At 65.3% G+C, this 54945-nt stretch carries 57 protein-coding genes and 1 tRNA gene (1 of these 58 running past the window's edge); 42 read left to right on the forward strand and 16 right to left on the reverse strand.

Going from position 1 to position 54945, the window contains the following annotated elements:
• Positions 1–122: 122 nt before the first annotated feature.
• Positions 123–209 (reverse strand) — tRNA-Leu (locus tag BMY30_RS07590).
• Between the two features lie 234 nt (positions 210–443).
• On the opposite strand from BMY30_RS07590, the gene rnr reads away from it, so the two are divergent.
• From rnr to BMY30_RS07635, 9 genes are all read left to right on the forward strand, one after another.
• The gene (gene rnr, locus BMY30_RS07595) at positions 444–2846 is read left to right on the forward strand and encodes a ribonuclease R (RefSeq protein ID WP_089712189.1); all 2403 of its coding nucleotides are present in this window, start codon (positions 444–446) and stop codon (positions 2844–2846) included.
• On the forward strand, positions 2846–3691 hold the full coding sequence (gene rlmB, locus BMY30_RS07600; RefSeq protein WP_089712191.1) for a 23S rRNA (guanosine(2251)-2'-O)-methyltransferase RlmB: 846 nt from the start codon (positions 2846–2848) through the stop codon (positions 3689–3691). The genes rnr and rlmB overlap by 1 nt, the downstream gene beginning before the upstream one ends.
• Before the next feature lie 391 nt (positions 3692–4082).
• Positions 4083–4460: a 30S ribosomal protein S6 gene (rpsF, locus tag BMY30_RS07605; protein WP_089712193.1), complete on the forward strand. Its 378-nt coding sequence runs from the start codon at positions 4083–4085 to the stop codon at positions 4458–4460.
• Positions 4461–4493: 33 nt separating this feature from the next.
• A complete protein-coding gene (rpsR, locus tag BMY30_RS07610; protein ID WP_089712195.1) occupies positions 4494–4721 on the forward strand; it encodes a 30S ribosomal protein S18 in 228 nt (75 codons plus the stop codon).
• A 13-nt stretch (positions 4722–4734) separates the two neighbouring features.
• Positions 4735–5586 carry a YybS family protein gene (locus BMY30_RS07615; protein ID WP_089712197.1) on the forward strand — a complete coding sequence of 284 codons (852 nt, stop codon included), beginning with the start codon at positions 4735–4737 and terminating at the stop codon, positions 5584–5586.
• A 16-nt stretch (positions 5587–5602) separates the two neighbouring features.
• On the forward strand, positions 5603–6049 hold the full coding sequence (gene rplI / locus BMY30_RS07620) for a 50S ribosomal protein L9 (protein ID WP_089712199.1): 447 nt from the start codon (positions 5603–5605) through the stop codon (positions 6047–6049).
• Between the two features lie 217 nt (positions 6050–6266).
• Positions 6267–7655: a replicative DNA helicase gene (dnaB, locus tag BMY30_RS07625; protein WP_089712201.1), complete on the forward strand. Its 1389-nt coding sequence runs from the start codon at positions 6267–6269 to the stop codon at positions 7653–7655.
• A gap of 72 nt (positions 7656–7727) precedes the next feature.
• Positions 7728–8021: a hypothetical protein gene (locus BMY30_RS07630; protein WP_089712203.1), complete on the forward strand. Its 294-nt coding sequence runs from the start codon at positions 7728–7730 to the stop codon at positions 8019–8021.
• A gap of 136 nt (positions 8022–8157) precedes the next feature.
• Entirely contained in the window at positions 8158–8460 is a 303-nt protein-coding gene (locus BMY30_RS07635) for a DUF6482 family protein (RefSeq protein ID WP_089712206.1), read from the forward strand.
• Positions 8461–8583: 123 nt separating this feature from the next.
• Here BMY30_RS07635 and BMY30_RS07640 read toward each other — a convergent pair whose 3' ends face one another.
• A complete protein-coding gene (locus BMY30_RS07640; protein ID WP_089712208.1) occupies positions 8584–10170 on the reverse strand; it encodes a cryptochrome/photolyase family protein in 1587 nt (528 codons plus the stop codon).
• A gap of 113 nt (positions 10171–10283) precedes the next feature.
• Here BMY30_RS07640 and hemH point away from each other — a divergent pair, with 113 nt between their 5' ends.
• Positions 10284–11372 (forward strand): ferrochelatase, encoded by a 1089-nt coding sequence (gene hemH / locus BMY30_RS07645; protein ID WP_089712210.1) that lies wholly within the window; start codon positions 10284–10286, stop codon positions 11370–11372.
• 43 nt (positions 11373–11415) lie between these two features.
• On the opposite strand, the gene BMY30_RS07650 is transcribed toward hemH, so the two are convergent.
• The 6 genes from BMY30_RS07650 to BMY30_RS07675 are packed head-to-tail and all read right to left on the reverse strand — an operon-like array spanning position 11416 to position 17257.
• Positions 11416–11808 carry a Na+/H+ antiporter subunit G gene (locus BMY30_RS07650; RefSeq protein WP_170840095.1) on the reverse strand — a complete coding sequence of 131 codons (393 nt, stop codon included), beginning with the start codon at positions 11806–11808 and terminating at the stop codon, positions 11416–11418.
• An 8-nt stretch (positions 11809–11816) separates the two neighbouring features.
• Positions 11817–12086, reverse strand: coding sequence for a K+/H+ antiporter subunit F (locus BMY30_RS07655; RefSeq protein WP_089712212.1), 270 nt, complete (start codon positions 12084–12086; stop codon positions 11817–11819).
• The gene (locus BMY30_RS07660) at positions 12080–12577 is read right to left on the reverse strand and encodes a Na+/H+ antiporter subunit E (RefSeq protein ID WP_089712214.1); all 498 of its coding nucleotides are present in this window, start codon (positions 12575–12577) and stop codon (positions 12080–12082) included. The genes BMY30_RS07655 and BMY30_RS07660 overlap by 7 nt, the downstream gene beginning before the upstream one ends.
• Positions 12574–14082: a monovalent cation/H+ antiporter subunit D gene (locus BMY30_RS07665; protein WP_089712216.1), complete on the reverse strand. Its 1509-nt coding sequence runs from the start codon at positions 14080–14082 to the stop codon at positions 12574–12576. The genes BMY30_RS07660 and BMY30_RS07665 overlap by 4 nt, the downstream gene beginning before the upstream one ends.
• A complete protein-coding gene (locus BMY30_RS07670; RefSeq protein WP_089712218.1) occupies positions 14079–14423 on the reverse strand; it encodes a Na+/H+ antiporter subunit C in 345 nt (114 codons plus the stop codon). Before BMY30_RS07670 ends, BMY30_RS07665 begins: the two co-directional genes overlap by 4 nt.
• Positions 14423–17257 (reverse strand): monovalent cation/H+ antiporter subunit A, encoded by a 2835-nt coding sequence (locus BMY30_RS07675; RefSeq protein WP_089712220.1) that lies wholly within the window; start codon positions 17255–17257, stop codon positions 14423–14425. Before BMY30_RS07675 ends, BMY30_RS07670 begins: the two co-directional genes overlap by 1 nt.
• Positions 17258–17520: 263 nt before the next feature.
• Here BMY30_RS07675 and BMY30_RS07680 point away from each other — a divergent pair, with 263 nt between their 5' ends.
• From BMY30_RS07680 to rloA3, 10 genes are all read left to right on the forward strand, one after another.
• Positions 17521–19851: a putative monovalent cation/H+ antiporter subunit A gene (locus BMY30_RS07680; protein ID WP_089712223.1), complete on the forward strand. Its 2331-nt coding sequence runs from the start codon at positions 17521–17523 to the stop codon at positions 19849–19851.
• On the forward strand, positions 19844–20278 hold the full coding sequence (locus tag BMY30_RS07685; RefSeq protein WP_089712225.1) for a Na+/H+ antiporter subunit B: 435 nt from the start codon (positions 19844–19846) through the stop codon (positions 20276–20278). The genes BMY30_RS07680 and BMY30_RS07685 overlap by 8 nt, the downstream gene beginning before the upstream one ends.
• 9 nt (positions 20279–20287) lie before the next feature.
• The gene (locus BMY30_RS07690; protein ID WP_089712226.1) at positions 20288–20635 is read left to right on the forward strand and encodes a Na+/H+ antiporter subunit C; all 348 of its coding nucleotides are present in this window, start codon (positions 20288–20290) and stop codon (positions 20633–20635) included.
• Positions 20632–22149 (forward strand): Na+/H+ antiporter subunit D, encoded by a 1518-nt coding sequence (locus BMY30_RS07695; RefSeq protein WP_089712228.1) that lies wholly within the window; start codon positions 20632–20634, stop codon positions 22147–22149. The genes BMY30_RS07690 and BMY30_RS07695 overlap by 4 nt, the downstream gene beginning before the upstream one ends.
• A complete protein-coding gene (locus tag BMY30_RS07700; RefSeq protein WP_089712230.1) occupies positions 22146–22619 on the forward strand; it encodes a Na+/H+ antiporter subunit E in 474 nt (157 codons plus the stop codon). The genes BMY30_RS07695 and BMY30_RS07700 overlap by 4 nt, the downstream gene beginning before the upstream one ends.
• A 177-nt stretch (positions 22620–22796) precedes the next feature.
• Positions 22797–23066 (forward strand): MrpF/PhaF family protein, encoded by a 270-nt coding sequence (locus BMY30_RS07705; RefSeq protein WP_089712232.1) that lies wholly within the window; start codon positions 22797–22799, stop codon positions 23064–23066.
• Entirely contained in the window at positions 23059–23466 is a 408-nt protein-coding gene (gene mnhG, locus BMY30_RS07710; RefSeq protein ID WP_089712234.1) for a monovalent cation/H(+) antiporter subunit G, read from the forward strand. The genes BMY30_RS07705 and mnhG overlap by 8 nt, the downstream gene beginning before the upstream one ends.
• A 276-nt stretch (positions 23467–23742) precedes the next feature.
• Positions 23743–25035 carry a DASH family cryptochrome gene (locus tag BMY30_RS07715; RefSeq protein WP_089712237.1) on the forward strand — a complete coding sequence of 431 codons (1293 nt, stop codon included), beginning with the start codon at positions 23743–23745 and terminating at the stop codon, positions 25033–25035.
• 166 nt (positions 25036–25201) lie between these two features.
• A complete protein-coding gene (locus BMY30_RS07720) occupies positions 25202–26479 on the forward strand; it encodes a lytic murein transglycosylase (protein ID WP_425283427.1) in 1278 nt (425 codons plus the stop codon).
• A gap of 21 nt (positions 26480–26500) precedes the next feature.
• Positions 26501–27052 carry a retropepsin-like aspartic peptidase RloA3 gene (rloA3, locus tag BMY30_RS07725; RefSeq protein WP_089712240.1) on the forward strand — a complete coding sequence of 184 codons (552 nt, stop codon included), beginning with the start codon at positions 26501–26503 and terminating at the stop codon, positions 27050–27052.
• Between the two features lie 6 nt (positions 27053–27058).
• Here rloA3 and BMY30_RS07730 read toward each other — a convergent pair whose 3' ends face one another.
• Positions 27059–27772 (reverse strand): 16S rRNA (uracil(1498)-N(3))-methyltransferase, encoded by a 714-nt coding sequence (locus BMY30_RS07730; protein WP_089712242.1) that lies wholly within the window; start codon positions 27770–27772, stop codon positions 27059–27061.
• A 113-nt stretch (positions 27773–27885) separates the two neighbouring features.
• On the opposite strand from BMY30_RS07730, the gene phaR reads away from it, so the two are divergent.
• The 6 genes from phaR (at position 27886) to coq7 (ending at position 32144) form a co-directional block, all read left to right on the forward strand.
• Complete coding sequence (gene phaR, locus BMY30_RS07735; protein WP_089712244.1) at positions 27886–28350, forward strand: polyhydroxyalkanoate synthesis repressor PhaR; 465 nt, start codon at positions 27886–27888, stop codon at positions 28348–28350.
• Between the two features lie 70 nt (positions 28351–28420).
• Complete coding sequence (purD, locus tag BMY30_RS07740) at positions 28421–29716, forward strand: phosphoribosylamine--glycine ligase (RefSeq protein ID WP_089712246.1); 1296 nt, start codon at positions 28421–28423, stop codon at positions 29714–29716.
• A 38-nt stretch (positions 29717–29754) separates the two neighbouring features.
• A complete protein-coding gene (locus BMY30_RS07745; RefSeq protein ID WP_089712247.1) occupies positions 29755–30189 on the forward strand; it encodes an acyl-CoA thioesterase in 435 nt (144 codons plus the stop codon).
• Positions 30189–31061 (forward strand): phosphoribulokinase, encoded by an 873-nt coding sequence (locus BMY30_RS07750; protein WP_089712249.1) that lies wholly within the window; start codon positions 30189–30191, stop codon positions 31059–31061. The genes BMY30_RS07745 and BMY30_RS07750 overlap by 1 nt, the downstream gene beginning before the upstream one ends.
• A 30-nt stretch (positions 31062–31091) precedes the next feature.
• On the forward strand, positions 31092–31433 hold the full coding sequence (locus tag BMY30_RS07755; RefSeq protein ID WP_089712251.1) for a histidine triad nucleotide-binding protein: 342 nt from the start codon (positions 31092–31094) through the stop codon (positions 31431–31433).
• A 72-nt stretch (positions 31434–31505) separates the two neighbouring features.
• Positions 31506–32144, forward strand: a complete 639-nt coding sequence (coq7, locus tag BMY30_RS07760) for a 2-polyprenyl-3-methyl-6-methoxy-1,4-benzoquinone monooxygenase (protein WP_089712253.1) — start codon at positions 31506–31508, stop codon at positions 32142–32144.
• 245 nt (positions 32145–32389) lie between these two features.
• Here coq7 and BMY30_RS07765 read toward each other — a convergent pair whose 3' ends face one another.
• From BMY30_RS07765 to BMY30_RS07775, 3 genes are all read right to left on the reverse strand, one after another.
• Positions 32390–32809 carry an OsmC family protein gene (locus BMY30_RS07765; protein WP_089712255.1) on the reverse strand — a complete coding sequence of 140 codons (420 nt, stop codon included), beginning with the start codon at positions 32807–32809 and terminating at the stop codon, positions 32390–32392.
• Positions 32810–33026: 217 nt separating this feature from the next.
• Positions 33027–33689 (reverse strand): N-acetylmuramate alpha-1-phosphate uridylyltransferase MurU, encoded by a 663-nt coding sequence (murU, locus tag BMY30_RS07770; protein WP_089712257.1) that lies wholly within the window; start codon positions 33687–33689, stop codon positions 33027–33029.
• Positions 33686–34711, reverse strand: a complete 1026-nt coding sequence (locus BMY30_RS07775) for an aminoglycoside phosphotransferase family protein (RefSeq protein ID WP_089712260.1) — start codon at positions 34709–34711, stop codon at positions 33686–33688. The genes murU and BMY30_RS07775 overlap by 4 nt, the downstream gene beginning before the upstream one ends.
• A gap of 167 nt (positions 34712–34878) precedes the next feature.
• On the opposite strand from BMY30_RS07775, the gene BMY30_RS07780 reads away from it, so the two are divergent.
• The 8 genes from BMY30_RS07780 (at position 34879) to BMY30_RS07815 (ending at position 42973) form a co-directional block, all read left to right on the forward strand.
• Positions 34879–37326 (forward strand): LPS-assembly protein LptD, encoded by a 2448-nt coding sequence (locus BMY30_RS07780; RefSeq protein ID WP_089712261.1) that lies wholly within the window; start codon positions 34879–34881, stop codon positions 37324–37326.
• A gap of 58 nt (positions 37327–37384) precedes the next feature.
• On the forward strand, positions 37385–38044 hold the full coding sequence (locus tag BMY30_RS07785) for a SurA N-terminal domain-containing protein (protein ID WP_089712263.1): 660 nt from the start codon (positions 37385–37387) through the stop codon (positions 38042–38044).
• On the forward strand, positions 38044–39084 hold the full coding sequence (gene pdxA / locus BMY30_RS07790; RefSeq protein ID WP_089712266.1) for a 4-hydroxythreonine-4-phosphate dehydrogenase PdxA: 1041 nt from the start codon (positions 38044–38046) through the stop codon (positions 39082–39084). The genes BMY30_RS07785 and pdxA overlap by 1 nt, the downstream gene beginning before the upstream one ends.
• A 258-nt stretch (positions 39085–39342) precedes the next feature.
• Positions 39343–40161, forward strand: a complete 819-nt coding sequence (gene rsmA / locus BMY30_RS07795; RefSeq protein ID WP_089712267.1) for a 16S rRNA (adenine(1518)-N(6)/adenine(1519)-N(6))-dimethyltransferase RsmA — start codon at positions 39343–39345, stop codon at positions 40159–40161.
• The gene (gene apaG / locus BMY30_RS07800; RefSeq protein ID WP_089712269.1) at positions 40158–40556 is read left to right on the forward strand and encodes a Co2+/Mg2+ efflux protein ApaG; all 399 of its coding nucleotides are present in this window, start codon (positions 40158–40160) and stop codon (positions 40554–40556) included. Before rsmA ends, apaG begins: the two co-directional genes overlap by 4 nt.
• 57 nt (positions 40557–40613) lie before the next feature.
• Positions 40614–41438, forward strand: coding sequence for a symmetrical bis(5'-nucleosyl)-tetraphosphatase (locus BMY30_RS07805; protein WP_089712271.1), 825 nt, complete (start codon positions 40614–40616; stop codon positions 41436–41438).
• Between the two features lie 29 nt (positions 41439–41467).
• Positions 41468–41791 carry a thiosulfate sulfurtransferase GlpE gene (gene glpE / locus BMY30_RS07810; protein WP_089712273.1) on the forward strand — a complete coding sequence of 108 codons (324 nt, stop codon included), beginning with the start codon at positions 41468–41470 and terminating at the stop codon, positions 41789–41791.
• Between the two features lie 3 nt (positions 41792–41794).
• A complete protein-coding gene (locus BMY30_RS07815) occupies positions 41795–42973 on the forward strand; it encodes a tRNA nucleotidyltransferase/poly(A) polymerase-related protein (RefSeq protein WP_089712274.1) in 1179 nt (392 codons plus the stop codon).
• Positions 42974–42976: 3 nt separating this feature from the next.
• Here the strand turns inward: BMY30_RS07815 and folK are convergent, their stop codons facing one another.
• Together folK and folB are read right to left on the reverse strand one after the other, a co-directional pair.
• The gene (folK, locus tag BMY30_RS07820; RefSeq protein WP_089712276.1) at positions 42977–43495 is read right to left on the reverse strand and encodes a 2-amino-4-hydroxy-6-hydroxymethyldihydropteridine diphosphokinase; all 519 of its coding nucleotides are present in this window, start codon (positions 43493–43495) and stop codon (positions 42977–42979) included.
• Positions 43495–43860, reverse strand: a complete 366-nt coding sequence (gene folB / locus BMY30_RS07825) for a dihydroneopterin aldolase (protein ID WP_089712278.1) — start codon at positions 43858–43860, stop codon at positions 43495–43497. Before folB ends, folK begins: the two co-directional genes overlap by 1 nt.
• Before the next feature lie 184 nt (positions 43861–44044).
• On the opposite strand from folB, the gene plsY reads away from it, so the two are divergent.
• Positions 44045–44608, forward strand: a complete 564-nt coding sequence (plsY, locus tag BMY30_RS07830; RefSeq protein WP_089712325.1) for a glycerol-3-phosphate 1-O-acyltransferase PlsY — start codon at positions 44045–44047, stop codon at positions 44606–44608.
• A gap of 2 nt (positions 44609–44610) precedes the next feature.
• Here plsY and tsaD read toward each other — a convergent pair whose 3' ends face one another.
• Positions 44611–45639 (reverse strand): tRNA (adenosine(37)-N6)-threonylcarbamoyltransferase complex transferase subunit TsaD, encoded by a 1029-nt coding sequence (gene tsaD / locus BMY30_RS07835; RefSeq protein ID WP_089712280.1) that lies wholly within the window; start codon positions 45637–45639, stop codon positions 44611–44613.
• 267 nt (positions 45640–45906) lie between these two features.
• Between tsaD and rpsU the strand changes: the two genes are divergently transcribed.
• The 3 genes from rpsU to rpoD all read left to right on the forward strand — a co-directional run bounded on the left by rpsU (position 45907) and on the right by rpoD (position 50144).
• The gene (gene rpsU, locus BMY30_RS07840; RefSeq protein ID WP_013333229.1) at positions 45907–46122 is read left to right on the forward strand and encodes a 30S ribosomal protein S21; all 216 of its coding nucleotides are present in this window, start codon (positions 45907–45909) and stop codon (positions 46120–46122) included.
• Between the two features lie 119 nt (positions 46123–46241).
• A complete protein-coding gene (dnaG, locus tag BMY30_RS07845) occupies positions 46242–48062 on the forward strand; it encodes a DNA primase (RefSeq protein WP_089712281.1) in 1821 nt (606 codons plus the stop codon).
• Positions 48063–48302: 240 nt separating this feature from the next.
• Positions 48303–50144 (forward strand): RNA polymerase sigma factor RpoD, encoded by a 1842-nt coding sequence (gene rpoD, locus BMY30_RS07850; RefSeq protein WP_089712283.1) that lies wholly within the window; start codon positions 48303–48305, stop codon positions 50142–50144.
• A gap of 123 nt (positions 50145–50267) precedes the next feature.
• Here the strand turns inward: rpoD and BMY30_RS07855 are convergent, their stop codons facing one another.
• Positions 50268–50894 carry a hypothetical protein gene (locus BMY30_RS07855; RefSeq protein WP_089712284.1) on the reverse strand — a complete coding sequence of 209 codons (627 nt, stop codon included), beginning with the start codon at positions 50892–50894 and terminating at the stop codon, positions 50268–50270.
• A 384-nt stretch (positions 50895–51278) separates the two neighbouring features.
• Here BMY30_RS07855 and BMY30_RS07860 point away from each other — a divergent pair, with 384 nt between their 5' ends.
• The 4 genes from BMY30_RS07860 to BMY30_RS07875 form a co-directional block, all read left to right on the forward strand.
• The gene (locus BMY30_RS07860) at positions 51279–52052 is read left to right on the forward strand and encodes an ABC transporter ATP-binding protein (RefSeq protein ID WP_089712286.1); all 774 of its coding nucleotides are present in this window, start codon (positions 51279–51281) and stop codon (positions 52050–52052) included.
• Entirely contained in the window at positions 52049–52795 is a 747-nt protein-coding gene (locus BMY30_RS07865; RefSeq protein WP_089712288.1) for an ABC transporter ATP-binding protein, read from the forward strand. Before BMY30_RS07860 ends, BMY30_RS07865 begins: the two co-directional genes overlap by 4 nt.
• A gap of 91 nt (positions 52796–52886) precedes the next feature.
• Positions 52887–54107 carry an ABC transporter substrate-binding protein gene (locus tag BMY30_RS07870; RefSeq protein WP_089712290.1) on the forward strand — a complete coding sequence of 407 codons (1221 nt, stop codon included), beginning with the start codon at positions 52887–52889 and terminating at the stop codon, positions 54105–54107.
• A gap of 58 nt (positions 54108–54165) precedes the next feature.
• A protein-coding gene (locus tag BMY30_RS07875) for a branched-chain amino acid ABC transporter permease (RefSeq protein WP_089712292.1) crosses the window boundary here: on the forward strand, positions 54166–54945 show its 5' portion. 108 nt of this gene lie beyond the right edge of the window; only the first 780 of its 888 coding nucleotides appear in the window; it begins with the start codon at positions 54166–54168; its stop codon lies beyond the right edge, outside the window.

Raw genomic sequence — 54945 nt, forward strand, 5'->3', positions numbered from 1 at the left:
ACTAGCACCTGAAGCTAGCGCGTCTACCAATTCCGCCACCTGGGCGAACACGAGCGATCCGAGCTGACAAAGAGCGTGGGAGCTGACTCCCTGGCATCCCCTCGAGAGAAACGGAATACCGATGGTGCCCAGAAGAGGACTTGAACCTCCACCTCCATAAGGACACTAGCACCTGAAGCTAGCGCGTCTACCAATTCCGCCATCTGGGCAGGCGAGGCGTATGGTACCGGATTCGTTCGCCGATGCAAGCGGATTTGGCCGCGCCGCGCCGGATTTTTGTCGCCTGCCATGCTTCGCCGGGCTGCCATGGTTGGGTGATGCGGGCAGCGGCGCTATACTGCGCCCATGACAATAGACACGAAATGCCAGCTGCCACGCGCCGGGGGCCGTCCCCGCGCCCTTTCGATCACGCTGCTCCCGATGCCGCCAAGGATGCCCACCGCATGACCCACTGGACGCTCAGCGACGATCCGCACGCCAAACGCGAAGCCCACAAGTATGACAAGCCCGCTCCCAGCCGTGAATACCTGCTCGCCCGCCTGGAGGAGGCTGGCAAGCCGCTCACTCACGAGGCAATGAGCCAACAACTGGGCCTCGACGACGAGGAGCTCCAGGAGGCTGTGCGCCGCCGCCTGGCGGCGATGGAACGCGATGGCCAGGTACTGCGCAACCGCCGCGGCGCCTATGCGCTGATCGACAAGCTCGACCTTATCAAGGGCAAGGTGTTGGGGCATCGCGATGGCTTCGGCTTCCTGCTGCGCGATGACGGCAAGAAACCCGACCTGGTGCTGCCGCCGAGGCAGATGCGCCGCGTCTTCCATGGCGACCATGTGCTGGTGAGGGTCAGTGGACGCGACCGTAGGGGTCGCGACGAGGCCACCATCGTCGAGGTGCTGGCGCGAAACACCCAGACCATCGTCGGCGTCTACCGTGCCAACACGCCCGAGTTCGGGGTGCTGATTCCCGAGAATGCCCGTATCACCCAGGAAGTCATCATTCCCCACAGCGCCTGTGGCGGGGCCCAGGACGGCCAGGTGATCTCGGCGAAGATCGTCCAGCAGCCCGAGACTCGGGTCCAGCCGGTGGGCGAGGTGGTCGAGGTGCTCGGCGAGCGCATGGATCCCGGGATGGAGATCGACATCGCCATCCGCAGCTACGAGATCCCCGCCGAGTTCCCGCCGGATGTCCACGACCAGATCGCTGGCATGTCCGCCGAGGTGGCCGAGGAGGACAAGCATCATCGCATCGACCTGCGTGACGTGCCGCTGGTGACCATCGACGATGAGAGTGCCAAGGACTTTGACGACGCCGTCTGTGCCTGGAAGACCAAGTCCGGCAGCTGGAAGCTGCTGGTGGCTATCGCTGACGTTTCCCATTATGTGCGCCCCGGCAGTGCCCTGGACCAAGAGGCGATCACCCGCGGCAATTCGGTGTACTTTCCGGGCCAGGTGGTGCCGATGCTGCCTGAGCTGCTCTCCAACGGGCTCTGCTCGCTGAACCCGGCCGTCGATCGCCTGGCGCTGGTCTGCGAGATGAACATCTCCCAGAGCGGTGCGATCAGCCGCTACCGGTTCTACGAAGCGGTGTTCCAGTCCCACGCGCGCCTTACCTACAACAAGGTAGCCTCGATCCTCGATGATAAAGGGGAGGAGGGCGACGCCCTGCGCGAGGAGTACCGCGAGCTGGTGCCGTCGCTGAAGAACCTGCACTCCCTCTACTCGCTGCTGCGCGAGGCCCGAGTGGAACGGGGCGCCATCGACTTCGAGACCACCGAGACGGCCATCGTCTTCAACGATGAGCGCAAGATCGAGAAGATCGTCCCGCGAACGCGTAACGACGCCCACAAGATCATCGAGGAGTGCATGCTGGCGGCCAACGTGGCCACGGCGCGCTTCCTCGACAAGCACGACCTGCCGGCACTCTATCGCATTCACGAGAAACCCTCGCCGGAACGCCTCGACAAGTTGCGCCTCTTCCTCAACGAGCTGGGCCTGTCGCTTGGCGGCGGCGACGATCCGAGCCCCCAGGACTACCGTGACCTGGCCGAGGCGATTAAGGGGCGTGACGATGCCGACGTCATCCAGACGGTGATGCTGCGCTCCATGAGCCGGGCGGTCTATTCGCCGCAGAACGACGGCCATTTCGGTCTGGCTTATCCGGCCTATGCGCATTTCACCTCGCCGATCCGGCGCTATCCGGATCTGCTGGTCCACCGCGCCATCCGCTCGGTGATTCGCGGTCCGCGCCAGACCAATACCGTGCTGCGTGCCGAGGGGGCAAGCGTGGAGCCGCCCAGCAAGTGGGCGCCCTACACCTTCGAGCAGATGCTCGAGCTAGGCGAGCACTGCTCGATGACCGAACGGCGTGCCGATGACGCCACACGCGACGTGGAGGACTGGCTCAAGTGCGAGTTCATGTCCGACAAGCTCGGCGAGGTTTATGACGGCAGCATCGCCTCGGTGACCCAGTTCGGCATCTTCGTGCGCCTCGACGAGGTGTTCGTCGAAGGGCTGGTGCACGTCACCTCGCTGCCCTCGGACTACTACCACTACGAGCCCGAGAAGCACCGCCTCAAGGGCGAGCGCAGTGGCATGAGTTACCGCCTGGGCGACGGGGTCACCGTTCAGGTGGCTCGCGTGGACCTGGACGATCGCAAGATCGACTTCGAATTGGCCGACGACAAGCCGCGCCCCAAGCGCCAACCGCGCAAGGGCCGTGGTGGCAGCAAGTCGGCCCAGGGCGGTGGCAACAAACCGGCCGAGGCAGGCGCCGGCAAGCCTGGTGACAAGTCGGGCAAGGGCGGCCGACGCCGACGTGGTCCGCGCCGCTCGAGTGCGCGTCGCTGATGGCGGCAGGTCGCAAGCCTCGGCACGACAGCAAGCTGGGGCAGGCAAGCAAGGCTCAGAAACACACCGGAAAACAGGCGCCTCACGCGCCTGCTACGCCCGGCGGTCTCGAGGCCGTGTTCGGCGTTCATGCGGTGCGGGCGCTGCTCGACCGCGGCGAGGTGCCCCGCGAGGTCTGGGTCCAGGAGGGTAGTGCCGGCACCCGCCTGGCCGAGCTGGCCGAGGTGGCTCGCGAGGGGGGCGCGCGTCTCCAGTCGCGTCCTCGTGACGAGTTCGACCGTATCGCCCAGGGTGCCTCTCACCAGGGCATCATCGCCTTTGCCACGCCGCTTGCCTTCGAGGGCGAGGCCTCGCTGTGGCTGAGGCTGGAAGGCTGGCCTCATGAGGCGCTTCCGCTGCTGCTCGTGCTCGATGGCATCACGGACGTGCACAACTTCGGTGCCTGCCTGCGCAGCGCCGATGCCGCGGGCGTCCACGGGGTTATCGTGCCCAAGGACAAGGCGGCACCGCTCAATGCCATGGTGCGCAAGGTGGCCTGCGGCGCCGCCGAGAGCATGCCGGTCTACCAGGTCACCAACCTGGCCCGTGCCATGGCCAGGCTCAAGGAGCTCGGCGTCTGGATCACCGGTACCGCCGGCGAGGCGGAGGCGAGCCTCTTCGAGGCCGATTTCGCTGGGTCGACAGCGTTGGTGATGGGCGCTGAAGGCAGGGGGATGCGTCGCCTTACCCGCGAGGCCTGCGATACCCTGGTCAAGCTGCCCATGGCCGGCAGTGTCTCCAGCCTCAATGTCTCGGTGGCCACCGGTATCTGCCTGTTCGAGGCAGTCCGGCAGCGGGGCCTCTAACCAGGAAGGGCTTTCTTCCTGGCTCGCCCTCCCCCCTTGAGGTCGGCGCCGCGGCTGTCCCGGCGACAGGCCTTCGAGGGGGTGCTGTGAACCCCTCCCTGGGCGCTACCGACGCCATCCCTGGCGTAGGACCCCCCTTACGACCTGTTCCCGGCGCCGCTCACTTTATTGGCGCGGCTTGCCGAGTAACTACACCGGAGGCATCATTCTGTTCGGTGCTCGGTGCTCGGTGCTCGGTGTTCGGCGCTTGCGCCCCTAGCGCGCAGTCTTTAGAATACTTGCGCCCGCTCGTCCTGCGAGTGGGCTTTCTGTCTTCTGACAATCACTCCTTGCTTCCCCTGAGCGACCCGAGGTCGCCACTGAGGAAGCTGTCAAACCGCAAGGAGATTTCATGCGTCACTACGAGATCGTCTTCATGGTCCACCCGGACCAGAGCGAGCAGGTCCCGGCCATGGTCGAGCGTTATACCGGCCTGGTCACCGAGAACGGCGGCACCGTGCATCGCCTCGAGGATTGGGGCCGTCGTCATCTGGCCTACCCGATCAACAAGATCCACAAGGCTCACTACGTGCTGATGAACGTCGAGTGCAGCGGCGAGACTCTCGACGAGATCGAGAATATCTTCCGCTTCAACGACGCCATCATCCGCAGCCTGGTGGTTCGCGCCAAGGAAGCCGTCACCGAGGCATCGCCGATGATGAAGCCGGTGGAAGAGAAGCGTGTCCGTCGCGACGAGAAGCCGCGCAGCACCGAATCCGAATCCGCCTGAGCCACCCCATCGCACCTCTGAAGGAGACTTCCCATGGCACGCTTTTTCCGTCGCCGCAAGTTCTGCCGTTTCACCGCTGAAGGCGTGAAGCAGATCGATTACAAGGATCTGGACACGCTCAAGGCCTACATCACCGAGACCGGCAAGATCGTTCCCAGCCGCATCACCGGGACCAAGGCCCGTTATCAGCGCCAGCTGTCCAGCGCCATCAAGCGGGCACGCTACCTGGCGCTGCTGCCCTACACCGACAGCCACCAGTAATGCACCGCGCGTGATGTTGCCCGTTGCCCGCTGGGTGATGCGCGGCACGCCCCACGCCGCCGCTGGGGCCGCCGTGGCCACCGCGATTCCCTGGCTGTTTTGGCTGGGGGCTGCGGTAGCGGCCCTGGCCACGCTCCGCCATGGCCTAGCTGCATCGCTGCCGGTGATCATCGCCGCGGCTGTACCGGCCGGCTGGTGGTGGACGCAGGGTGACGTGATCCCGCTGGCCAGCGTCCTGCTGGTGGTGCTGATGGCGGTGGTGCTGCGCTCACGGCTGCGCTGGAGCGAGGCGCTCCTCGCCGGCACCCTGGCCGGGGCGGCGATGATCCAGTTGGACATCTTTCTGCCGCCGGGTGGGGCCGGTCCCGTACTGGAGCAACTGCGCCAAGGATCTCCCGACATCGCGGAGATGCTCTCCGAGCTCTCCCGACAGGGCATGGATACCGAGCAGTTGGCCGGCCTGTTGATCAGCGGCGTGACCGCGCTGATCGTGCTGCTTGCCGCCGTGGCTTGCCTGGCCCTGGCGCGCGGCTGGCAGGCCGGGCTCTACAATCCCGGCGGGTTTCGTGAAGAGTTCCACGGCCTACGCCTGGCGCCCCGGGAGCTCGCCATACTGGTGGTGTTCGGCGTGCTGGGGGCGGTGCTGGAACTTCCGGCCCTGGGCATGCTGAGCTGGGTGCCACTGCTGGTGGCCGGCGTCGCGCTGGTGCATGGTTTTATCGGATTAAAGGGAATGAACGGGCTGTGGCTGGTCGCCTTCTATGTGCTGCTGATCACCACCTGGCCCATGATTCTCATCGTGCTGTTTGTGGCCTTCATCGATACGTTCGCGGACTTCCGCGGACGAATGGCCCGCAGCCACTGACAAGAGGTTTACGAGAATGGACGTCATTCTGCTCGACAAGATTGGCAAGCTGGGCGATCTGGGTGACCAGGTCACCGTCAAGCCCGGTTATGGCCGCAACTACCTGGTGCCCTACGGACTGGCCGTGCCAGCCACCAAGGATAACATTCAGGCCTTCCAGGCCCAGCGTGCCGAGCTCGAGGCCCAGGCCGCCGAGCGCAAGGCCGTCGCCGAGGCGCGTGCCGAACAGCTCAACGACATCGAACTGTCGCTGGTCTCCAAGGCCGGTGAAGAAGGCAAGCTGTTTGGCTCGATCGGTCCGCGTGACCTGGCCGAGGCTATCTCCAGCGCCGGGATCGAGGTCGCCAAGAGCGAAGTGCGCATGCCGCAGGGCCCGATTCGCCAGACCGGCGAGTACGACATTGGCCTGCACCTGCATGCCGAAGTCGATGCCACTGTTCGTGTGGTGGTTGTGGCGGAATAATGGCCGAATAAGCAGGTCAGCGTGACGGCACGCCCTGTTGGACGTGCCTCGAAAAGGGGGCGAGGAGACAATCCTTGCCCCTTTTTCGCGTGTTGCGTTCCGTGTCATGTCATGTGTCGTGTGATGAACAGGCGCCATCGTTCTGCCCGGGCATGGGGTCGGGGCGTGCCATCGCGTAGAATGATTCTGCCCCTTTCTCCCTGAAGGTCCGTGCACTATGAACGAACCGCTCGCCCTCGACCGGGAAACAGCCGCCCTCAAGGTGCCGCCGCATTCGCTGGAGGCCGAACAGTCGGTGCTCGGTGGCCTGATGCTCGACAACCAGGCTTGGGACAACGTGGCCGAGCGCCTGGTGGCGGATGACTTCTATCGCTATGAGCACCGCCTTATCTTCAACGTCATGGCCGGCCTGGCTGAGGCGAACCGGCCGCTGGATGTGGTGACCCTCTCCGAGGCGTTGGAGGGGCGCGACCAACTCGATACCGTGGGTGGCCTCGCCTACCTGGCGGAGCTGGCCAGGAACACGCCCTCGGCGAGCAACATCCGCGCCTATGCCGACATCGTTCGCGAGCGCGCTACCCTGCGCAAACTGATCCGTGCGGCCAGCCAGATCGCCGACGGTGCCTTCAGTCCCCAAGGGCGCCCCGCCGATGAACTGGTTGACGAGGCTGAGCGGCTGGTGTTCCAGATCAGCGAGGAACGTCCCAAGTCGGGGGGGCCGGTCGGCATGAGCGAGCTGCTGACCAAGGCGGTGGACCGCATCGACGAGCTGTTCAACCTGCAGGGCGAGATGACTGGGCTCTCCACGGGCTTCCGCGACCTGGACGAGATGACCTCGGGGTTGCAGCCCTCGGATCTGGTGATCATTGCCGGTCGGCCTTCCATGGGCAAGACCACCTTCGCCATGAACCTGGTCGAACATGCGGTGATCGCAAGCGACAGGCCGGTGATGGTGTTCTCCATGGAGATGCCCGCGGATTCGCTGATGCTCCGCATGCTCTCCTCGCTGGGGCGCATCGACCAGACCCGAGTGCGCACCGGCCAACTGGAGGACGAGGACTGGCCGCGCCTGACCTCGGCGGTCAACCTGCTCAAGGACAAGCAGTTGTTCATCGATGACACCGCCGCGCTCTCGCCCAACGAGATGCGCTCGCGGATCCGCCGAGTGGTGCGCGAGAACGGCAACCTCGCGCTGATCATGATCGACTACCTGCAGCTGATGCAGATCCCCGGCTTCTCCGAGAACCGCACCGGCGAAATCTCCGAAATCTCCCGCTCGCTGAAGGGGCTGGCCAAGGAGTTCGGCTGCCCGGTAGTGGCGCTGTCGCAGCTCAACCGCTCATTGGAACAGCGTCCCAACAAGCGCCCGGTGATGTCGGACCTGCGTGAGTCGGGTGCCATCGAGCAGGATGCCGACATCATCGGCTTCGTCTATCGCGACGAGGTCTACAATCCGGATAATCCCGACAATCAGGGGCTGGCCGAAGTGATCATCGGCAAGCAGCGGAACGGCCCCATCGGCACCGTGCACATGGCATTCATCGGCAAGTACACCCGTTTCGAGGACCTCGCACCGGACAGCTACCGCGAGGCATTCGGTGGCTGAGTTCATCCTTGAGTCCCGGGACCGGCCCCGTATAATGCCGAGCCCTCGAGTTACAACAGATAAGGAGGCACCATGGCAGGCGGATTCCGACGCGGCAATCGCCGGCGTACCCCGAAGCTCGAGGGGCGCGGCGTGCTCCAGTCGATGGAGCGTGAAGGGCCGTTCAAGGAGTGGCTGGGGATGCCCGACCTCTATCGCTACCACCTGGTGGTGGATGGCGAGGCCTACAGCTATCAGACCGAGGATACCGAGCTGCCGGTTCAGGTCGGCGACCGGGTGGTCTTCCGCTACAAGGAGACCAAGGCCGGCAACTGGGTGGACCGCAACTCCCTGGGCAAGGCGATCGATCCTTCCGAATATCAGTAGGTTCGGAACCTGACGGAATGGTCAGGGTCACAGGAAGACAACGTCGATGACACGATACCGTCATCGGGTGCCGTCAGGCTAAACCCGACTCGTATCTTGATATCATCATCGACCCGGACATCAGGAGGGAGGACCCATGGAATTCCAGGAACTCAAAACCTTCGTGGACCACCACGACAACTTCGAAATCCGCGTGATCGGCCATGCCGGCAGCCAGTTCTACCAGGTCGAGCTGGAGGACATCGAGGGGCAGCGCCACATGCTGACCCGCCAGGGCAAGCCGGTGCTGTTCCGGGCGCTGGATGACGTCTATCTCGAGCTCAAGCGTGCCGGTATTCACCGTGCCTACCTGGTGCAGCAGGTGCCCCACGATGAAGTCATCGGGCGAGAGACCCACTACCAGGATCCGCTGACGTCGCGCATGCCGCTGGTCTTTTGAACCTATCCCAACCTTATCCTCGCTGCCGCCGTTCCAGCCAGGCTACCTCACGCTGGCAAAGCGGGCAGTGACCATCGTGATAGAGGGTCGCCGGAGCAAGGGCCTCGAGGGCCTCGCGGCATGTCATCGTGTCCTCTCCTGAGGATCGTTGTATCCCGCGCGATGCAGGCCCCGGCCGTAGGCGGGAGATCTGTCGAGCCGCTCCAGAAAGGCATCGGCCTGCTCGCGCATGGCCGCGCGCTTGTCATCACCCATGCGCCGAAGGCTGCCGTAGATCAGCGACATGCGCGGGTTGCCGCTCAGGGTGTCGGCATGGCGTTCGAGGAAGGCCCAGTAGAGGCTGTTGAAGGGACAGGCGTCGCGCCCTGTCACCTGCTTCGGGTCGAAGCGGCAGTGCCGGCAGTGGTCCGACATGCGGTCGATGTACTTCCCCGACGCGCAGTAGGGCTTCGAGCCCATCAGTCCCCCATCGGCATGCAGTACCATGCCCAAGGTGTTGGGCAGTTCCACCCACTCGCAGGCATCGGCATACACGGCCAGGTACCAGTCGCAAAGCGCCTCGGGCGCCACATCGCAGAGCAGCGCGAAGTTGCCGGTGACCATCAGCCGCTGGGTATGGTGGGCATAGGCATGATCGCGGGTCATCTCGATGGCGCGCTTCAGACAGCGCAGTTCGGTGTCACCGCTCCAGTAGAAGGCCGGCAGGCCATGGTTCGCCTCCAAGGCATTGCGACGTTTGTAGTCGGGCATTCGCGTCCAGTAGAGGCCACGCACGTACTCTCGCCAGCCCAGCACCTGGCGGATAAAGCCTTCCACCGAGTTGAGCGGGGCACGGCCCTCGCGGTACTCGCGCTCGACTGCCTCGCACACCTCACGGGGGGAGAGCAAGCCCAGGTTCAGTGCCGCCGAGAGCCGGGAATGAAAGAGGAACGGCTCGTCGTCGCTGATTGCGTCCTGGTAGCGGCCGAAGTCGGGGAGTAGACGCTCCAGAAAGTGGCGCAGGTCCACCAGGGCCTGACGGCGCGTTACCGGCCAGTGAAAGTTCTCCAGATCGCCGAAGTGCTCGGGGAAATGCTCCGTTACCAGCGTTAGCACGTCTTGGGTGGCGCCATCACGGCGGTGCTGAGGTGGAGATGGAGGCGAAAGCTCAGCAGGTAGCGGTTTGCGGTTGTCATGGTCGAAGTTCCACTGACCCCCTGCCGGCTGGTCATCCTCCATCAGCAATCCGGTGCGCTCGCGCATCATCCGGTAAAAATGCTCCATGCGAGGCGCCTTGCGCCCCTTGGCCCAGGCGGCGAAGTCCTCCGGCGTCGAGAAGAAGCGATCATCCTCGATCAGGCGCCAGGGCAGGGCAGCGTCCGTACGCTCGCGCATCGCCTGCCACAGGCGCCATTCGCCGGGGCGCATCACACGAACCTCGTCGCAGTCGTAGAGGCCGGCCAGACGCTCTGCTTCCGCGATCAACGCCTGGGTATTGTTCGGGTCGTCCAGGGCGCTGTAGTGCACCCGATGGCCCTTGTCGCGAAGCTCGGCGGAGAAGTGGCGCATGGCGGAGAAGATCAAGGCGACCTTCTGGGGGTGGTGGGGCACATAGGTGCCCTCGGAGGCTACCTCGCACAGGGCGATCACCGTGTCGTCCGGCAGGTCGCGCAGACTGGCGATGTCGTGACTCAGTTGGTCGCCGAGCAACAGCACAAGCGGTCGGGGCATGAACTTTATCTCGAACTGTACAGATATCGTTCATGGTACAACTTCATCCCATCCCGAGCGAGCGGGCTGATAGACTAGGGCGAAACGTCTTATCGACCCCAAGGAGTTTCCGTATGACCCCTCCGAACCCCGGCAAGGCTTCTCCCGACCTGGACTCATCGGGCAGCGGCCGGCTGGCCCATGCGCCGGCCGATCACCCGCCGATGCCGCGTAAGAAGATCGGCGTGGTGCTCGCCAACCTGGGCACGCCGGATGCTACCGACTACTGGTCGATGCGTCGTTACTTGAGCGAGTTCCTCTCCGACAAGCGGGTGGTCGACTACCCGGACTGGAAATGGCAGCCGCTGCTGCAGTTGATCATTCTCTCGCGTCGTCCCTTCAAGTCCGGTGAGGCGTATCGCAGCATCTGGAACACCGAGCAGGACGAGAGCCCGCTGCTGACTACGACCCGGGAGCAGACCCGCAAGATTGCTGACGGATTGTACGAGGCACACGGCGACGATGTCGTGGTGGATTTCTGCATGCGCTACGGCAACCCCTCCACCGACAGTGTTCTGCGCCGTATGCAAGCCGAGGGCTGCGAGCGGATCCTGTTCTTCCCTCTTTATCCGCAGTACGCCTCACCGACCACGGCCACGGCCAACGACCAGGCCTTCCGTACCCTAATGAAACTCAAGTGGCAGCCGGCGATTCGCACCGTGCCCGCCTACTTCGAGCATCCCGCCTATCTGGACGCCCTGGCCAGTTCGGTGCGCGAGGCTTATGAGTCTGCCGAGACCCCTCCCGAGGTACTGGTCGCCTCCTACCATGGGGTACCCAAGCGCTACCTGCTCGAGGGCGATCCCTACCACTGCCAGTGTCAGAAGACCACGCGTCTGCTGCGTGAGTGGCTAGGCTGGGAGAAGGACGCGATCCATACCGCCTTCCAGTCCAAGTTCGGCCCCGAGGAGTGGGTGGGGCCGGCCACCGTGGAGCATGTCGCCGAACTGGCCCGTCAGGGCAGGAAGCACATCGCGGTGGTGTCGCCGGCCTTCTCCTCCGACTGTGTGGAGACCCTGGAGGAGATTGAGGAAGAGATCCGCGAGAGCTTCCTCGAGGCCGGTGGCGAGACCTTCACCTATATTCCCTGCCTGAATGATCGCGACGACCATATTGCCGCGCTGCTCTCGATCATCGACAACGAACTGGCCGGCTGGGTGTAGGCGCTCTCAGTCCCTGTCCGCCATGCAGCGGGCCCGAGGCGTGTCAGCCATGGCCGCGATCCGGGTGCGGCACCGGCTTCTCGCCGATCTCCTCGTCGCGCAGCTCGGGCGGGTTGCCGCGGGTCTTGTCCTCATGACGTAGCTGCATGTGCAGGCCCGTCTTGGCCAGCAGATGCGCGCTCACCGGGGCGGTGATGAACAGGAACAGCGTGATCAGCATCTCCTGGATATGGGGCTTGCCGTCGATCACCCAGAAATACAGCATCGAGGCTGCCAGCATGCAGCCGATCCCCAGGGTGGTGGCCTTGGTGGGGCCGTGCAGGCGCATGTAGAAGTCGCGCAGGTGGGCCATGCCCAGCGAGCCGATGAAGGCGAAGGCGCCACCGGCGACCAGCAGGAAAGCGATCACGCCTTCGAGGAGCACGTACAGCGTCATGGGGCCTCCTATTCGATGATGTCGCCGCGCAGCAGGTACTTGCAGACCGCCACGGTACTGATGAAACCGAGCATGGCGATCAGCAGCGCCGACTCGAAGTAGGTCTTGGTGTTCAGCCAGAGTCCCATCAGCACGATCAGCGCGATGGAGTTCACATACATGGTGTCCAGCGCCAGGATTCGATCCGGCATGTCCGGCCCCACCGTGAGGCGATAGACGTTGAGCAGCAGGGCCGCCACCACTAGGGCCAGGCTGGTCCATAGGGCAAGGTCTAGCATTCGTAAATCTCCTTCAGCGGTCGCTCGTAGCGTTCGCGGATATGCGCGATCAGCGCCGCCTCGTCGTCCACGTCCAAGGCATGGATCAGCAGCGTCCGGCCGTCCAGGCGCAGGTTGGCCGACACCGTGCCCGGCGTCAGGCTGATGGTGTTGGCCAGCAAGGTGATAGTGAAGCGGTCCTCCAGCATCAGCGGGTATTCCACGAAGTGCGGACGCAGCCGGCGCCAGGGATTGACGATCAGCCAGGCCACCTCGATGTTGGCGATAAGGATGTCACCGAGCACGCGCAGCACGAAGCGCAGCAGCAGCCACGGTCGGGCCACATGGGGCTGCGCGTCCCAGAAGCGTTGGGTGGCCAGGGGGATCACTACCGCCAGGACACTGCCCAGCAGGATTTGGCCGAAAGCGGCGCTGCGTACTAGCAGAAGCCAGACCGCCAGCAGCAGGAGCGACAGCAGGGGCGTCGGCAGCCAGGGACGGGATTTGATCATGGCGTGCCTCCGGCATCGTTAAGCAGGGCGTCGACCACTACCTGGGGATTGGCGAGCTGGTCGGCGGTGGCCTGGGTGTAGTCGCTGACCGGGCCGGCCAGGGCCACCAGCAGCGGCGAGGCGCCTAGCAGCCAGGCGACTCCGAACCACTGGCGTCGTGGCAAGGGCATGCCCATCGGTTCCCCCTGGCTGCGCCAGAACAGCGTGGAGCCGGCCCGCGACAGGGCGATCAGCGCACACAGGCCGGTACCCAGCAGAATCGGCCACAGCCAGGCGCGCTGGCTACCCTCAGCGGCAGCCATCATCAAAGCCTTCCCGATGGCCCCTGAGAGAGGGGGCAGGCCTGCCACCGCCACGGCGCCGACGAAGAACAGCCCGGCCAGCCAGCCGCCCTGATGCAGGGGTCGACCCCTGACCAGGCGGGTTCCGGCCTTGCCACGCTGCTGGCCGATCAGTTCGGCCAGCAGAAAGAGCCCGCCGGTGATCAGGGTGGTATGCACCAGGTAGTAGAGCAGGGCGGAGACGGCGGCCGGCGAGCCCATGCCGATGCCGGCCAGCAGGGTGCCCACCGAGACCAGCACCAGGTAGGCTACCAGCAGACGCAGGTCGCGGGCGGACAGCACCCCGACGCCAGCCGCCACCAGGGTGCCCAGTGACAGCCACCACACCCAGGCCTGTTCGAGGTCCGCCAGCGGCCCGGCGTTGTCGCCGAAGACCAGTGAATAGACCCGCAGGATGGCGTAGATGCCGACCTTGGTCATGATAGCGAAAAGTGCCGCCACCGGCGCGGGGGCGGCGGCGTAGGCCCGCGGCAGCCAGAAGTAGAGCGGCAGGATCGCCGCCTTGAGCCCGAATACCACCAGCAGCATCAGGCCGCCGGCGGTGACCAGCCCCGTCCGTTCGGCAGGTAGCTCGCCGAGGCGCACTGCCATGTCGGCCATGTTGAGGGTGCCGGTGGCGCCGTAGAGCACGCCCACGGCAATCAGGAACAGTGAGGAGCCGGCCAAGTTGAGCACCACGTAGTGGACCCCGGCCTGGATGCGCGCCTTGCCCCCGCCGTGCATCAGCAGGGCGTAAGAGGCCAGCAGCAGCACCTCGAAGAACACGAAGAGGTTGAAGAGGTCACCGGTGAGAAAGGCACCGTTGATGCCCATCAGCTGCCACTGGAAGAGGCCGTGGAAGTTGCTGCCTCGCTCGTCGTCGCCGGCGCAGGCGAACACCACCGCCCCCAGGGCGAGCACCGCGGTGAGTAGTATCATCATCGCCGAGAGGCGGTCGAGCACCAGCACGATGCCGAAGGGTGGCTGCCAGTCACCCAGCGCATAGTAGGTCACCTCGCCGCTGGCGGCTCGGGCCACCAGGGCGATGCTGATCACCACCAGCAGGGCGGTGGCGATGACCCCGACCAGGCGCTTGGTCCGGATGGCTCCCTGGCGGCGATACAGCAGCAGGATGCCGGCGACCAGCGGCAGCACCACGGGCAGGACGATCAGATGCTGCATCACGGTCGCCCCTCCCCGTCTTCATGCTTGCGACCGTCGACATGATCGTTGCCCGCCTCGCTGCGGGCACGCATCGCCAGGATCACCACGAAGGCGGTCATGGCAAAGCCGATCACGATGGCGGTGAGCACCAGCGCCTGGGGTAGCGGGTCGGCATAGTCGCTCGGCCCATCGAGGATGGCGGCCCCGTCGGTGGTCAATCCGCCCATCGAGAACAGGAAGAGGTTGACCGCGTAGGAGAGCAGGGTGAGGCCGACCACTACCGGGAAGGTGCGGCCGCGCAGGACCAGATAGAGCCCGCAGGCGGTCAGCACGCCGGTAGTGATGGCGTAGAGGCTTTCCATCAACGTTTCTCCTTGCCGGATCTTGGTGGGGGGGCAGTATCGAAGCTGCTGGCGGCTTCCTTGGCCGGGCGGTGGGGCGTGGTGACCTTGCCCAGGTTGGCGAGAATCATCAGCGTGGCCCCCACCACGGCCAGATAGACGCCGAGGTCGAAGAGCATGGCGGTGGCCAGTTCGAACTTACCGACCAGCGGCAAGGTGAAGTAACCGAAGGACGAGGTCAGGAATGGGTAGCCGAACAGCCAGCTGCCGAGCCCCGTGAGGGTGGCGACGGCCACCCCGGCGATCGCCACCGGTTGATAGGGAAAGTCGAGGCGCTGCTGGACCCATTCTACGCCGCGGGCCATATACAGCAGGATCAGCGCCACGGCGGTGACCAGACCGGCGATGAAGCCGCCGCCAGGCTGGTTGTGGCCGCGCAGGAAGATGAAGGCCGACACCAGCAGGGCCAGCGGCAGCAGCGCCATGGAGATGGAGGTGAGGATTGCCGGATAGCGGTCCGGTGACCAGAGTCGACCTTCGCCGTCGCTGTGCGGCATGAATAGCCGCAGCCGGTTGAGCAGCTTGAAGATCGCCAGGCCCGCCAGCGCCAGCACGGTGATCTCGCCCAGGGTATCGAAGCCGCGGAAGTCCACCAGGATGACGTTGACCACGTTAGAGCCGCCGCCGCCGGGCACGCTGTTCTCCAGGAAGAAGCCGGAAATGGGCGCGTTGTCCCGCGTCAGCACCGCATAGTTGAGGCTAGCGACCACCATGCCCAGAGCGCCGGCCAGCACCACGTCGCGCAGGCTGCGGCGATTCGAAGACTCCCGAGGTGTCTTCTGGGGCAGGAAGAACAGCGCCAGCATCAGCAGGATCATGGTGACTACCTCTACCGAGAGCTGGGTCAGCGCCAGGTCGGGTGCGGAGAAGCGGGCGAAGGTCAGGGCGACCACCAGGCCCACTACCGAGAGCATCAGCAGCGAGATCAGGCGATAGCGATGGGTGGCGGCCGTGGCGATGCCGCCGAAGATCAGCAGGCCGGCACCCAGCAGCAGCACTCCATCGAGGGGCTGGTTGCCCTTGTCGCCAGTGAGCAGCGGCATGTTGGCTAGCCCCAGCCCACCCATAAGAAGCGCGGCGAGCAGCAGCCAGGTCATGTAGCGCTGCAGCGAGCCCCCGTCGAACCAGGCAAGCCCCCTTTCTGCACCACGCCCCAGGTGCTGCACGGCGGCCTCGAACACCAGGCGCGCATCCACCGGACGAAATCCCTTGAGGAAGCGGCGCAGGTCGGGGTGGCGCCAGTAGGTCGCGATGCCCGCGACCAGCGCCACTAGGCTCATCAACAGCGGCAGGTTGACGCCGTGCCAGATCGCCAGGTGAAACTCGAACGCCTCGCCCAGCACCGGCTGCAACGCCAGCCCCAGAAGGCCCTCCGCCAGTACCGGGGCCAGGCCCACGACCACGCAGATCACCACCAGCAGTATCACCGGAGCTCGCATCAGCCAGGGCGGCTCATGGGGCGACTTGGGCGGGACCTCGCGGGCCGGCTTGAAGAAGACCGCATGCACCAGGCGCAGTGAGTAGGCCACCGAGAGGATGCCGCCCAGGGTGGCGAGAACCGGCATCAACCAGCTCAGCCCGCCCAGCACGGGTGTTTCCAGCGCTTCGGTGAAGAACATCTCCTTGGAAAGGAAGCCGTTGAGCAGTGGTACGCCGGCCATGGCGGCCCCCGCCACGCTGGTCAGCACCGCGGTGACCGGCATGGCGCGTCTCAGGCCCCCCAGCCGGCCCAGCTCGCGGGTGCCGGTCTCATGATCGATGATGCCGGCGCTCATGAACAGCGCCGCCTTGAAGGCGGCGTGGTTGAGGATGTGGAAGAGCGCCGCGAGCACCGCCATGGGGGTGCCGATCCCCAGCAGAACGGTGATGAGTCCCAGGTGGCTCACCGTGGAGAAGGCCAGGATGCCTTTGAGGTCGGTCTTGAGCAGCGCGAACCAGGCGCCGTAGATCAGGGTGGCCATGCCGACCAGGGAGACAATCACCGACCACAGCTCGCTGCCGGCGATAGCCGGGTGCAGGCGCGCCATCAGGAAGATGCCCGCCTTGACCATGGTGGCCGAATGCAGGTAGGCCGAAACCGGCGTGGGGGCGGCCATGGCATGGGGCAACCAGAACTGGAAGGGGAATTGCGCCGACTTGGTGAAGGCGCCCAGCAGCACCAGCACCAGCATTATGGGATAGCGGGGGTCGGCGAGGATGATGTCGCCGCTGGCCAGCACCACGTTCATGTCGTAGCTGCCGACCATGTCCCCCAGCAACAGCAGGCCGGCGAGCAGTGCCAGACCGCCGGCGCCGGTCACGGTCAGTGCCATGCGCGCCCCCTTGCGAGCGTCGCTGCGGTGTGACCAGTAGCCGATCAGCAGGAAAGAGGAGATGCTGGTGAGCTCCCAGAAGAGCCACAGCAACAGCAGGTTGTCGGACATCACGATGCCGACCATGGAGGCCATGAACAGGATCAGGTAGGCATAGAAGCGCCCGAAGGGTTCCTCGGGCGACAGGTAGTAGTGCGCATAGAGCAGGATCAGCAAGCCGATCCCCAGGATCAGCAGGTTGAACAGCACCGACAGGCCGTCCAGCCGGAAGGCCAGGTCGAGGCCCAGGGTAGGCACCCAGTCGACGGCGAAGCGCAGTGCCTCCCCGGCCGCCAGGCCCGGTAACTGGCCGAAGGTCAGCAGTAGGGCCAGCGCAGGCAGCACCGCGGTGGCCAGGGAGCAGAAACGACGCCCGCGTCGCTGGGTGAACGCGGGCACCACCACCCCCAGCAGGGGCAACAGGGCTATCCACAGCAATGTCATCGATTAGTCATCCTGCGCGGGTCCGGAAACGGGAAGGCATGGATTACCCCCGGGACAGAATGACGCAAGCGACTTGCGATCGCATCCCGTCCCTGGGTCGGGTCGGCCTTCCCTATGGCTTGGTTCTTCCTCACTCTAACGCAAAGGAGACGCTATCGCCGCCTCCTTGCCTTTCAACACCTTGTCTATATAGAGTTGATCGCTTGAACCTCTGGGGGCGGCGACAGTGCCGCGGACCCCGTCGCGACAGGGGAGGGCGCCTGATGCAACTTGCCGTGCTGGGAGGCTTCGTGGTGGCGGGAATGGCCCCGCTGCTGCATCACTGGTTCGGTGCCCGGACGCCGCTGGTAATGGCCCTGCTGCCCGCCTCCCTGGCAGCCTGGTTGATCGGCCAGTGGTCAACGATTTCGTCAGGCGAGGTCCTGCTGCTGGAGTGGGCCTGGGTGCCGGGGCTCGATATCACCCTGACCTTCCTGATCGACGGTCTCGCCTGGCTGTTCGCCATGCTGATCTCGGTGATCGGCGCTCTGGTGCTGGTCTACTCGGGGGAGTACCTGCGCGGCCATCGCGACCTGCCGCGTTTCCTGGTAGTGATCATCGCCTTCATGATGTCGATGCTCGGCCTGGTGCTAGCCGACAACCTGGTCACGCTCTTCGTATTCTGGGAGCTGACCAGCATCACCTCCTACCTGCTGATCGGCTTCAACCACAGCGACCTTGCCGCCCGCAAGGCGGCCCTCCAGGGGTTGCTCGTCACCGCAGGGGGCGGTCTGGCGCTGCTCGCCGGCTTCGCCATGCTCGCGGTGGCCGGCGAGAGCTGGTCGCTGGCCGAGCTCACCCGTCGCGGCGAATTGCTGCGCGGGCATGACCTCTACACGCCGCTGCTGGTCTGCATCTTGATCGGTGCCTTCACCAAGTCGGCACAGTTCCCCTTCCATTTCTGGCTACCCAACGCCATGGCGGCCCCCACGCCGGTTTCGGCCTACCTGCATTCGGCGACCATGGTCAAGGCGGGTATCTACCTGCTGGCGAGGCTGCACCCGTCCCTGGGCGGAACCGAGACCTGGGTGGTCACCCTTTCGCTGGTGGGGGCGCTGACCATGGCTACCGGCGCCTTCCTGGCGATCCAGCACACCAATATCAAGAAGCTGCTGGCCTACTCCACGGTGATGGCACTGGGCACCTTGACCATGCTGCTCGGCATCGGCACCGAGGGGGCGCTCGTCGCCTTCGTGGTCTTCCTGCTGGGCCACTCTCTCTACAAGGGGGCGCTGTTCATGGTGGCCGGCATCCTCGACCACGAGACCGGCACCAAGGACGTCACCGCCATGGGGGGACTGCGTCGGGTGATGCCGCTCACCGCCGCTGTGGCTGGGCTCGCCGCCCTGTCGCTGGCCGGGCTGCCGCCCGTACTGGGCTTCGTGGGCAAGGAGCTGATGCTCGAGTCGGTGCTTGCGGCCGATGCCTGGCGCCCCCTGATCCTGCTGCTGGCCTTCACGGCGGCCTTCCTGACACTAGCCGTGGCGGTCATTGTCGTCCTGCGGCCCTTCTTCGTCACCCCGCGCGAGACCCCTAGGGCGCCCCATGAGGCGCCGCACGCCATGCTCATGGGGCCCGCCCTGCTGGCCGTGCTGTCGCTGCTGTTCGGTCTGGCTCCGGGACTGCTCGATTCCCTGGTGGGCGCCACCGTGGCCGGCATCGGCGCCCCTGGGGCCGAGGTGCATCTGGCGCTGTGGCATGGGGTCAACCTGCCTCTGCTGCTATCCCTGGCGAGCCTGCTGCTGGGCCTGCTTGCCTACCGACACTGGGATCGCCTGAGGGCAAGGCTGTCACGCCTCGAGCCACTCATGGCCCGCGGCCCCGAGGCCGGTTACGAGGCGCTGATGGCCGGCCTAGTAGCTGTCGCCGGCGGGCAGACCCGCTTCCTGCAGAATGGACATATCCGCAACTACCTGGTGATGACACTGCTGGTGCTGATCGGCCTGGTCGGTCATGCGCTATTCTTCCGTCACACGCTCGAGCTCGACTTTGCCCTGACGATCTACCTCCACGAGGCCGTGGTCGCCGGCCTGATGGTCGCCGGCGCCGTGGCGGCCTGTGTGATGCGCTCGCGCCTGGCGGCAGTGGCCGCGCTGGGCGTCATGGGCTTCTCCATTGCCCTGACGTTCGTGCTTTTCAGCGCCCCGGACCTGGCGATCACTCAGCTGCTGGTGGAGACCCTGACGGTGATCCTGCTGGTGCTGGTGCTGTTCCGCCTGCCGCGTTTCGCCACCCTTTCTACCCCTCTCGAGCGTCTGCGCGACCTTGCGGTGGCGAGCCTCACCGGCGGCTTGATCACCCTGCTGATGCTCTCGGTGCTTTCCGGCGAGCGGTTGCCGCGCATCTCGGACTACATGATCGCCAATAGCCAGCCTCTGGGCCATGGCCACAACATCGTCAACGTCATCCTGGTTGACATCCGCGCGCTGGATACCTTGGGCGAGATTTTCGTGCTGGCTCTAGCGGCCATCGGAGTCTATGCCATGTTGCGCTTCCATGCCGAGGAATATGATGCCCGGCACCATGCACCGCCGCCGGAGAGCGATGATGGTTAAATCGGGCACGCTGATCCTCAATGCCGCGGCGCGACTGCTGCTGCCGCTGCAACTGCTCTTCTCGCTGTTCCTGTTGCTGCGCGGGCACGACGAGCCGGGGGGCGGCTTCATCGCCGGACTGGTGGCAGCGGGGGCCTTCACGCTCTACCTCTTCGCCTTCGGGCGTCCCGCCCTCAACGAGATGCTCAAGGTATCCCCTCGCGACCTGGTGGGCCTGGGACTGCTGCTCGGGGTGCTCTCGACCCTGCCGGCCTGGTGGGTCGGCGAGCCGTTCTTCACGGCTCAGTGGTGGACCATCCCGGTCATCGACTTCAAGGCCTCGACGCCGCTGATCTTCGACATCGGTGTCTATCTGGTGGTGGTGGGTTCGGTGCTTACCGCAATCACCGCCCTGGTCAAGACCGATCAGGAAGAAGACGAACACTGAGGAGGCACCATGGAACCCTTGATGGCCATCACGATCGGCATTCTCTTTGCCGCCGCCATCTACATGATGTTGCGTCGATCAATCGTCAAGCTGGTGATCGGGCTGATGCTGCTCTCGAACGCCGCCAACCTGCTGATCTTTGCCACCGCCGGGATGGTGCGAGGGGCGCCGCCGTTGGTGCCCGAGGGGCTCAGCGCCCCCGAGGGCATGGTAGCCGACCCACTACCCCAGGCGCTGGTGCTCACTGCCATCGTCATCGCCTTCGGGGTGCTGTCATTTGCCGTGGTGCTGGTGCGCCGCGCCTGGGAGATCGTGCGTGCCGATGACCTGGATAAGATGAAGGATACCGACACGTGAATCCCCAGATCGCGCTGCCCATCCTCATTCCATTGCTGGCGGGGGCCGTGTCGCTGGTGTTCTGGCGCTCCCGGAGCATGCAGCGATTCATTGCCGTGGCCGGTACCGGCAGCCTGCTGCTGACCAGCCTATGGCTGCTGACCACGGTCAACCGTGACGGCATCCTGGTGATGCAGATGGGTGCCTGGCCGGCCCCCTTCGGCATCAGCCTGGTGGCCGATCTGCTGGGGGCGATCATGGTGGTGCTTACCGGCATCATCGGCTTCGCTGTGGCGCTCTTCTCGCTGGCCACGGTGGGGCGCGGCCATGAGGCCTACGGCTATTTTCCGCTGATGCACCTGCTGTTGGCCGGGGTCGCCGGAGCCTTCCTCACCGGCGACATCTTCAACCTCTACGTGTGGTTCGAGGTGATGCTGGTGGCGTCATTTGCGCTGCTGATACTGGGTAGCGAGAAGGCGCAGATGGAGGGAGCAATCAAGTACGTCACCCTCAACCTGGTCTCCTCGGTGACCTTTCTGGTCGCGGTGGGGTTGCTCTACGGCATGGTGGGCACGCTGAACATGGCCGACATTGCCCGTCGTCTGGCGACCTTGGAGGACGACGGCATGGTCGATGTCCTGGCGATGATGTTCATGGTGGCCTTCGGCATCAAGGCGGCGGCCTTCCCGCTGTTCTTCTGGCTGCCGGCTTCCTACCACACCCCCCCGGTGGCCGTTTCAGCGCTGTTTGCCGGTCTGCTGACCAAGGTCGGGGTCTATGCGCTGTTCCGGGTGTTCACGCTGATCTTCCACCAGAGCCCGGGCTATACCCACGAGATCCTGCTGTGGGGGGCGGGATTCACCATGCTCTCCGGGGTTCTAGGGGCGGCGGCGCAGTTCGAGTTTCGGCGCATCCTGTCGTTCCACATCGTCAGCCAGATCGGTTACATGATCTTGGGGCTGGCGCTGTTCACCCCTCTGGCGGTCATCGGCGGGGTCTTCTACATCATGCATCACATCATCGTGAAGACGAACCTCTTCCTGGTCAGCGGCATCGTCCACCGGCTGCGCGGCACTTACCAGCTCAAGTCGTTGGGTGGCTTCTATCGAAGCCATCCCTGGCTGGCCGTGCTGTTTCTGATCCCGGCACTCTCTCTGGCCGGCATGCCGCCGCTCTCCGGTTTCTTCGCAAAGTTCATCGTGATCCGTGCAGGCATCGAGGCCGAGGCCTACGGGGTGACCTTCATCGCCTTGCTGGTGGGGCTGCTCACCCTCTACTCGATGGTCAAGATCTGGGCCGAAGTGTTCTGGAAGTCGACGCCTCCGGAGGGCGACGTCGACCCCTATCCCGCGGTCAATCCGCGCGAGATGTGGCTGATGTTGGTGCCGGTGGTCGGTCTGGCGTTGTGCACCCTGTTTATCGGTCTCAATGCCGAGCCCATCTACGCCCTGGCCGAGGCCTCGGCCGACCAGCTGCTGGCCCCCGAGCGCTATATTGAGGCCGTGCTCGGCGAGACGGGGGAGGTGATGCCATGATGGGCGCTGCCTGGAACCTGCTGCTGGGTTTTGCCTGGATCGTGCTTACCGGCGACTTCAGCGGCCGCAACCTGCTCGCCGGGCTGCTCTTCGGCTATTTGGTTTTGGCGCTGATCCAGCCCCAGGTGCCGGCGCTGGCGGGGCATGCCCAGCGGCTGCCGCGGCTGATCCGCTTCGTCGGCTTCTTCCTAAAGGAGCTGGTGATGGCCAACCTCAAGGTCTCCTATGACATCGTTACTCCGCCCTGGTACATGAAGCCGGGGGTGATCGCCATGCCCCTCAAGGCCAGGACCGAGTTCGAGATCGCCTTCGTCGCCAACCTGATCTCGCTGACGCCTGGCACCCTGAGCCTGGATGTCTCCGACGACCGCCGTGTGCTCTACATTCATGCCATGTTCCTGGACGACGAACCGGCGCTCAGGCGGAGCCTGGCGGAACTGGAGCGCCGGGCGCTGGAGCTATTTCACTAGGCTTAGACTTAAACGGCGGCGAGCGAAGGTCAGACAAGGCAAAAAACGTCGAAAAGACGTACTGGGCTCGCACACGAGTTTACGGGGTGTAAATGAGTACTTTGAGTCGATTTTTAACGCCGCATGGTCGAGCGCAGCCAGTTTTCGGTCAAAGCCTAAGTGAAAGGAGGTGGCCACGTGTCTAACGTCATCCTGCTCAGTCTGGCGGTGATGAGCCTGGCCCTGTGCCTGGTCTTCGTCCGCCTGTACCGTGGCCCCAGCCTGCCGGACCGGGTAGTGGCTCTGGAGCTCTTCTCGTCGATCCTCGTCGGCGTCATCGGGGTGATCGCTATCGCCACCGACGTGCCGAGCCTGCTGGACGTGGCCATCGTCATGGCGCTGATGGCATTCATGGCCACCATCGGCTTCGCCCGCTTCCTGGAACGTGGGGGGCCCCGGGATGACTGAGTTCCTCAAGGGCGGTTTGATATTGGCCGGCTCCATCTTCATGTTGGTGGCAGCGCTCGGGGTGCTGCGCCTGCCCGACCTGCTGACCCGGATGCACGCCACCACCAAGGCCGCGACCCTGGGCGCCACCCTGATCATGCTGGCGGTAGCGCTGCATTTCGCCCAGGTGGCAGTGGTGGCGAGGGCCTTCGGCGTGATTCTCTTTATCATGATGACCGCGCCGGTGGCGGCCCATGTGATCGGTCGTGCGGGCTATTTCGTCGGCTCTCGGCTGTGGAGCGGTACGCTGAAGGACGAACTCAAGCCCAACTACGACCCCTTGACCCACCAGCTCAAGAGCCACCGGGAGACCGAGGCCAACGCCGCCCGGCCCCAGTGCGACTCCGATGATGCCTCCTGATCCTCGTGTGACCCTTACATCTTCGTGAAGGCCGCCTGCGGGCGGCCTTCTTCATTACGCCTCCATGGTGACGGAGTATCATGTACAGTAGCTGTACATAGAAATATTTCTGTCCATGATTATGTGTCATCAAGGGGGTGTCATGGGTCGCATTCCGGCTCTGTACGGCCAAGACCTTGTTCGCCGGGGAGAGCCCTGGCGCCAGCGTGATGCAGGGGCCATTCGCCAGGGCCGTGTGCGCCGGCATCGCCCGGTGCCGGCTGCCAGGAGGCGGGCATGAGCACCGAAATCGCCTGGTTTCGCCACGACCTGCGCCTGGCCGACAATCCGCTGCTGGACTTTCAGACCCCACCCGAGCAGTTGATCTGCGTCTACGTGCTCGATATCCGCTGGCTGGAGTCGCCCCTGCCCGGACTGGCGGCACGGCGGATCGGCCCCGCACGCCTTCAGTTCCTCTGGCAGAGCCTGATCGAGCTGCGTGGCGAACTGCTCAAGCGTGGCAGCGACCTGCTGGTGCGTATCGATGATCCTGTGACGGTGCTCGCTGACCTCGCCGAACGGAACGGAGCATCCCGGGTCCATGTTCGCCACGATGCCGGTTTTGACGAGGAAAGGGCGGTATCGGCACTCGTTGCCGAGCTCTCGCGGCATTGCGAGGTGGTGCAAACCGAGGGGGGCATGCTGTTCGATGCGGCGAGCCTGCCCATCGACGTGGCCGACGTGCCGCCGAGCTTTTCGGGCTTTCGGCGGCGAGCCGAGAAGTCCTGGCAGGTTCCCGAGAGTCGCCTCGCCCCCGTGACTCTGCCGCCTTGGCCACGAGACGCTGCCCGCGGGCTGCCACCACTTCGCGAGGTGAGTCCCGAGGCCGCCGGCTGGAAATCCGATCCGCGCGGCCAGTTCCGGTTTGCGGGAGGGGAGGCGGCCGGGCAGGCCCGGCTCGATCATTACCTGTGGGATACCGCGGCCTTGGCGCACTACAAGCAGACCCGTGATGGCTTGCTGGGTGCCGACTTCTCCACGCGGCTCTCGCCCTGGCTGGCCCAGGGGTGCCTCTCGGCGCGCCAGGTGCATGATGCGGTACGCGCTTGGGAGGCCAGGCACGGCGCCAACGACTCGACCTACTGGGTGATCTTCGAGCTCCTGTGGCGGGACTATTTCCACTGGGCGGCGCATCAGGAGGGGCGTACCCTGTTCGGGGTTCGTGAGCTCCCGTTACTCAGTGACGACGTTCGCGCCTGGTGCGAAGGCCGTACCGGGGTTCCCTTCGTGGATGCCGCCATGCAGGAACTGTCCGCTACCGGCTGGCTCTCCAACCGGGCGCGCCAGAATGCAGCGAGCTTTCTGGTGCGCAACCTTGCCGGGGACTGGCGCCTGGGCGCGGCCTGGTTCGAGCACTGCCTGATCGATTACGACATCGCCAGCAACTGGGGCAACTGGCGCTACGTGGCAGGGGTGGGGCGTGATACCCGTCCGCGTGCCCTGGATGTGCACGCTCAGGCCGGATACTACGATCCCGACGGCGCCTATGCGGCCCAATGGTTGGCATCATCCACACCCTTTTTCCCGTAGGTCCCATGAGACGAGCATCGATTCCCCCGTTGCCGCTGTGGCTCGGCCTGCCAGGTGTTGTGGATATGGTGTTTCTGAGAAAGTTGAACGGGCTGGCCTGGTGGCCGGTTCTGGGCGATGATCGGGCGGACCATGGAAATGTCCTGCAGGAGCGACGATGAGACGGATGCTGACCACCCCTCTGCTGCTGGCTCTGCTGGCCGGTTGCCAGGCCGCGCCCTCTAGTGAGGCCAACGAAGCTGGGGCGCAGACACGCCCTGCGACGATGGACGCTGTGGCTGAGGCTGAGACTAAGGCCGAGCACGAGGCTACCGAGCCCACGGCTCCGACAGACTTCGCGAGCTGGCTGGCCCGTTTCCGGCGTGAGGCGCGAGCGGCGGGCATCGGCGAGGCGACCCTGGCGCGGGCCCTGGATGGCCTGCGCTATCGTCCACGGGTGATTGAGCTCGACCGCTCCCAGCCCGAGTTCGTGCGACCCATCTGGCAATACCTCGATAGTGCCGTGTCGCCGACCCGGGTGACTACTGGGCGGGAGCGCCTAGATGCGCATCGTGCCACGGCCCGGGAGATGGAACGGCGCTACGGGGTGCCCGCCGAGGTGATCGTTGCCATCTGGGGCATCGAGAGCAACTACGGCGGTAACTTCGGCAACTTCTCGACCCTCGAAGCCCTTGCTACCCTGGCCTACGATGGCCGCCGACGTGACTTCGCCCGCGGCGAGCTGCTTGCGGCGCTGCGGATCCTGGACGCGGGTGATATCTCCCCCGAGCGCATGCAAGGCTCTTGGGCCGGTGCCATGGGACATACCCAGTTCATTCCCTCTAGCTTCGAAGCCTATGCCGTGGATGGCGATGGCGACGGGCGGCGTGATATCTGGGGCAGCATCCCGGACGTGATGGCCTCCACTGCCAACTACCTCGACCGGGCCGGCTGGCATGCGGGAGAGCCCTGGGGGGTTGAGGTTCGCCTTCCCGATGGCTTCGACTACGCCGACACCGAGCTCTCCACTCGTCGCCCCAGCCACGAGTGGGCCGAACGCGGTGTGCGCACCCTGGATGGGGAGTCGTTGCCCGACTTCGCGGCGGCGTCGGTGATCGTGCCCGGCGGCGCGGCGGGCCCTGCCTTCCTTGTGGGCCCCAACTTCCGCGCCATCCTGCGCTACAACAACGCTACCAGCTACGCCCTGGCAGTGGGCACCCTGGCTGATGAGATTGCCGGCCGGGAAGGCGTGGTGCAGAGCTGGCCCCGGGCGGAGCAGCCATTGAGCCGAAGTCAGGTGCGCGAAATGCAGCGCCTGCTCAATCAACGTGGCTTCGAAGTGGGCGCGCCGGACGGCATCATGGGCCCCAATACCCGTCGGGGCCTGCGCGAATTCCAGGCCGCCATCGGCACCACACCGGATGGCTTCGCCACCCTCAACCTGCTAGAGCGCCTGAAGCGCTGAGCCCCTGACCCGGAGGAGACGATGACCCTGAGACGTTACGGTATGCCACTTCTGGCCGCCTTGTTGCTGAACACCGCGTCTCCGACCATGGCCGGAGACAAGGACAAGGTGTTCGGCTGGGTGGAGAAGGCGACCCTGCAGCCTTGGGGCGTCGAGGTAAAGGCCAAGCTCGACAGCGGTGCGCTGACGTCGTCACTGGACGCTCGTGATATCGAGGTCTTCGACAAGGAGGATGAGGAGTGGGTCCGCTTTCGCCTCAGGCTCGAGGACCAGGCCAGCGATGATACCTTCACCGAGCGCATGGAGCTGCCGCTCTATCGGGACCTTCGAGTGCGCGGCGCGGGCGGGACCGATGAGCGGCCGGTGGTGCTGATGAATATCTGCCTGGGAGATACCGTCTACGAGGAACAGTTCGGGCTGCGCGACCGCGAGGAGATGAACTACCCGCTACTGCTCGGGCGCCGCTCCATCGGCCACCTGGGCCTGCTCGATGTGCGCGAGACCTTCCTCAACGAGCCCGACTGTGACGACGACGCCCCCTTCGTTGCTCACGACCCGGAGGAGAACGCCTAGCCCGGGTCAGAATAGCCGTGCCAGCAGGGCCGTCACTGCGGTTTCGACTCGCAGGATGCGCGGGCCCAGGTGGATGCCCTTGCAGCCTGCGGCTAGCAACTGCTCCACTTCCCAGGGGATGAAGCCTCCCTCCGGTCCCACCAGCAGCAGCACGGGCTCGTCGAGGCCGCGGGGGCAGTCCCCCGGCATGCCGGGATGGGCCACCAGGCCCCTCCGGTCAGCCAGCAGGCTCGGCAGCTGGTCCTCGACGAAGGGGCGAAATCCCTTGGCCAGAGTCACTTCCGGCAGCCGGGTATCGCGGGCCTGCTCCAGGCCAAATACCAGGTGGCGCTGGATCTTATCATCACCGAGTTCCGGCGACTGCCAGTAGCTCTTCTCCACGCGGCGGGTATTGAGCAGGGTGATGTGCTTCACGCCGAGCGCGGTGACGTGCTCCAGGGTGCGTGCCAGCATTCGTGGGCGGGGCAGGGCGAGCACCAGGTGCACCGGCAGTGGCGGCGGCGGGCCCTGGTTCAGGGCAGCGATATCGAAGAGTGCCTCATCGTCGCTCAGGGCGAGCAGCTTCCCGCGCCCCAGGCACCCTCCTTCAATGCCCAGCGTCATGAGGTCGCCGGGTCTAGCCCCGTGCACCTCGCGCAGGTGGGCCAGGCGCCGCGGGTCGTGGACCCGGACCAGGCGGTCGTTCTCGATGTCATCGGGAGAGAGCAGGATCAGGTTCATGACGCCTCGCCGCGTTGGAGACTGAATGATGGCTATGCCTTGCATGGATGGTGTCGCGGTGCACAATGGCCGTACAGGGGCAGCCGCCCCTTCGTATAACAAGGAGCAGCGCCGTGCGCGTGATTCGCAAGTATGCCAACCGCAGGCTCTATGATACCGAACAGAGCCGCTACGTGACCCTCGAGGATCTGCGCGGCCTGATCATCGACGAGGTGCCCTTCCGCGTGGAGGATGCCAAGAGCGGCGAGGATCTTACCCGCACCATCCTGCTGTCGATCATCATCGAACAGGAACAGGCCGACGGTGATGCGCAGGTGTTTTCCAACGACCTGCTCGCCCAGTTCATCCGTGTCTATGACATGGCCCAGCCCTTGCCCCTGTCCCGTTATCTGGAGCAGGGCACCAAGCTGATGCTCGAGCAACAGCAGCGCGTGCAGGACCAGTGGCAGCAGGCCATGCGACACTCGCCCCTGGAGTTCATGCGCGAGCTGACCGAGGAGAACATGAAGTTCTGGCAGAAGACCATCAACCAGGCGGATTCCTCGGACGAGGACGACAAGGGTAGCGGCAAGCCCTGAGCGGCGTATCGGGTGAGTTTCTGACATAATGCCGCGATGTTTCTGGCACGGTTGTGAGGTAGTACAGCGGATGAAAGTCCTGATCATCGGCGGCGGCGGCCGCGAACACGCCCTGGCCTGGAAGGTCGCCCAGTCCCCCCGGGTGGCGACCGTCTTCGTGGCCCCCGGCAATGCCGGCACCGCCCGGGAACCGGGTCTCGAGAATGTCGACATCGGCGTCTCCGACCTGGCGGGCCTGGTGGCCTTCGCCCGGGAGCAGGGTGTGGCGCTGACCATCGTCGGGCCCGAGGCGCCGCTGGTCGAGGGCGTGGTCGACCGCTTCCGCGAGGCGGGCCTGGCGATCTTCGGACCGACCGCCGGCGCGGCACGGCTCGAGGGCTCCAAGGCCTTCTCCAAGGATTTCCTGGCTCGTCATGCCATTCCCACCGCCGACTACCGCACCTTTACCGCGGTCGAGCCGGCCCTCGCGTATCTCGAGGAGAAGGGCGCACCCATCGTCATCAAGGCCGATGGCCTGGCCGCCGGGAAGGGCGTCTTCGTCGCCGTGACCCTTGACGAGGCCGAGGCCGCGATCCGTGACATGCTGGAGGCCAACGCCTTCGGCGATGCCGGGGCCCGGGTGGTGATAGAAGAGTTCCTCGAGGGCGAGGAGGCGAGCTTCATCGTCATGGTCGATGGCGAGACGATCCTGCCCATGGCCACTAGTCAGGACCACAAGCGGGTCGGCGACGGCGACAGCGGCCCCAATACTGGCGGCATGGGCGCCTACTCCCCGGCGCCGGTGGTTACCGAGGAGGTCTTCGAGCGCATCATGGCGCGAGTCATCCGGCCCACGGTGCGAGGCATGGCCGAGGAGGGGCATGCCTATACCGGCTTCCTCTACGCCGGCCTGATGATTGACGCCGACGGCAACCCCAAAGTGATCGAGTACAACTGTCGCTTTGGCGATCCCGAGACCCAGCCGATTATGCTTCGCCTGCGTTCCGATTTCACCGAGCTGTGCATGGCCGGAGCCCGCGGTGAACTGGCCGGCTATGCCTGCGACTGGGACCCACGTGCCGCGGTGGGCGTGGTGCTGGCTGCCGGTGGCTACCCGGGCAGCTACCGCAAGCATGACCCCATCGCGGGGCTCGATGCCGCCGAGGCCATCGGCTGCAAGGTCTTCCATGCCGGCACCGCCGAGGATGGTGAGGGTCGAGTGGTTACCGCCGGGGGTCGGGTGCTCTGCGTCACCGCCCTGGGCGAGGGCGTCGGGTCTGCCCGCGACCTGGCCTACCGGGGCGTGGCCGAGATCGCCTGGCCCGGTATGCTCTACCGCCGCGATATCGCCCATCGGGCCATCGCGCGGGAACGGTGTGACGCCTGACGGCGTGCGGTACCGGCACAACGAGATCAGGAGCGATGATGGAGCGTGTCAGACTGAGTTTTCCCGTGGATGATGTGATGCACCGCCATCCGCTGACGGTACGTATCACTGACATGAACTACGGTCGTCACCTGGGCCACGATGCGCTGGTGTCGCTGCTGCACGAGGCTCGCGTGGCGGCGCTCGCCTCGCGGGACCTTCACGAGTGGGACCTGGGCGGCTATCCCTGCGTGGCGGCGGATCTCGCCGTGCAGTACCAGGCCGAGACGCGCTGGCCCGATGCCCTGGTGGTGGAGACGGCCATCCCCGAGCCGGGACGCAAGGCCATTGGCATCTACCATCGCATCCTGCGCGAGGCTGATGGTACAACGGTGGCCACGGCGCGCATCAACTTGATGCTGGTCGACCCGCAAAACGGACGACCGGTCGTGATCCCCGCCGACGTGCGGGATGCTCTGGCAGGAGCGAACTGATGTCCCGGGAGTATCCGATCATCGCCCTGACCGGCTCTTCCGGTGCCGGCACCACCACGGTGAAGCGTACCTTCGAGCGTATGTTCGCTCGGGAGTCCGTGCATGCCGCCTTCGTCGACGGCGATGCCTTCCACCGCTATACCCGGCAGGAGCTGGCGCGGATCATCCTCGACGAGCCCGAACGCAAGGACGAACTCTCCCATTTCGCCGTGGAGGCCAACCTGCTCGACCGGCTGGAGGTGCTGTTCCAGGAATACGGCGAACATGGCAATGGTACCTCCCGTCACTATATCCATGCCGAAGACAAGCAGATGATCGAGGCCGGCTATCAGGTGGGTACCTTCACCGAATGGCAGCCGCTGCCCTTCGGCACGGACCTGCTGTTCTACGAGGGCCTGCACGGGGGGCTGGTCACCGCCGAGCTCGACATCGCTCGTCACGTGGACCTGTTGGTGGGCGTGGCACCGACCATGAACCTGGAGTGGATCCAGAAGATCGATCGCGACATGCGCCACCGCGGCTACTCCCAGGAGGCGGTGATCGATACCATCCTGGGGCGCATGAACGACTATGTACGCTATATCCAGCCACAGTTCTCGCGCACCCACATCAACTTCCAGCGGGTGCCCACGGTGGATACCTCCAACCCCTTCGAGGTGCAGGACATCCCTATCGACGCCGAGTCCTTCGTGGTGATCCGCTTCCGCGACCCGGCCACGGTAGACTTCCCTTACCTGCTGGCGATGATTCAGGATGCTTTCATGAGCCGTCCGCACACCCTGGTGGTGCCCGGATCACGGCTGTCGCTGGCCATGGAGCTGATCCTGGGGCCGCTGGTCCGCCACCTGCTCGCCCAGCGGCGCTTTCGTTGAACCCAGCCCCGACCGAGAGGAATGACTCCCATGGATTGCCTGTTCTGCAAGATCATTGAGCGCGAGATTCCCGCCGATATCGTCTACGAGGACGACGCGGTGCTGGCCTTCAACGACATCAATCCCCAGGCACCGACCCATATGCTGATCGTGCCCAAGCAGCATATCGCCACCCTCAATGACATCGAGGAGGGCGATCTGGCGCTGGTCGGCCGGTTGCAATACACCGCAGCGAAGCTGGCGGCGGAGAAGGGCTTCGCCGATGAGGGCTACCGGGTGGTGATGAACTGCAACGACCAGGGTGGCCAGACCGTCTTCCATATTCACATGCACCTGATGGGCGGACGTCGCTTCACCTGGCCGGCTGGCTAGCCGGCGCCCTGCGGCTCGCGCCGCGCGCAACCGGGCTTTTGACGCATCGGATGCCTTCTCGAGAGACATGCCATGACCCTTTCCCGCACCGACAACCTGATCCACCAGTTCGATACCGTGTTGAGGACCCTGGTGCCCCACGCGGCGGCGCCCTCGCGTCCCTCGCCGGCCACCGCGGATATCCACGATGCGCCGATGAGCGATGAGGAGCGTCGACACGCCGCCGGGCTGATGCGCATCAACCATACCGGCGAGGTGTGTGCCCAGGCCCTCTATCAGGGCCAGGGACTCACCGCCAAGCTGCCGGAGGTGCGCGGCCAGATGGAGCAGGCCGCTCAGGAGGAGATCGACCATCTGGCCTGGTGCGATGCGCGGCTGCAGGAACTGCATGACCGGCCCAGCCTGCTCAACCCGCTGTTCTATGCGGCCTCCTTCGGCCTCGGCGCCACCGCTGGCGTCGTGGGTGACCGGATAAGCCTGGGTTTCGTGGCTGCGACCGAGGAGCAAGTCGGCCACCACCTGGAAGATCACCTGGTCAAGCTGCCGCCGGTCGATCAGCGCTCACGGGCGGTGCTGCGCCAGATGGCCATCGACGAGGCCCACCATGCCCAGCTGGCTCTGGAGGCCGGTGGTGCCCGTTTCCCTGCCCCGATCAAGCTGGGCATGAAGCTGATGTCGAAGGTGATGACCAAGAGCGTCTACAAGCTTTGAAAGCGCCAAGCTACAAGCGCCGAGCGCCAAGTCGCCCTTCGGGCAGCGACAAGCGCCCAGCCGCTCAGTGACGGGCGGCAGGTGTCGAGGAAGCAAACGAGCAACCCCGCGGATGTCGAGTCCGGCGGGGTTGCTTCGTTGACGTCAGCATTGGCAGTGACATCATCCTGCGGCGCTCGGCGCTCGGCGCTCGGCGCTCGGCGCTCGGCGCTCGGCGCTCGGCGCTCGGCGCTCGGCGCTCGGCGCTACTCTTCGACAATGGTAAAGGAGTGGGTCATCTCGACCCCGCCCTTGACCAGCATGATCGAGGCGCTGCAGTACTTCTCGGCGGAGAGCTCCACGGCACGCGCCACCTGCTTCTCCTTCAGCCCCTTGCCGGTGACGGTGAAGTGCACGTGGATCTTGGTGAACACGCTGGGCACGGTGTCGGCGCGTTCGGCTTCGAGGCTGGCCACGCAGTCGGTCACCGGGGCGCGGGATTTCTCGAGGATCTCCAGCACGTCGAAGGAGGTGCAGGCGCCCATGCCCATCAGCAGCATCTCCATGGGCCGCGGGCCGGTGTTGCGGCCGCCGTGGTCGGGTGGGCCGTCGATCACCACGCTGTGGCCGCTACCGCTCTCGGCGATGAATTGACGACCATCAGTCCATTTCACGCTGGCTTTCATGATGCAGGCATCCTTACTCGGTTCTCAGGCAGCTTGCTCGGGTCTGATCCGTCGACAAGCCTGCGGGGAGGCGCTGTGAATACATCCTTGTACGCTACCGACGCCGTCCATGGCGTAGGACCTCCCTTACGGCTTGTCCCCGGCGTCCCTCGCTCCGGAGGCTGCTACTAGGGTGATCAAGCGAAGGCAGTCAGCATAGCAGCTGCGGCTCCTATGCTCAGCTTCGAAGGCGGCGGTCGAGCTCGGCAAGCCGCTCGGGCGTGCCCACATCGATCCAGGCGCCGCGGTGGTGATGGCCGCCGACGCGCCCCTCGGCCATGGCACGCCTGAGCAGGGGCGCCAGAGCGAAGGCCCCCGGGGGCTCGTCCGCCACCAGTGCCGGGTCGAGCAGGCTGATACCGGCGAAGGTCAGGCGTGGCTCGCCGTCGGCATGCACCCGTCCGTCGGCATCCAGGTGGAAGTCGCCCTGGGGGTGGTGGTCGGGATTGTCCACCAGCACCAGTCGTGCCAGGTCGTCGCCCAGAGCGGGCAGCTCGGCGGGGTTCAGGTCGCACCAGGTGTCGCCGTTGACCAGCAGGAAGGGCGCCTTGCCGAGCAACGGCAGCGCCTGGCGGATGCCGCCGCCGGTCTCCAGCGGTGTTGCCTCCTGGCTCCAGGCGATGCGCACCCCGAAGGCACTGCCGTCACCCAGCGCCGCGATGATCTGCTCGGCGCGGTAGCTGACGTTGATGACCACCTCGGTGATACCGCCCGCCCGCAGTCGCTCAAGATGATGGACGATCAGTGGCTTGCCACCCACCTCGAGCAGCGGTTTGGGGCAGTGGTCGGTGAGCGGACGCATGCGGGTACCGAGTCCCGCGGCCAGGATCATCGCCCTCATGTACCGGCCTCCAGGCGCGCCGCCAGCGCCGGTCGGAAGGTGTCGACGAGCCAGGTGTGGAAGGCGTCATGGCCGGGCAGGTCGTCGAGGCTGTCCTCCAGGTGACCGAGGAAATGTGGCAGCCGCTCGAGGTAGCCCTCTCGCTCGTCGCGAAGGGTCAGCCTGCAGAAGATGCCCAGTACCTTGAGCGCGCGCTGGGCGGCCATGGCCTGAACCTGGCGGTGGAAGGTCGCGGGCTCGACGTCTCCTTTCAGCCGGCCCTCGGCGATGGCGCGCCCCCGGAAGTCCTCCACCCAGGTGGCGAAGCGGGCCGGGGGAAAGCGGCAGTAGCGACCGCGCAGCAGCGAGATCAGGTCATAGCTAATGGGTCCCGCCACGGCGTCCTGGAAGTCGATCAGGTACAGGCTGTGGTCGCACACCATCAGGTTCATGGCGTCGAAGTCGCGATGCACCGCGACCACTGGTTGTGCCAGGGCTTGGGCAATCAGGGCCTCGCGCAGTGTCTCCCAGCCAGGCGGGGCGGCCATGCCTAGCCACTCACCGAGGCACCAGTCGGGAAAAAGGTCGAGCTCACGCCCGAGCAGGGCGGCATCATAGGTGGGCAGGCCCTCGACGGGGGCGCGATTCTGCAGCGCGTGGATCAGTTCGAGGGCGCGCTCGTGCCAGGCCAGGGTGTCGGGGGCATCGTCGCCCTGGAAGCACTCCTGCAGCGGGGTGTCGCCCAGGTCATCGAGCTCGATGAAGCCTTCCGCCAGGTCCACGCCATGCAGGCCCGGCACCGGCAGGCCGGCCGAGCGCCACTGTTCGGCGATGGCTACGAAGGACTGGATTTCCTCACGGTCGGGCGGGGCATCCATCAATATGCGGGTGGTGCCGTCGGGCAGTTGCAGGCGAAAGTAGCGCCGAAAGCTGGCGTCGCCGGCCGCGAGTCGCACCGCGATGGCGGACACGGGGAACGCGTGCCGGTGAGCAGCCCACTGGCGCAGGCGGTCTACTCGCGTGGGGTCGGTGGCCTGTGGCATCGTCCTCTGGCTCCTTCTGTGAGAAAAGCGGGTGCAGTTGACGGCCCCGTGAGGTCCCCGCATGCTGAGTTCCCGACATCGTCGGCGATGGCAGGGCCCATGCCGGCAGGACAGGCCGGACGCGGCCTGTATAATACCGATTCACCCCGCCGAGGACATCGTGGAGCATGGGCAAGCGACTCTTGTGGACATGGACGGCCCTGGCAGGCCTGGCCTGTACCGGCCTGGCGAGCGGGCCCCTGGTGGCGGCGCCGCCCGAGTCGCTGTCGGCAGACCAGCTGGACTGGCAGCCCTGGGGTGACGATCGCCCCGCCGGCGCAGTGTGTCGCGGTCATTACGTGATGCCAGACTACCGGCTACCGCCGCCGCCCGGCGAGAAGGTCGCCAGCGAGTCCGACCGCGCCGACTACGGAGAAGATGGCGAGACGACCCTGGGGGGCGAGGTGCTGCTGCGCCGCGGCGAGGCTCAGCTCGAGGCGCCGAGGGTGCGCGTGCCCGGTAGCCGCGAGACCGCCTATGCCGAGGGGCCACTGACACTGCGCGACAGTGGCCTGCTGGTACGTGGTGACGCCGCCGAACTCTCGCTGAACAGCGATGCCGCCAGCATAGACAGCGCTCACTACGTGGCGCATGAGCAGCGCCTGCGCGGCGATGCGGTGCGTCTGGCACGCCTTGAGGATGGCCGCTATCGCCTCACCGAGGCGAGCTTCACCACCTGTGAGCCGGACAGCGACCTCTGGCGTCTGGTGGGCAGCGACATCCTGCTCGACCGCGAACGTGGCGTCGGTACCGCGACCCACGCTCGGCTGGAGGTGGGCAAGGTGCCGGTCTTCTATTGGCCCTGGGTGCGTTTCCCCCTCGACGAACGTCGCCAGACGGGTTTCCTGTGGCCGACGATCGGCCTTTCCAACGATTCGCTGGACTATACCCAGCCCTTCTACTGGAACATCGCCCCCAACCATGATGCCACGCTGACGCCGCGCTGGATCAGCGACCGCGGCCTGCTGCTGGGCGGCGAGGTCCGCTACCTCTTCTCGCAGGATGCGGGGCAGTTCGAGGGGGCCTATATCGCCGATGATAGCGCGGCGGGGGATGATGCATCCGACGCCTCGGACCTGGAGAACGGCGATGCTCGCTGGTACCTCGATTATCGCCATGCGGGACGCTTCGATGCCCGCACCCGCTACCAGTTGCGCTACGGGGCGGCCAGCGACGGACGCTACTTCGAGGACTTCGGACGCGGCTTCGGCGAGGGTGATACTGCCAGCATGCCACGGCTTGCCCAGCTCGATCATCGTGGCGACGTCTGGCAGCTGCAGGCCAGGGCTCAGGGTTACCAGAAACTCGACGACCCGTTGCTCGACCGCGACAAGCCCTTCTACCGGCTGCCCAGTCTGACCGCCAATGCCCGCTGGTCACAAAACAACGGCTTCTATCAGCAGTGGCTCTCCAATGTCACCCATTTCTGGCGAGACGTGGATGAGACTCAGGTGTCCATTCGCGAGGCGGCCAACGGAACCCGTCTGCATCTATCGCCGGCCACGGGCTGGCGCTTCGATGAGCCCTGGGGCCACCTGGAGCCGCGCCTCGAGTGGCTCGCCACCGCCTACCAGCTCGACTACGGCGAGCGAAACACCGAGCGCGACGAGGGCCTGACCCGCAGCGTGCCCGTCGGCACCCTTGATGGTGGTCTGGTGTTCGAGCGCGAGCTGGAGCTTGGCGGCCGCGGCTATCGCCAGACCCTGGAGCCGCGTATCAACTATGCCTATGTGCCGGCCCGGGATCAGACTGAGTTCCCGAACTTCGACACGGCCGAACAGGCCTTTTCCTGGAACCAGCTGTGGTCTCCGTACCGCTTCTCGGGGAGCGACCGGGTGGGCGACCTCAATCGCATCTCTCTGGGTCTCGATTCACGGCTGCTGGCAGATGCGAGCGGGCGCGAGCGGCTCTCTGTGGGCGTGGGGCAGGCCTATTACCTGGATAATCGTGCCATCGACATGGATGGTGATCCCGACAAGTCTGGCCGCGATGATTATGCGAATTTCACTAGTTACTATCGGGCGACGCGAGATCGCTCGCCGCTGGTCACCCGGGCTGACTGGCAGCTCACCGATAACTGGCGTTCGCGCTGGCAGTGGCTCTATGACGAGCATCTCGAGCAGACCGAGAGCACCTCGCTGGCCCTGGAGTATCGCGCCGATGCCGGTCACGTTCTGAACCTAGGCTATCGCTGGCAACTCCAAGGCTTCGACCCGTCCCAGGAAGACGAGGATGTGGTCACCTACAACCGTGAGGAGGTCGACCTCTCGTTCGCCTGGAAGGCCAGTCGCCGCCTGGACCTGATCGGCCGGCTGCTCTACGACAACACCAACGACCGTGCCCTGGAGCAACTGGCGGGTGTCCAGTGGAACGACTGCTGCTATGGTCTGCAGCTGGTCTGGCGTGAGTGGATCGACGACAGCGATACCGCGAACACCATCGAGGATGATCTCACCGATCGTGGGATCTTCCTGCGCTTCGTGTTCAAGGGGCTGGGCGGTGTCGGTGGAGAGGCCGACAGCTACTTCGAGGAGGCGATTCCGGGGTATCGGGCCACCGCCTTCGGCCGGCGCTGATTTTCGCCCTCTGGCATTCGCCCCCCTGACATTCGATACGACGAGAGGAAAGAGAGACATGCGCAGTCGACATATCGCCACCCTGGCAGTGGTTCTTTGCCTGGCCGTCCTGCCCCTGGCGGGGCAGGCGCAGGAAGACGGTTACGCGGATTCCCAGCCGCAGGGTCGCCAGACACTGGATCGCATCGTGGCGGTGGTCAACGATGGCGCCATCATGCATAGCGAGCTCGAGGCGCGCGTCGCCCAGACGCGTAGCCAGATCGCCCGCCAGCAGCAGGAAGTTCCCAGTGACAGGGTCCTGCGCGAGCAGATTCTGGATCGCATGATCGTCGAGGAGATCCAGCTGCAGCTGGCCCGTGAGGCCAACCTGAGCGTCGACGACACCGAGCTCAACGGCCAGGTGCGGTCCATCGCCGAGAACAATGGCATGACGCTGGATCAGTTCGCCGATGCCCTCGAGGCCGATGGCCTCTCGCTCTCCGTGGTCCGTGATCAGGTCCGCCGTGAACTGATGATGCGCCAGCTGCAGCAGCGCCAGGTGGCCAGTCGCGTCAACATCTCCGAGCGGGAGGTGGATCGCTTCGTGGAACAGGAGGGGGCCACTCGTGAACAGGCTCGCCAGGCCCTCTTCCAGCGCAAGGTCAACGCCGAGATGGAGGAATGGATCCAGGAGATTCGTAGCCGGGCGTTCGTCGACAACCGCCTCGCGGATCGCTGATGGAACCGGGCGACGCCCCGGTGCTGGCCCTGACTTGCGGTGAGCCGGCAGGCATCGGGCCGGAGCTGGCGGTGATGCTGGCGGCCGACGGGACGCTCTCCGCCAGGGTGGTGGCAGTGGGCGACCCGGCCCTGTTGGCGGAGCGCGCCGCCATGCTCGACCGCCAGTTGGATATCCGAGTACTTGCGCCTGGTGAGAGCCCGCCGGCGCCGCGCCAAGGGCTATTGCCGGTCTGGCCCGTGGCGTTGCGGGCTCCCTCGCAAGCCGGTGTGCTCGACACCGCCAATGCCGACCATGCACTGGAGACTCTGGATGTCGCGATCGACGCCTGCCGTTCCGGCCGGGCCGCGGGCATGGTCACGGCCCCGCTGCACAAGGGCGTGATCCTCGACGCCGGCCATGCCGGCTTCACCGGCCACACTGAGTACCTGCGCGATGCCTGCGGGGTGGACGAGGTGGTGATGATGCTCGCCACCGACAGCGCCCTGCATGCCCATGAGACGGGCTGGCACGGAGATTCTGCCCTGCGGGTGGCGCTGGCCACCACGCACCTGCCGCTGCGCGAGGTGGCCGACGCCATCACCGCGCCACGGCTCCAGCGCCTGCTGCGCGTCCTCCACGCTGACCTGCATCGCCGATTCGGCGTGTCGGTACCGCGCATCGCCGTCTGCGGCCTCAATCCCCACGCCGGGGAGGGCGGCCACCTGGGTCGCGAGGAGCTAGACGTGATCATTCCGGCCCTGGAGGCGTTGCGGGCCGAGGGGCTGGTCCTTGACGGCCCGCTGCCCGCCGATACCCTGTTCACCCCTCGCCACCTCGAGGGTATCGATGCGGTGCTGGCCATGTACCATGACCAGGGACTTCCGGTACTGAAGTATGCCGGCTTCGGGCGCGCCGCCAACATCACCCTGGGGCTGCCCTTCGTGCGCACCTCCGTGGACCACGGCACCGCCCTCGACCTGGCCGGCACGGGGCGCGCCGACCCCGGCAGCCTGCGGGTCGCCGTGGCCCTGGCCGTCGAGATGGCGCAGCGTGCCTAAAGGGGCGCCGGGGATAGACCGAAGAGGAGGTCCTACGCCAGGGGTGAGGAGCATTGCTCCGAACGGGCTGGCCATGGATGGCCAGCACCGGACCTGCGAGCGGAGCGGGACGCGAGAGCGCCGCAGGGCGTCGGTAGCGTACAAGGATGTATTCACAGTGCCTCCGCGATGGTCCGGCACCCCGGGTGTTGTCACCAGATTAGCCCCGAGTTGATGTCAATATCGCATCCAAGACTAGAGATAGAAGGACGACCCTGAATGGCATCCCGCCCCCCGGTTCATCAGGCCCGCAAGCGATTCGGCCAGAACTTCCTGCGCGACCCCCGTATCATCTCGCGCATCGTGCATGCCATCTGGCCCCGCCCCGGCGAGCGGCTGGTGGAGATCGGCCCCGGCCAAGGAGCCTTGACCGAGCCGCTGCTCGACGCCGCCGGCGGCCATCTCGAGGTGATCGAGCTCGACCGGGACCTTATCCCCGGTCTGCGCGTGCAGTTCTTCGATAAGCCCGGCTTCGTCATTCACGAGGGCGATGCCCTGAAGGTGGACTTCCGGGCCTTGAAGGGCGAAGGCGCTGCGCTGCGGATGGTGGGCAACCTGCCTTACAATATTTCCACGCCTTTGATCGTCCATCTCCTCGAGGCCGGCGACGCCGTGGCCGACATGCATTTCATGCTGCAGAAGGAAGTGGTTGACCGCCTGGCCGCCGTGCCCGGCGGCCCCGACTGGGGGCGGCTCTCGGTGATGGCCCAGTACCACTGTCGAGTCGACGCACTGTTCACGGTGCCACCCGAAGCCTTCGTGCCGCGCCCCAAGGTGGAGTCAGCCATTATCCGCTTTACTCCCCACCAGACCCTGCCATATCCGGCGCGTGACGAAGGGCTGCTCTTCACCCTGGTGCGAGAGGCCTTCGGCCAGCGGCGCAAGACCCTGCGCAACAACCTCAAGGGTCGTATCGGCGCCGCGACCCTCGAGTCATTGGACATCGATCCGGGACGGCGGCCACAGACGCTCGGCATCGAGGAATTCGTGCGTATCGCCAACCACCTGGCTGCGGCCGGGCAAGGAGAGGCCTCATGACCTTGACCACCCCGGAAGGGCTGGACCAGACCATCCATGTCGATGTGGCGCCGGATTTCTGCCTCGAGGAGTCCGCGCCCGACGAGCAGCGCTTCGTCTTCAGCTACACCGTCACGGTGCACAATACCTCCCGGCACAGCGTGCAATTGCTCGCCCGCTACTGGAGGATCACCCAGGGTAGCGGCAAGGTGCAGGAGGTGCGCGGCAAGGGGGTGGTGGGCCAGCAGCCGATGATTGCTCCCGGCCAGACTTTCCGCTACACCAGCCGGGCAATCCTCGACGGCCCGGTGGGCGTGATGGAGGGCGCCTATACCTGCGTCGACACCGCCAGCCAGCGTCCTTTCGAGGTGGCCGTGGCCCCCTTCCGGCTGGCCGGCCCCAATCAGGTGCACTGATCCCATCGAACCGATCCCTTCGAATCGACACTCTCTACTAGACTCCAGGGAGCCGCGATGACCACTTATGCCATTGGCGATCTGCACGGCTGTCACGACGAGTTCGTTGCTCTGCTCGAACAGCTCGACTTCGACTCGAGTCGCGACCATCTGTGGCTCGTCGGTGACCTGGTCAACCGCGGCCCCAGCTCGCTTGCCTGCCTGCGTGAGGTGATGGCGCTGGGCGAGTCCGCCACTACCGTGCTCGGTAACCACGATCTGCACCTGCTGGCGGTAGCCCGCGGTGGTGGCCGGGAAAATCGCAAGGACACTCTCTCGGCTATCCTGGCTGCTCAGGATCGCGAGTGCCTGCTCGACTGGCTGCAGTCGCGTCCGCTGCTGGTGCGTCGGCGATCCGAGGGGCTGGACGATACCGTCATGACTCACGCCGGCCTGCTGCCACAGTGGTCGCTCGATCAGGCCGCGGAGCTGGCCGGCGAGGCCGAGTCACGTCTCTCTGGCGAAACAGCCGGCGCCTTCCTCGAGCGGATGTACGGCAACACCCCGGCCTGTTGGCGCGACGACCTTGACGGCATCGACCGCCTGCGGATGATCATCAATGTCTTTACTCGCATGCGCTTCATCGATGCCGGCGGGTGTCTCGAGTTCGCCGCCAAGGAGGGGCTCGATAGCGCGCCCGGGGGCTTCGCTCCCTGGTTCCAGTTTCCTCGAGACGACGATCCCTGGCTGCTGTTCGGCCACTGGGCTGCTCTACAGGGCGAGGCTTCGGCGCGCCGGGTGCGCGCCGAGGCGCTGGACACCGGCTGCGTCTGGGGTAGCCGCTTGACCGCCCTGGACCTCGAGAGTGGCAGGCGCATCAGTGTTCCGAGCCGCCAGCGCTGAGTTTCCTCTTCCCTGATCACGAGGCTGCCATGACGACTTTCCAGCATCTCGATATCTCGACCCTGGCCCGTTGGCTCGATGAGCGACGAGGACTGGCGCTGGTCGACATCCGCGATCCGCAGAGCTTCGCCCAGGGTCATATCCCCGGCAGCCGTCCCCTGGACAATGACACCGTGGGTGCTTTCATCGAGGAGGCGTCGCACGAGGCGCCCCTGGTGGTGGTCTGCTACCACGGCCACTCCAGCCAGCAGGCGGCGGCCTGGCTGGCCGGGCAGGGCTTCGCCGAGGTCTACAGCCTCGATGGCGGCTTCACCGACTGGCAGATTCGTCACCCCGACCGCGTGGAGCGCTGACCTATGTCCAAGACCAGGGCCAAGCCCAAGACGGAGGATCCGCACTTGCGTGGGCTAGAGGTCTACCGGGTCGGTGGGGCGGTGCGCGACGCCCGGCTCGGCTGGCCGGTCAAGGACACTGACTGGGTAGTTGTGGGGGCCACCCCGGAAGATATGCGCCGGCGGGGCTTCAAGCCGGTGGGGCGTGACTTCCCGGTCTTCCTGCACCCGGAGAGCCACGAGGAATTTGCCTTGGCGCGCACCGAGCGCAAGTCCGGCCACGGTTACACCGGCTTCGAGGTCCATGCCAGCCCCGAGGTGACCCTGGAGGAGGACCTGGCGCGCCGTGACCTGACCATCAATGCCATGGCCGAGACCCCGGAGGGTACTCTGGTCGACCCTCACGGCGGCATGGCCGATCTGCAGGCACGGCAACTGCGTCACGTGTCGCCGGCCTTCGTCGAGGACCCGCTCAGGGTGCTGCGCACAGCGCGCTTCCTCGCCCGCTACGCTGGCCTGGGTTTCGTCATCGCCGAGGAGACCCGTCTGCTGATGCGCGAGCTGGTGACGAGCGGCGAGCTGGCCCATCTGGTGGCCGAGCGCGTCTGGACCGAGACCGAGAAGGCGCTTGACGAGCCCTGGCCGGAAGTCTATTTCCAGGTCCTGCACGACTGCGGCGCCCTGGTGGTGCTGATGCCCGAGCTCGCGGCCGACGCTGAGGCTCTCGACGAGGCGCTCGGTCGCCTGCACCGGTTGCCGGAGGACATCGAGGCCGAGTTACAGGCCCGCTGGCGCTGGGCCCGGCTGGTGGAACACCTGGATGATGAGGACCGTAACGCCCTGGCCGAGCGGTTACGCCTGCCCCGCGTCCATCGTGAGCTGGCCAGCCAGGCGGCCCGCACTCGCACCCTGCTGGCTCGGGTGGCGCGTCACGGTCTGGACGGTGCCCAGGTAATGGCCTGGCTCGACGGCATCGACGCCTGGCGCCGCGGTGACCGGGTGGCGCCGTTGATCAGCCTGGTGAGCCTTGAGGACCCGCAGCTGGCCGAGGACCTGGCCCTGGCCTGGCGCCTGGCTCAACAGATTCTGCCGAAGGCGTTGGTGGCCGAAGGCTACCAGGGGTGCGAACTGGGCGAGGAGCTGGCCCGGCGGCGCTGGGAGGCCATCGACGGTGCGCTCGCTGATCCCGACGGTAGGTCCTGAGGCTCAGTCTGCCGTGGAAATGTGTCGGCCCTGCCAGACGAAGTCCACTGGCCAGAGGCGCTGGCTGCCGGTCTCGAAATCGCTCCAGTGGTCGCGGTAGGTCCGTCCGGTGAGCGGGTGGCGGGCATCGGGCAGCAGTTCGGCCAGCGGCTTCAGCACGAAGGCATGGTGGAGGATCTCGTCGCGGGGCAGCTCGACATCATCGCGGATGCCGGTCAGCTCGCCAACGGTCAGCAGGTCGATGTCCAGGGTGCGGGGGCTGAACTTGGGGACCCCCTTGTGACGGCCGTTGGCGAACTCCAGTCGCTTGCACCAGGCCTGTAGTTCTCCCACCGGTAGATCGCTGTCGAAAGCAGCCACCAGGTTGTAGAAGTTGCGGCCATCCTCGAAGCCCACGGGCTCGCTCTCGAAGACCCGCGAAATGGCAAGTGCGTCGAAGGTCGCGGCCAGGGCATCCAGGCAGATCCGCACATGATGGTCGCGCTCGATGTTGCTGCCGATGCTGATGGTAATCAGGGCCATCAGGCGCTCTCCAACCGGTGGCCGCGCTCGATACAGACGCCTACCGCCGCGGCACCGGGCACGGCACCGGGCTTGCGCACGGTGAGGCGCAGCCAGGAAACGGCGAATTCGTCGCGCAGGGTCTCGGCCAGTCGCTCGGCGAAGGTCTCCACCAGGGCGACGTCATGCTCGGCGGCAAAGACGTTGATGCGCTCGCTGATAGCGGCGTAGTTCAGGGTCAGGCCGATGTCGTCAACGGCGGCCGCGGGGCGGATATCTGTGCCCAGCGTCAGGTCGAGCTGCAGCGTCTGGGTGATGCTGCGCTCCCAGTCATAGACGCCGATCACGGTGTCCACCTCGAGCGCTTCGATCAGCACAAGATCCATCGGGGCTCCCCGGGCCATTGGAATTTGCGGACCTTGCGGTCCGCCTGCACGTGCCCGATTGTACGCCAGCCATGTCTCTGGCAACACCGGTGGGGCTCCGACCTGTCCCGCGCTGTCCATGGCTGGCAGAATCATGGTTTCACTCTACAGGAGGCCGCCCGTGGAGGCGTCACTGGACCTGGTCTTGCCGCTGATGGTGATCGGTTATCTGAGCGGCACCTGGCTCGGTGCACTGACGGTGTGCCGCCTGGCCGGCGTGGGTGACCCGCGGCTGGCCGGCTCCTGCAATCCCGGGTTCTCCAATGTCCTGCGTCTGCACGGCCGTCGCTTGGCCCTGGCTACCCTGATGGTGGATGTGGTCAAGGGCATGCCGGTGCTGTGGCTGGCCATGTGGCTCGGGTTGCCGCCCTGGGGCCTGGGGCTGGTGGGTCTCGGCGTGCTGCTGGGCCACAGCTACCCGGCCTGGCATCGCTTCCGGGGCGGCAAGGGCGTGGCCAGTGCCTTCGGCGTGATGCTGGTGCTCACGCCTGGGGTGGCGCTTTGCTGCGCCGCGTTGTGGATGCTGCTGGCCTGGCGGGTGCGCACCGCCTCGGTGGCGTCGCTGGCCAGTGCCACGATGGCGCCGTTGTTCAGCCTGTGGCTGGCGCCGGAGTTCGCCGGCGTGGTGATCGTCTTTACCCTGCTGGTGCTAACTCGCCACGTGCTCAATATCCAGCGACTTGGCAGGGGAGATGAGTCGGGCATTTAAGCTCAAGGCTTACCGAGGGAATCCATCGGCCAGCGTGGTACCGCCTTCATGATGCCTGGCTCGTCGTGCTCGCCGGCCATCAGGCGCTGAGTTCCCACATAGGCGATCATGGCGCCGTTGTCGGTGCAGAACCGTCCGCGGGGGTAGTAGGCCCGAGCATTGCGCTTGTCACATTCGACTTCCAACCGCTCGCGCAGTCGCACGTTGGCGCTGACACCGCCCGACACGACCAGGCGCTTGAGACCGGTCGCATCCAGCGCGCGGCGGCACTTGATGACCAGGGTATCGACCACTGCCTCCTCGAAGGCACGGGCCACGTCGGCAAGAGCCTGGTCGTCGAGCTCGCCGTCCTGTTCGAGCCGACGGATGGCGGTCAGGGTGTGGGTCTTGAGCCCCGAGAAACTGAAGTCGAGCCCCGGGCGGTCGGTCATCGGGCGCGGGAAACGGAAACGGCCGGGGTCACCGGCTTCGGCCAGCTTCGCCACCTGAGGGCCACCGGGATAGTCGAGTCCCAGCATCTTGGCCGTCTTGTCGAAGGCTTCACCGGCGGCGTCGTCGACCGATTCGCCGAGCAGGCGATACTGGCCCAGGCCATGCACCTCGACCAGCTGTGTATGGCCGCCGGAGACCAGCAGGGCGACGAAGGGGAAGTCGGGAGGCTCGTCCTCCAGCATGGGGGCCAGTAGGTGACCTTCCATGTGGTGGACGCCGAGCACCGGGATCTTCAGCGCCCGGGCCATGCCGTGGGCGGTGCTGGCCCCGACCATCAGCGCGCCGACCAGGCCCGGGCCGGCGGTGTAAGCGATGGCGTCGAGCTCGTTACGTGCCAGGCCGGCTTCGTCGAGTACCTGCTGGATCAGCGGTAGCAACCGGCGTGTGTGGTCCCGGGAGGCGAGCTCCGGGACTACGCCACCGTACTCGGCGTGCATGGCGATCTGGCTGTAGAGGGCGTCGGCCACGAGGCCGCGCTCGGTGTCGAAGAGGGCGACGCCGGTCTCGTCGCAGGAGGTCTCGATGCCGAGTACGCGCATGATGATGGCTCGGTGGTGCGTGGAAGGCGGCATTCTACGCGTTTTGCCTGACCGGCGCAGTGCGGAAACGATTTGCACGAGTCCGGTGAGGCGTCTAGAATACTGTCCGCTGCAAGACTGGGTCGTGCACCCAGGAGTGGCCTTCCGCTTTTTTCGCATCGTCCCGGTTCGCCTGGCGATTCCGGTGATCGTTACGTGATGGCGAGAGGCCCTTACAAGGTGTACGTACAAACCGAACTCAAGTTATCCAAGGTAGGTGAGTGCTTAATGCCTTCTGTCAAAGTACGTGATAATGAGCCGTTTGACGTCGCGCTGCGTCGCTTCAAGCGTTCCTGTGAAAAAGCCGGTGTTCTCTCGGAAGTGCGTCGTCGCGAGCAGTACGAGAAGCCGACCGCAGAGCGCAAGCGCAAGGCGGCCGCCGCCGTCAAGCGCCACGCCAAGAAGCTTCAGCGTGAGCGCAAGCGTTTCGAACGGCTCTATTGATCCGTACTGGAGTCGGTAGGGGCTTCCGGCCCATGCCGTCTCAAGAGGGACGCCAAGCGGCTGCCTAACGGTGGCCGCTTGTTTTTGGTCTCTCTCCGCGTCTCCCGCAGGGTGCCCGAATGTCCGGTCAGATTCCTCAGCGCTTCATCGATGACCTTCTGGCTCGTGTCGACGTGGTCGAGGTAGTCGGTGAACGCGTGAAGCTGAAGAAGGCCGGGCGTAACCATGCGGGCCTCTGCCCCTTCCATCAGGAGAAGTCGCCGTCGTTCACCGTGAGCGCCGACAAGCAGTTCTATCATTGCTTTGGCTGCGGGGCCCACGGCAATGCCCTGCGCTTCCTGATGGAGTACGAGAACCTTCGCTTCCCCGAGGCGGTGGAACAGCTTGCCGCGCGGCTCGGCATGGAGGTGCCGCGAGAGGGGGCCGACGACCCACGTGCCCAGGCGCGCGAGCGCAAGCACAAGGAGGGGGTCAACCTGCTGGAGCTCTCGGCCAGCTACTATCGTGAGCGGCTGAAAATGCCCGAAGCGGAGGCCGCCCGCCAGTATCTTGCCGAGCGCGGGCTGTCGCCGGAGGTGCAGCAGGCCTTTGCCATCGGCTATGCCCCGGCCGGCTGGGAGGCGCTCAAGCGCCACCTCTCGGAGCGCGGCATCACCGAGGCCGTGCAGATCGAGTATGGCCTGCTGGTGCATCGCGAGGACAGCGGGCGGACCTATGACCGCTTCCGCGATCGGGTGATGTTCCCAATCCGCGATATCCGCGGGCGCACCATTGCCTTCGGCGGTCGGGTGCTGGGCGATGCCAAGCCCAAGTACCTCAACTCGCCCGAGACGCCAGTGTTCCACAAGGGGCGCGAGCTCTACGGCCTCTTCGAGGCGCGACAGGCCAATCCGCGGCTCGAGCGGCTGGTGATCGTCGAGGGCTACATGGATGTGGTGGCGCTGGCGCAGTTCGGTATCCGCAACGCTGTGGCCACTCTCGGGACCTCGACCAGCGAGGAGCACCTGGGGCGGCTGTTCCGGATGGTCGGCGAGGTGGTGTTCTGCTTCGACGGCGACCGGGCCGGTCGCCAAGCCGCAGCCCGAGCGCTGCAGACGGTATTGCCGCAGATGATTGACGGGCGACAGGCACGCTTCATGTTCCTGCCCGAGGGAGAGGACCCCGATACCCTGGTACGTCGGGAGGGTCCTGAGGCCTTCGAGGATCGCATCACCTGCGCCAGTCCCCTGTCGGAATTCCTCTTCGATCACGCCGCCGAGGGGCGCGATCTGGCAGCGATCGAGGCGCGTGAGCGCTTCGCCAGCCAGGTGCTGTCGGCGATCGGCAAGCTGCCGGAAGGCGTGCTTAAGTCACTGCTGCTGACGGAACTCTCGCGGCGTACCGGCGTCGACCAGTCTCGTTTCGAGGCGCTGGTTACGCCCCGCGAAGAGCCCCAGGCGTCGCCGCCCCTCGCGGCAGATTCCGGCGGCGACGAGGCATCTCGGCCCCTTCCTGAGCGGAGGGGTGGCACGACAGGTGGAGCATTGAGCCTGATGGGGCGAGTGCTGCAGCTGCTGGTCCACGAGCCGCGGTTGGTAGAGCGTCTTCCCGAGGAGAGCGACTGGTATCCCGGGGAAGAGCCGGATGCCTGGTTGTGTCACGAGGTGGAGCGGCTGTTGCGTGCAGGACGCTATCGCAGTGCCCAGGTGCTGCTGGCTCACTTCCACGGTACAGCGGAGGGCGAGAGGCTGGCCGAGCTGGCGCGTCGCGAACTGCTTATCCCGCCGAGGGCGAGGGCCGCCGAATTGGACGGCTTGATCGAGCACTTTCGACGACACCTCCTCAGGCCGTCGCACCAGGAAGAAGTCGACGCCCTCTTGTCAAAGCAGCAGCGGGGGGAGCGGCTTTCACAGGAGGAACGCCAGCGCCTGATGGGACTTCTGACCGAGCTCAAGGGGTGATGTAAGGTCCCGTTCCGCCTCGGGACGTTGGCGGCAGGGTTGAATTCTCTCCTATTATCACCACATAGAGTTGAGTGCCAGTTAACGGCTCAACCTGACAACCTAACACACCTGAGTGACCGCGCAAATACACCGAACTGGCAGAAACGTGGTTTCACCCGCTATACTGTTCGGCTTATCGAGTTTTCACCGCCTCAGTGCTTCAGGTGCTTCATTCTTCTTCGTCGAGATAGGGTTTCTATGGCTGGAAATGCGCAGCAGCAGTCACGTCTGAAGGAGTTGATCGCGCGCGGCAAGGAACAGGGCTTCCTGACCTATGCCGAGGTCAACGACCACCTTCCCGAGGATATCGCCGACCCGGATCAGGTGGAAGACATCATCGGCATGATCAACGACATGGGTATCAGTGTCGTCGAGGAGGCTCCCGATGAAGACACCCTGATGATGTCGGATCACTCCACGGACGAGTCGGCCGCCGAAGAGGCCGTTGCCGCACTCGCTGCCGTGGAGAGTGATGTCGGTCGTACCACTGACCCCGTGCGCATGTACATGCGCGAGATGGGGACGGTGGAGCTGCTGACCCGCGAGGGCGAGATCGAGATCGCCAAGCGGATTGAAGAGGGTACCCGCGAGGTGATGTCGGCGCTGGCCTATTTGCCCGGTGCCGTTGATTCCATCCTCGAGGCCTATGATGCCACCCAGGATGAGGAGGCCCCCGGGCGCCTCTCCGACCTCTTCTCCGGCTTCATCGATCCCGACGAGGGGATTCCCGGCGTGGCCGAGGCGGAGGTTCCCGAGGAGGAGCCCAGCGACGAGTCCGATGGCGATGCCGACGACGAGGATGACGAGGCCGAGGAGGAGACGACCGGCGGCCCTGATCCCGAAGAGGCTCGGGCCCGTTTTGAGCAGATTCGCGAGCAGAACGCGGCGGCGCAGGCCGCCATTGAAGCCCACGGCCGCGGATCGAAGGCGGCCCAGGAAGAGCTGGCGCGTCTGGCCCAGCTGTTTTCGCCGATCAAGCTGGTACCCAAGCACTTCGAGCGACTGGTGGGGCAGGTACGCATCAGCGTCGAGCAGGTGCGGGCCCAGGAAAAGGCGATCCTGCAGCTGTGCGTGAAGAAGGCGAAGGTACCGCGCAAGACCTTCATCAAGGCTTTCCCGGGTCACGAGTCGAGCCCCGAGTGGCTCGACGAGTTCAGCGCCGCCTATCCGAAATACGCGGCGCGTCTGGCTCCGCTGCGTGGTGACATTCAGCGGGCCCAGCGCAAGATTGCCTTCGAGGAGGAGATGATCCAGCTGCCGGTGACCGAGATCAAGGAGGTCAACCGCCGCCTCTCCATCGGCGAGGCCAAGGCGCGCCGGGCCAAGAAGGAGATGGTCGAGGCCAACCTGCGCCTGGTGATCTCCATCGCCAAGAAGTACACCAACCGTGGCCTGCAGTTCCTGGACCTGATCCAGGAGGGCAACATCGGCCTGATGAAGGCGGTGGACAAGTTCGAATATCGTCGCGGCTACAAGTTCTCGACCTATGCCACCTGGTGGATCCGGCAGGCGATCACGCGCTCGATCGCCGACCAGGCGCGCACCATCCGTATCCCGGTGCACATGATCGAGACCATCAACAAGCTCAACCGTGTCTCGCGGCAGATGCTGCAGGAGATGGGCAGGGAGCCTACCCCTGAAGAACTCGGCGAGCGACTCGAGATGCCCGAGGACAAGGTGCGCAAGGTCCTCAAGATCGCCAAGGAGCCGATCTCCATGGAGACGCCCATCGGTGACGATGACGACTCTCACCTGGGCGATTTCATCGAGGACGGCACCATCCTGCTGCCTATCGATTCCGCCACCGGTGAGGGATTGATCGAGGCGACCCGCAATGTGCTCGGCGGCTTGACGGCCCGTGAGGCCAAGGTGCTGCGCATGCGCTTCGGCATCGACATGAACACTGATCACACTCTCGAGGAGGTCGGCAAGCAGTTCGATGTCACCCGTGAGCGAATTCGTCAGATCGAGGCCAAGGCGCTGCGCAAACTGCGTCATCCCAGCCGCTCCGAGCCGCTTCGTTCGTTCCTCGACGAGTAACCGCAAACGCATGATCGGCAGGGTATTGGTATTGTGCCCATCCCGAATGACAAACCCCGCAGGCATCGCCTGCGGGGTTTGTCGCGTTTGGGGCGGGGCTTGTTGCGCCAGGAGTAAGGAGCGTCAGTCGGCCCGACGCGCCAAGGCCCAGCGGCGAGCAAGCAGGACCAGCTCGAACATTGCGATCAGGATCAGCGCATAGCCGAACAGTTCCACCACTTCCTCGGCGGCGCTCTTGAAGTCACGAAGGTAGTTCTCCTGCAGCACGGCACGCCAGAATTCCTGACGCCCATACAGCCGCGAGAACACATAGGTGGTCAAAAAGCCGGCGGTGAACAGGCCGAAGGAGAGGCTGTTGGCATAGCCCGCGAACTGTGCAGCGAACCCCCGGCGGTGACGAATCACGCTATAGAGGCTGGGCAGGATGATCAGTGCCACCAGCAGCTGCCAGGCCCCGTCGAAGACGTAGACATCCAGCAAGGCATCCTGTTCGCGGACCAGGGAGCTGGCTACGAAGGCGAGCAGCAACAGGCTCACGTCTGGCAGTTCGCGAAGTCCGACCCTCAAATAGAGCAGCAGGAGTGTCGAGAGCGCCAGCAGGCCGGTCTGGGCCAGTTCGATGAAGCCCTGTTCCGAAAAGCGGGTCTCGGGCAGGTAGAGGGCCTCGTAATAGACGCCCTGGGCGATGCCGGTGATCAGCAGAATATACAGGATGGCCCTCAGGCAGGTGGCGGCGAAGCTGATCGGCATGGGGCCTTCGTGCGGGAGATGGGGAGGCATCGCGGGTCCATTCAAGCAAGACAACTGAAGTGGGCCATTGTACCGACTCGCCCCCTGGCGTGCCTACTCGACGAATTCGCCAGTCGGCCAGGGCTGGCCTTGGACCAGGTCAAGCGCGATGCTACCAAGGGGGTTGCGTTTTTGTTTGCAAGCTATTGATCGCGTGGGCATCTACACCATTGGTCGAGTTCGGTACTTCTCCTGTTGCCGTGCCGCGGTCAGTCCTCTAGCTTACGTTAACGTAAAGTGCCATCCAGGCCCTCGATGCCGGAACCGCCGCACAACGACAACAGCTAAAAACAACGACAACAGCATCCACGGCGGATCGCTCGGGCGATCCAGAGAGGACGAAACATGACCCAGGAGTTCATACTGGAAACTCGCGGGCTGACCAAGGAATTTCGCGGCTTCACCGCCGTGGACGACGTCAACCTGCAGGTCCGGGAAGGGCATATCCATGCCCTGATCGGCCCCAACGGGGCCGGCAAGACCACCGTCTTCAACCTGCTCACCAAGTTCCTGCCGCCGACTCGCGGCGAGATCCTCTATCGCGGCAAGCCGATCACGAGCATGAAGGCCAACGAGATCGCCCGGCTGGGGTTGGTACGCTCCTTCCAGATCTCGGCGGTGTTTGCCCACATGACCGCCATGGAGAACGTTCGCGTAGCCCTGCAGCGCAAGCTGGGGACCTCCTTCCATTTCTGGAAATCCGAGAAGAGCCTCGAGCACCTCAATGACCGCGCCCTGGAGCTTCTCGACGAAGTGGGTCTGCGCGAGTACGCCGACGTGCTGACCGTCGAGATGCCCTACGGACGCAAACGGGCGCTGGAGGTTGCGACGACCCTGGCCCTGGAGCCTACCCTGATGCTACTCGACGAGCCCACCCAAGGCATGGGGGCCGAGGACGTCGACCGCATCGTCGAGCTGATCCAGCGGGTCTCGAAAGGCCGCACCGTTCTGATGGTGGAGCACAACCTCAGCGTGGTCAGCCGGCTGTGCGACCGCATCACCGTACTGGCGCGTGGTAGCGTGCTGGCTGAAGGTAACTACCAGGAGGTCTCTCGCAATCCCTTGGTGCGCGAGGCCTATATGGGCAGCGAGGCGGCAGAAGAGGAGGCCAGCGCATGAGCCAGGCAGCCGAGAAGCTTACCGAGTACCAAGACCTGGACGGTGCCGAAATGCTGCGGGTTAGCGACCTGCACGCCTTCTATGGCGAGTCGCACATCCTCCACGGCGTCGACTTCGATGTGAAACGGGGCGAGCTGGTGACCCTGCTGGGGCGCAACGGCGCCGGGCGCAGCACCACTCTCAAGGCGATCATGAACATGGTCGGTCGGCGCAACGGCTCGATCATGATCAACGGTAACGAGACCCTGGGCATGAAGCCCCACCACATCCCGCGGCTGGGCATCGGCTACTGCCCCGAGGAACGCGGCATCTTCGCCAGTCTCGATGTCGAGGAGAATCTGCTGCTGCCGCCCACGGTGCGCTCCGGCGGCATGTCCATCGACGAAATCTACGCGATGTTTCCCAACCTCTACGAGCGGCGGCGCAGCCAGGGCACCCGGCTCTCCGGCGGCGAGCAGCAGATGCTGGCCATGGCACGCATCCTGCGTACTGGCGCTCGTTTGCTGCTGCTCGACGAGATCACCGAGGGACTCGCTCCGGTCATCGTCCAGACGCTGGGCGAGGTGCTGGTCAAGCTCAAGGAACGTGGCATGACCGTCGTGCTGGTGGAGCAGAACTTCCGCTTCGCCGCCCCGCTGGCCGACCGCCACTTCGTGATGGAACACGGTCGCATCATCGAGGAGATCAGTGCCGCCGAGTTGCCTTCGCGGCGCGAGCACCTCAACTCCCTGCTGGGGGTATGACGGCTCGCCGTCCTCCCTGCAGTTCATCCACCACAATGCAACCCGCATCGACAACAACAAGTCAGCCCCCCGGGGCCATGGAGATGACACAATGACCTTCAGCAAGAAGACGCTTGCCAGCAGCATCGCCCTCGCCGCCGCCACTCTGATGGCCAGCGGTGCTCAGGCACAGATGAGCAACGACGAAGTACGCATTGGCTACCTGGCCGATATGTCCGGCACCTATCGGGATCTCGCCGGTCCGGGCGGTCTCGAGGCCCTGATGATGGCCGTCGAGGATTTCGGCGGCACGGTGAACGGGGTGCCCATCGAGGTGTTCAGCGCCGATGACCGCAACAGCGCCGACGTGGGGGCCAACACCGTGCGTGGCTGGATGGACCAGGAGAACGTCGACCTCGTGGCCGGCATGGTGGCCTCGTCGGTTTCCATCGCCGTGACCAAGCTGCTCGACGGCACCGACACCCTGGCCATCATCTCCGGCTCTGCGGCCTCCAGCATCACCAACGAGCACTGCACGCCCAATCACATCCACTATGTCTACGACACCTATCCGCTGGCCAACGGCACGGCCAAGGCGGTGGTGGAGCAGGGCGGTGACACCTGGTTCATGCTCACCGCCGACTATGCCTTCGGTCATGCACTGGAAAGCGACGTTACCAAGGTGGTGGAAGAGAACGGAGGCGAAGTCGTCGGCACTATCCGTCACCCCTTCCCAACCAACGACTTCTCGTCCTACATCCTCCAGGCCCAAGGCTCCGGCGCGGACATCATCGGCCTGGCCAATGCCGGCTCCGATACCGTCAATGCCATTACCACCGCCAGCCAGTTCGGCGTGGTCCAGGCTGGTCAGCAGCTCGCCGGCCTGCTGATCTTCCTCAACGACGTCCATGCACTGGGTCTGGAAAAAACCCAGGGTCTTCTGTTGACCACCGGCTGGTACTGGGACATGGATGACGAATCGCGCGAGTGGGCGCAGCGCTACTATGAGCGCACCGAACGCATGCCGACCATGGTCCAGGCGGGCATCTACTCCAGCACCATGAACTACCTGGAGGCCGTGGAAGCAGCTGATACCGATAACGCCGCGGCGGTTCGGGCACAGATGGCCGATGGCCCGATCAACGACTTCTTTGCCCGTAATGGCCGCATCCGCGAGGACGGCCGCATGGTCCACGACATGTACCTGGCCGAGGTGAAGTCTCCGGAAGAGTCCACCGGCGAGTGGGACCTCTACAACATCCAGGCCACCATCCCTGCCGAAGAGGCCTACCGGCCGCTCTCCGAAAGCCAGTGCGATCTGGTCAATAACTGAGTACGGCTGGAACCGGCGGCGGCCTCGGCCGCCGCCTCTCTGATGGGAGGTCCATGACATGACAATGATTTTCGGGGTGCCGTTGGCGGTGTTCATGGGCCAGCTGATGCTGGGCCTGATCAACGGTGCCTTCTATGCCCTGCTCAGCCTGGGGCTGGCGGTGATCTTCGGCCTGCTGAAGATCGTCAACTTCGCCCACGGCGCCCAGTACATGCTGGGCGCCTTCGCTGCCCTGCTGGGCCTGCAGTACCTGGGGCTCAACTACTGGATGGCACTGCTGCTGGTGCCTCTGGTGGTGGGTGGACTGGGCATGCTGATCGAACGCTACCTGCTGCGTCGTATCGCCCATCTCGACCATCTCTACGGGCTACTGCTCACCTTCGGTCTGGCACTGATCTTCGAGGGCAGCCTGATCAACTTCTTCGGCGTGTCGGGCTCGAGCTACCCGACACCCGCTGCCCTGCAGGGCGGTCTCAACCTGGGCTTCATGTTCCTGCCCACCTACCGTGCCTGGGTGCTGGTGGCGGCGCTGGTGGTCTGTCTGGGGACCTGGTTCATCATCGAGCGCACCCGTCTCGGTGCCTACCTGCGGGCCGGTACCGAGAACTCGGCGCTGATGCAGGCCTTCGGCGTCAACGTGCCGCTGCTGATCACCCTGACCTACGGCTTCGGAGTGGCGCTGGCTGCCTTCGCCGGCGTGTTGGCCGCCCCGCTCTATCCGGTATCACCGACCATGGGTTCGAGCCTTCTGATCGTGGTCTTCGCCGTGGTGGTGATCGGTGGCATGGGTTCCATACTGGGAGCCATTCTCACCGGCCTGGCCATGGGCCTGATCGAG

The sequence above is a fragment of the Halomonas daqiaonensis genome (assembly GCF_900109725.1).
Classification (GTDB): domain Bacteria; phylum Pseudomonadota; class Gammaproteobacteria; order Pseudomonadales; family Halomonadaceae; genus Halomonas; species Halomonas daqiaonensis.

What these genes read in the sequence shown, in the direction of transcription:
- rnr (WP_089712189.1), top strand. Translation starts at nt 444, where the DNA reads ATGACCCACTGGACGCTCAGCGACGATCCGCACGCCAAACGCGAAGCC.
- rlmB (WP_089712191.1), top strand. Translation starts at nt 2,846, where the DNA reads ATGGCGGCAGGTCGCAAGCCTCGGCACGACAGCAAGCTGGGGCAGGCA.
- rpsF (WP_089712193.1), top strand. Translation starts at nt 4,083, where the DNA reads ATGCGTCACTACGAGATCGTCTTCATGGTCCACCCGGACCAGAGCGAG.
- rpsR (WP_089712195.1), top strand. Translation starts at nt 4,494, where the DNA reads ATGGCACGCTTTTTCCGTCGCCGCAAGTTCTGCCGTTTCACCGCTGAA.
- BMY30_RS07615 (WP_089712197.1), top strand. Translation starts at nt 4,735, where the DNA reads ATGTTGCCCGTTGCCCGCTGGGTGATGCGCGGCACGCCCCACGCCGCC.
- rplI (WP_089712199.1), top strand. Translation starts at nt 5,603, where the DNA reads ATGGACGTCATTCTGCTCGACAAGATTGGCAAGCTGGGCGATCTGGGT.
- dnaB (WP_089712201.1), top strand. Translation starts at nt 6,267, where the DNA reads ATGAACGAACCGCTCGCCCTCGACCGGGAAACAGCCGCCCTCAAGGTG.
- BMY30_RS07630 (WP_089712203.1), top strand. Translation starts at nt 7,728, where the DNA reads ATGGCAGGCGGATTCCGACGCGGCAATCGCCGGCGTACCCCGAAGCTC.
- BMY30_RS07635 (WP_089712206.1), top strand. Translation starts at nt 8,158, where the DNA reads ATGGAATTCCAGGAACTCAAAACCTTCGTGGACCACCACGACAACTTC.
- BMY30_RS07640 (WP_089712208.1), bottom strand. Translation starts at nt 10,170, where the DNA reads ATGCCCCGACCGCTTGTGCTGTTGCTCGGCGACCAACTGAGTCACGAC.
- hemH (WP_089712210.1), top strand. Translation starts at nt 10,284, where the DNA reads ATGACCCCTCCGAACCCCGGCAAGGCTTCTCCCGACCTGGACTCATCG.
- BMY30_RS07650 (WP_170840095.1), bottom strand. Translation starts at nt 11,808, where the DNA reads ATGACGCTGTACGTGCTCCTCGAAGGCGTGATCGCTTTCCTGCTGGTC.
- BMY30_RS07655 (WP_089712212.1), bottom strand. Translation starts at nt 12,086, where the DNA reads ATGCTAGACCTTGCCCTATGGACCAGCCTGGCCCTAGTGGTGGCGGCC.
- BMY30_RS07660 (WP_089712214.1), bottom strand. Translation starts at nt 12,577, where the DNA reads ATGATCAAATCCCGTCCCTGGCTGCCGACGCCCCTGCTGTCGCTCCTG.
- BMY30_RS07670 (WP_089712218.1), bottom strand. Translation starts at nt 14,423, where the DNA reads ATGGAAAGCCTCTACGCCATCACTACCGGCGTGCTGACCGCCTGCGGG.
- BMY30_RS07675 (WP_089712220.1), bottom strand. Translation starts at nt 17,257, where the DNA reads ATGACATTGCTGTGGATAGCCCTGTTGCCCCTGCTGGGGGTGGTGGTG.
- BMY30_RS07680 (WP_089712223.1), top strand. Translation starts at nt 17,521, where the DNA reads ATGCAACTTGCCGTGCTGGGAGGCTTCGTGGTGGCGGGAATGGCCCCG.
- BMY30_RS07685 (WP_089712225.1), top strand. Translation starts at nt 19,844, where the DNA reads ATGGTTAAATCGGGCACGCTGATCCTCAATGCCGCGGCGCGACTGCTG.
- BMY30_RS07690 (WP_089712226.1), top strand. Translation starts at nt 20,288, where the DNA reads ATGGAACCCTTGATGGCCATCACGATCGGCATTCTCTTTGCCGCCGCC.
- BMY30_RS07700 (WP_089712230.1), top strand. Translation starts at nt 22,146, where the DNA reads ATGATGGGCGCTGCCTGGAACCTGCTGCTGGGTTTTGCCTGGATCGTG.
- mnhG (WP_089712234.1), top strand. Translation starts at nt 23,059, where the DNA reads ATGACTGAGTTCCTCAAGGGCGGTTTGATATTGGCCGGCTCCATCTTC.
- BMY30_RS07715 (WP_089712237.1), top strand. Translation starts at nt 23,743, where the DNA reads ATGAGCACCGAAATCGCCTGGTTTCGCCACGACCTGCGCCTGGCCGAC.
- BMY30_RS07720 (WP_425283427.1), top strand. Translation starts at nt 25,202, where the DNA reads ATGCTGACCACCCCTCTGCTGCTGGCTCTGCTGGCCGGTTGCCAGGCC.
- rloA3 (WP_089712240.1), top strand. Translation starts at nt 26,501, where the DNA reads ATGACCCTGAGACGTTACGGTATGCCACTTCTGGCCGCCTTGTTGCTG.
- BMY30_RS07730 (WP_089712242.1), bottom strand. Translation starts at nt 27,772, where the DNA reads ATGAACCTGATCCTGCTCTCTCCCGATGACATCGAGAACGACCGCCTG.
- purD (WP_089712246.1), top strand. Translation starts at nt 28,421, where the DNA reads ATGAAAGTCCTGATCATCGGCGGCGGCGGCCGCGAACACGCCCTGGCC.
- BMY30_RS07745 (WP_089712247.1), top strand. Translation starts at nt 29,755, where the DNA reads ATGGAGCGTGTCAGACTGAGTTTTCCCGTGGATGATGTGATGCACCGC.
- BMY30_RS07750 (WP_089712249.1), top strand. Translation starts at nt 30,189, where the DNA reads ATGTCCCGGGAGTATCCGATCATCGCCCTGACCGGCTCTTCCGGTGCC.
- BMY30_RS07755 (WP_089712251.1), top strand. Translation starts at nt 31,092, where the DNA reads ATGGATTGCCTGTTCTGCAAGATCATTGAGCGCGAGATTCCCGCCGAT.
- coq7 (WP_089712253.1), top strand. Translation starts at nt 31,506, where the DNA reads ATGACCCTTTCCCGCACCGACAACCTGATCCACCAGTTCGATACCGTG.
- BMY30_RS07765 (WP_089712255.1), bottom strand. Translation starts at nt 32,809, where the DNA reads ATGAAAGCCAGCGTGAAATGGACTGATGGTCGTCAATTCATCGCCGAG.
- murU (WP_089712257.1), bottom strand. Translation starts at nt 33,689, where the DNA reads ATGAGGGCGATGATCCTGGCCGCGGGACTCGGTACCCGCATGCGTCCG.
- BMY30_RS07775 (WP_089712260.1), bottom strand. Translation starts at nt 34,711, where the DNA reads ATGCCACAGGCCACCGACCCCACGCGAGTAGACCGCCTGCGCCAGTGG.
- BMY30_RS07780 (WP_089712261.1), top strand. Translation starts at nt 34,879, where the DNA reads ATGGGCAAGCGACTCTTGTGGACATGGACGGCCCTGGCAGGCCTGGCC.
- BMY30_RS07785 (WP_089712263.1), top strand. Translation starts at nt 37,385, where the DNA reads ATGCGCAGTCGACATATCGCCACCCTGGCAGTGGTTCTTTGCCTGGCC.
- pdxA (WP_089712266.1), top strand. Translation starts at nt 38,044, where the DNA reads ATGGAACCGGGCGACGCCCCGGTGCTGGCCCTGACTTGCGGTGAGCCG.
- rsmA (WP_089712267.1), top strand. Translation starts at nt 39,343, where the DNA reads ATGGCATCCCGCCCCCCGGTTCATCAGGCCCGCAAGCGATTCGGCCAG.
- apaG (WP_089712269.1), top strand. Translation starts at nt 40,158, where the DNA reads ATGACCTTGACCACCCCGGAAGGGCTGGACCAGACCATCCATGTCGAT.
- BMY30_RS07805 (WP_089712271.1), top strand. Translation starts at nt 40,614, where the DNA reads ATGACCACTTATGCCATTGGCGATCTGCACGGCTGTCACGACGAGTTC.
- glpE (WP_089712273.1), top strand. Translation starts at nt 41,468, where the DNA reads ATGACGACTTTCCAGCATCTCGATATCTCGACCCTGGCCCGTTGGCTC.
- BMY30_RS07815 (WP_089712274.1), top strand. Translation starts at nt 41,795, where the DNA reads ATGTCCAAGACCAGGGCCAAGCCCAAGACGGAGGATCCGCACTTGCGT.
- folK (WP_089712276.1), bottom strand. Translation starts at nt 43,495, where the DNA reads ATGGCCCTGATTACCATCAGCATCGGCAGCAACATCGAGCGCGACCAT.
- folB (WP_089712278.1), bottom strand. Translation starts at nt 43,860, where the DNA reads ATGGATCTTGTGCTGATCGAAGCGCTCGAGGTGGACACCGTGATCGGC.
- tsaD (WP_089712280.1), bottom strand. Translation starts at nt 45,639, where the DNA reads ATGCGCGTACTCGGCATCGAGACCTCCTGCGACGAGACCGGCGTCGCC.
- rpsU (WP_013333229.1), top strand. Translation starts at nt 45,907, where the DNA reads ATGCCTTCTGTCAAAGTACGTGATAATGAGCCGTTTGACGTCGCGCTG.
- dnaG (WP_089712281.1), top strand. Translation starts at nt 46,242, where the DNA reads ATGTCCGGTCAGATTCCTCAGCGCTTCATCGATGACCTTCTGGCTCGT.
- rpoD (WP_089712283.1), top strand. Translation starts at nt 48,303, where the DNA reads ATGGCTGGAAATGCGCAGCAGCAGTCACGTCTGAAGGAGTTGATCGCG.
- BMY30_RS07855 (WP_089712284.1), bottom strand. Translation starts at nt 50,894, where the DNA reads ATGCCGATCAGCTTCGCCGCCACCTGCCTGAGGGCCATCCTGTATATT.
- BMY30_RS07860 (WP_089712286.1), top strand. Translation starts at nt 51,279, where the DNA reads ATGACCCAGGAGTTCATACTGGAAACTCGCGGGCTGACCAAGGAATTT.
- BMY30_RS07865 (WP_089712288.1), top strand. Translation starts at nt 52,049, where the DNA reads ATGAGCCAGGCAGCCGAGAAGCTTACCGAGTACCAAGACCTGGACGGT.
- BMY30_RS07870 (WP_089712290.1), top strand. Translation starts at nt 52,887, where the DNA reads ATGACCTTCAGCAAGAAGACGCTTGCCAGCAGCATCGCCCTCGCCGCC.